This window comes from Phormidesmis sp. 146-12 (assembly GCF_052939495.1).
On sequence record NZ_JBJPHS010000045.1, the window covers coordinates 1 to 54,019 of the forward strand.

39 protein-coding genes are annotated in these 54,019 nt (G+C 48.7%); 30 read left to right on the forward strand and 9 right to left on the reverse strand.

The genetic code is table 11. The annotated features are described in order from the left end of the window. Nucleotides 1–44: 44 nt before the first annotated feature. A complete protein-coding gene (locus tag ACKFKF_RS18780; protein WP_446869098.1) occupies nt 45–992 on the reverse strand; it encodes a hypothetical protein in 948 nt (315 codons plus the stop codon). Nucleotides 993–2,295: 1,303 nt separating this feature from the next. Between ACKFKF_RS18780 and ACKFKF_RS18785 the strand changes: the two genes are divergently transcribed. The 8 genes from ACKFKF_RS18785 to ACKFKF_RS18820 all read left to right on the forward strand — a co-directional run bounded on the left by ACKFKF_RS18785 (nt 2,296) and on the right by ACKFKF_RS18820 (nt 11,008). Then, on the forward strand, nt 2,296–2,613 hold the full coding sequence (locus ACKFKF_RS18785) for a hypothetical protein (protein WP_446869099.1): 318 nt from the start codon (nt 2,296–2,298) through the stop codon (nt 2,611–2,613). A gap of 201 nt (nt 2,614–2,814) precedes the next feature. Next, nucleotides 2,815–3,780, forward strand: a complete 966-nt coding sequence (locus ACKFKF_RS18790; RefSeq protein ID WP_446869100.1) for a hypothetical protein — start codon at nt 2,815–2,817, stop codon at nt 3,778–3,780. Nucleotides 3,781–3,974: 194 nt separating this feature from the next. Beyond that, nucleotides 3,975–4,994 (forward strand): effector-associated domain EAD1-containing protein, encoded by a 1,020-nt coding sequence (locus ACKFKF_RS18795; RefSeq protein ID WP_446869101.1) that lies wholly within the window; start codon nt 3,975–3,977, stop codon nt 4,992–4,994. 37 nt (nt 4,995–5,031) lie between these two features. Then, nucleotides 5,032–5,439 carry a hypothetical protein gene (locus ACKFKF_RS18800; protein WP_446869102.1) on the forward strand — a complete coding sequence of 136 codons (408 nt, stop codon included), beginning with the start codon at nt 5,032–5,034 and terminating at the stop codon, nt 5,437–5,439. A 29-nt stretch (nt 5,440–5,468) separates the two neighbouring features. Continuing rightward, nucleotides 5,469–7,037, forward strand: coding sequence for a VMAP-C domain-containing protein (locus tag ACKFKF_RS18805; RefSeq protein ID WP_446869103.1), 1,569 nt, complete (start codon nt 5,469–5,471; stop codon nt 7,035–7,037). Next, on the forward strand, nt 7,034–8,092 hold the full coding sequence (locus ACKFKF_RS18810) for an AAA family ATPase (protein ID WP_446869104.1): 1,059 nt from the start codon (nt 7,034–7,036) through the stop codon (nt 8,090–8,092). Before ACKFKF_RS18805 ends, ACKFKF_RS18810 begins: the two co-directional genes overlap by 4 nt. Next, the gene (locus ACKFKF_RS18815; protein ID WP_446869105.1) at nt 8,089–10,707 is read left to right on the forward strand and encodes an SAV_2336 N-terminal domain-related protein; all 2,619 of its coding nucleotides are present in this window, start codon (nt 8,089–8,091) and stop codon (nt 10,705–10,707) included. The genes ACKFKF_RS18810 and ACKFKF_RS18815 overlap by 4 nt, the downstream gene beginning before the upstream one ends. Before the next feature lie 124 nt (nt 10,708–10,831). After that, entirely contained in the window at nt 10,832–11,008 is a 177-nt protein-coding gene (locus ACKFKF_RS18820) for a hypothetical protein (RefSeq protein WP_446869106.1), read from the forward strand. 113 nt (nt 11,009–11,121) lie between these two features. Here the strand turns inward: ACKFKF_RS18820 and tnpA are convergent, their stop codons facing one another. Then, nucleotides 11,122–11,571, reverse strand: coding sequence for an IS200/IS605 family transposase (gene tnpA, locus ACKFKF_RS18825; RefSeq protein WP_446869107.1), 450 nt, complete (start codon nt 11,569–11,571; stop codon nt 11,122–11,124). 179 nt (nt 11,572–11,750) lie between these two features. Between tnpA and ACKFKF_RS18830 the strand changes: the two genes are divergently transcribed. Continuing rightward, nucleotides 11,751–12,575 (forward strand): formylglycine-generating enzyme family protein, encoded by an 825-nt coding sequence (locus ACKFKF_RS18830; RefSeq protein ID WP_446869108.1) that lies wholly within the window; start codon nt 11,751–11,753, stop codon nt 12,573–12,575. A gap of 146 nt (nt 12,576–12,721) precedes the next feature. Here ACKFKF_RS18830 and ACKFKF_RS18835 read toward each other — a convergent pair whose 3' ends face one another. From ACKFKF_RS18835 to ACKFKF_RS18845, 3 genes are all read right to left on the reverse strand, one after another. Then, a complete protein-coding gene (locus ACKFKF_RS18835) occupies nt 12,722–13,345 on the reverse strand; it encodes a Uma2 family endonuclease (RefSeq protein WP_446869109.1) in 624 nt (207 codons plus the stop codon). Between the two features lie 28 nt (nt 13,346–13,373). Further along, complete coding sequence (locus ACKFKF_RS18840; RefSeq protein WP_446869110.1) at nt 13,374–13,733, reverse strand: hypothetical protein; 360 nt, start codon at nt 13,731–13,733, stop codon at nt 13,374–13,376. A 185-nt stretch (nt 13,734–13,918) separates the two neighbouring features. After that, nucleotides 13,919–17,086: a plasmid replication protein, CyRepA1 family gene (locus ACKFKF_RS18845; protein ID WP_446869111.1), complete on the reverse strand. Its 3,168-nt coding sequence runs from the start codon at nt 17,084–17,086 to the stop codon at nt 13,919–13,921. Between the two features lie 890 nt (nt 17,087–17,976). Here ACKFKF_RS18845 and ACKFKF_RS18850 point away from each other — a divergent pair. Beyond that, a complete protein-coding gene (locus tag ACKFKF_RS18850; RefSeq protein WP_446869112.1) occupies nt 17,977–20,148 on the forward strand; it encodes an ATP-binding protein in 2,172 nt (723 codons plus the stop codon). 162 nt (nt 20,149–20,310) lie between these two features. On the opposite strand, the gene ACKFKF_RS18855 is transcribed toward ACKFKF_RS18850, so the two are convergent. Next, nucleotides 20,311–20,832, reverse strand: coding sequence for a DUF192 domain-containing protein (locus ACKFKF_RS18855; protein WP_446869113.1), 522 nt, complete (start codon nt 20,830–20,832; stop codon nt 20,311–20,313). Nucleotides 20,833–21,065: 233 nt separating this feature from the next. On the opposite strand from ACKFKF_RS18855, the gene ACKFKF_RS18860 reads away from it, so the two are divergent. From ACKFKF_RS18860 to topA, 14 genes are all read left to right on the forward strand, one after another. Continuing rightward, a complete protein-coding gene (locus tag ACKFKF_RS18860) occupies nt 21,066–21,662 on the forward strand; it encodes a hypothetical protein (RefSeq protein ID WP_446869114.1) in 597 nt (198 codons plus the stop codon). Nucleotides 21,663–21,691: 29 nt separating this feature from the next. Next, nucleotides 21,692–22,018: a hypothetical protein gene (locus tag ACKFKF_RS18865; RefSeq protein WP_446869115.1), complete on the forward strand. Its 327-nt coding sequence runs from the start codon at nt 21,692–21,694 to the stop codon at nt 22,016–22,018. Between the two features lie 82 nt (nt 22,019–22,100). Then, a complete protein-coding gene (locus tag ACKFKF_RS18870) occupies nt 22,101–23,882 on the forward strand; it encodes a hypothetical protein (protein WP_446869116.1) in 1,782 nt (593 codons plus the stop codon). Continuing rightward, nucleotides 23,846–24,946, forward strand: a complete 1,101-nt coding sequence (locus ACKFKF_RS18875) for a hypothetical protein (protein WP_446869117.1) — start codon at nt 23,846–23,848, stop codon at nt 24,944–24,946. Before ACKFKF_RS18870 ends, ACKFKF_RS18875 begins: the two co-directional genes overlap by 37 nt. A 44-nt stretch (nt 24,947–24,990) precedes the next feature. Next, on the forward strand, nt 24,991–25,980 hold the full coding sequence (locus ACKFKF_RS18880; protein WP_446869118.1) for a hypothetical protein: 990 nt from the start codon (nt 24,991–24,993) through the stop codon (nt 25,978–25,980). Nucleotides 25,981–26,052: 72 nt separating this feature from the next. Beyond that, nucleotides 26,053–27,147 (forward strand): hypothetical protein, encoded by a 1,095-nt coding sequence (locus tag ACKFKF_RS18885; RefSeq protein WP_446869119.1) that lies wholly within the window; start codon nt 26,053–26,055, stop codon nt 27,145–27,147. Between the two features lie 32 nt (nt 27,148–27,179). Beyond that, the gene (locus ACKFKF_RS18890; protein ID WP_446869120.1) at nt 27,180–28,004 is read left to right on the forward strand and encodes a hypothetical protein; all 825 of its coding nucleotides are present in this window, start codon (nt 27,180–27,182) and stop codon (nt 28,002–28,004) included. Beyond that, nucleotides 28,004–29,617, forward strand: a complete 1,614-nt coding sequence (locus tag ACKFKF_RS18895; RefSeq protein WP_446869122.1) for a hypothetical protein — start codon at nt 28,004–28,006, stop codon at nt 29,615–29,617. The genes ACKFKF_RS18890 and ACKFKF_RS18895 overlap by 1 nt, the downstream gene beginning before the upstream one ends. Nucleotides 29,618–29,702: 85 nt before the next feature. After that, on the forward strand, nt 29,703–30,434 hold the full coding sequence (locus ACKFKF_RS18900) for a hypothetical protein (protein WP_446869123.1): 732 nt from the start codon (nt 29,703–29,705) through the stop codon (nt 30,432–30,434). A gap of 179 nt (nt 30,435–30,613) precedes the next feature. Continuing rightward, the gene (locus tag ACKFKF_RS18905; RefSeq protein WP_446869124.1) at nt 30,614–32,101 is read left to right on the forward strand and encodes a hypothetical protein; all 1,488 of its coding nucleotides are present in this window, start codon (nt 30,614–30,616) and stop codon (nt 32,099–32,101) included. A gap of 111 nt (nt 32,102–32,212) precedes the next feature. Beyond that, entirely contained in the window at nt 32,213–34,126 is a 1,914-nt protein-coding gene (locus ACKFKF_RS18910) for a type IV secretory system conjugative DNA transfer family protein (RefSeq protein WP_446869125.1), read from the forward strand. An 11-nt stretch (nt 34,127–34,137) separates the two neighbouring features. Continuing rightward, the gene (locus ACKFKF_RS18915) at nt 34,138–35,514 is read left to right on the forward strand and encodes a hypothetical protein (RefSeq protein WP_446869126.1); all 1,377 of its coding nucleotides are present in this window, start codon (nt 34,138–34,140) and stop codon (nt 35,512–35,514) included. 43 nt (nt 35,515–35,557) lie between these two features. Continuing rightward, nucleotides 35,558–41,638, forward strand: a complete 6,081-nt coding sequence (locus ACKFKF_RS18920; protein ID WP_446869127.1) for a strawberry notch C-terminal domain-containing protein — start codon at nt 35,558–35,560, stop codon at nt 41,636–41,638. A 45-nt stretch (nt 41,639–41,683) separates the two neighbouring features. After that, nucleotides 41,684–43,669 (forward strand): type I DNA topoisomerase, encoded by a 1,986-nt coding sequence (gene topA, locus ACKFKF_RS18925; RefSeq protein ID WP_446869128.1) that lies wholly within the window; start codon nt 41,684–41,686, stop codon nt 43,667–43,669. Between the two features lie 183 nt (nt 43,670–43,852). Here topA and ACKFKF_RS18930 read toward each other — a convergent pair whose 3' ends face one another. The 3 genes from ACKFKF_RS18930 to ACKFKF_RS18940 form a co-directional block, all read right to left on the reverse strand. Further along, nucleotides 43,853–44,815 (reverse strand): ParB/RepB/Spo0J family partition protein, encoded by a 963-nt coding sequence (locus ACKFKF_RS18930; RefSeq protein WP_446869129.1) that lies wholly within the window; start codon nt 44,813–44,815, stop codon nt 43,853–43,855. Next, complete coding sequence (locus tag ACKFKF_RS18935) at nt 44,805–45,452, reverse strand: AAA family ATPase (RefSeq protein WP_446860144.1); 648 nt, start codon at nt 45,450–45,452, stop codon at nt 44,805–44,807. Before ACKFKF_RS18935 ends, ACKFKF_RS18930 begins: the two co-directional genes overlap by 11 nt. Before the next feature lie 214 nt (nt 45,453–45,666). Continuing rightward, nucleotides 45,667–46,263: a GUN4 domain-containing protein gene (locus tag ACKFKF_RS18940; RefSeq protein WP_446869130.1), complete on the reverse strand. Its 597-nt coding sequence runs from the start codon at nt 46,261–46,263 to the stop codon at nt 45,667–45,669. Nucleotides 46,264–46,611: 348 nt separating this feature from the next. Here ACKFKF_RS18940 and ACKFKF_RS18945 point away from each other — a divergent pair, with 348 nt between their 5' ends. From ACKFKF_RS18945 to ACKFKF_RS18970, 6 genes are all read left to right on the forward strand, one after another. Then, nucleotides 46,612–50,130 (forward strand): helicase-related protein, encoded by a 3,519-nt coding sequence (locus tag ACKFKF_RS18945; protein WP_446869131.1) that lies wholly within the window; start codon nt 46,612–46,614, stop codon nt 50,128–50,130. A gap of 60 nt (nt 50,131–50,190) precedes the next feature. Next, nucleotides 50,191–50,796, forward strand: a complete 606-nt coding sequence (locus ACKFKF_RS18950) for a Uma2 family endonuclease (RefSeq protein WP_446869132.1) — start codon at nt 50,191–50,193, stop codon at nt 50,794–50,796. A gap of 4 nt (nt 50,797–50,800) precedes the next feature. Further along, nucleotides 50,801–51,082: a type II toxin-antitoxin system Phd/YefM family antitoxin gene (locus ACKFKF_RS18955; RefSeq protein WP_446869133.1), complete on the forward strand. Its 282-nt coding sequence runs from the start codon at nt 50,801–50,803 to the stop codon at nt 51,080–51,082. A gap of 29 nt (nt 51,083–51,111) precedes the next feature. Next, nucleotides 51,112–51,333, forward strand: coding sequence for a DUF433 domain-containing protein (locus tag ACKFKF_RS18960; protein WP_446869134.1), 222 nt, complete (start codon nt 51,112–51,114; stop codon nt 51,331–51,333). Nucleotides 51,334–51,335: 2 nt separating this feature from the next. After that, the gene (locus ACKFKF_RS18965; RefSeq protein ID WP_446869135.1) at nt 51,336–51,725 is read left to right on the forward strand and encodes a DUF5615 family PIN-like protein; all 390 of its coding nucleotides are present in this window, start codon (nt 51,336–51,338) and stop codon (nt 51,723–51,725) included. A gap of 11 nt (nt 51,726–51,736) precedes the next feature. After that, a partial coding sequence (locus ACKFKF_RS18970) for a DUF1156 domain-containing protein (protein ID WP_446869136.1) occupies nt 51,737–54,019 on the forward strand: 2,283 nt, incomplete at its 3' end.

Below are 54,019 nucleotides of genomic sequence, written 5' to 3' on the forward strand. Positions count from 1 at the left end.
AATTTACTGTCCTCTCTTGCATTCCGGCTTCCTAGTTTTGTCAGTCAAGCAGCTTCATGGTCTAACGCACGTAGTATTTCCCAAAAGACTTCGACTTTATTGCCATTAGAATCGTCACGAACAGCTAAGGGAAGAAATTTTGCATTTAGAACAGCAGAATAGGAGTTCTTATTAACAGCTTCTATACTTTGAACAATAGAATGAAAGTCTTCCATCACACCTAGATTAAGATGTAGCAGCTCTCGATCAAACAGGTCATTTCCTATTTGATTTGAGAGGTTATTTGCTACATCGCGTCGATGAATTAATAATTGCACATTCCCTAGAATAGGAAGTCCAACTATTTGAGCTCCATGCATACAAACAGATTGAAATGATTCAAGAAATACCTGACCAAATAAAGACTCACTGCTAAAACCAAGTTCTGTTAAGTAGCTATTTAATGGATCAATGTCATTCAAATAACCCGGAATCCAAGGATCATCCAGCATTATAATATCGTAGAGACCTTGCTTTCGGAAGTTTTTTCTAGCCTCTTCATTTCCTAATTCAATAATATCAAAATTTAGGCGAGGGAATGATTTTGGCAGAAAAGCATTGATAATATACTCAAAATCCTTGAGAAGATCAGCTATTGTCTTTGATGCTTCAGATGACAATCCGATTTTCAACTCCAGATCAGATTCAAATACTTGATAAGTGTTATTAGAGGTATCAATAATCTCACGCCAATCTAGTTCTAACACTTCACAAAAAGCTTGAAAAGAAAGAGGATTGATGGCTTCTCTTTTGTCGCCTACAAATCGCTTCCAAGTCCCTTCTGAGCATCCATCAGCGTAGAGTTCGTTGGAATCCCAATCGCCTTCGGGGTCTAAAATTTTACTAGCTTCTACAAGCCACCGTCGATCACATTTGATCCAGCCTCGCTCTATTCTAGCTTTCCGTAGGGCTTGCTTAATCTTCGCGAGTCCCTGCTTTGATGGCTTTGGCATTCAATGACCACTGAACGTCTGAATTGTCAAGTCTAATTCTAGATCAGTTTGAGATCAGAATGCCCTTTTCAGAAGTGCTTCAAAATTGCGCTTAAGTTGCCTCTAGATAAAAATTGCGGTTCTCAGCATTATGAAATTGTGGACGGTTCATCAATTTGCTTTTAATTCAAGGAGAACTTTGCGAACTACAAAAACTTGGCAGTAACTTTTGGCTCTCTCATTCTGGTTACTGAAATGCTTGTTTTTGTTCCTTTTGTTCAAGTACTTGACTTGCAGTGATTTGGTCTTCGCATCCAGCGTTTCTTCTTTGCTCGGTACATTCATCCCACATCTATCACAAAGTTTGTCATGAAAACACAACAAATCGTGCTATTCGCTGCTGTTTCATTAACTTCACTTAAAGTCTTATTAGGCTCGACACACCCAGCATTGGCAAATGATTGTCAGGCTATGATGCAGGACTTCATTCAGTATTCAAAAGCAGGAGCAGCATATGGTTCCAGACCTATTGCTGCAACTGTTTCAAGCCATTCAATCAACCCATCATATAAAGATGCTGGGTTTAGCTCGGACGACATTACCATGACCACTGCCGGCTTGGTAGAATACGCTAATGGAGCACTAGACTATTCTTCAGATGACTCTATTCAGGGTATAGTCCCTCTACGCTGGAATACGTCAACGTGGTCTCCTATCCCTCCAGGTACACGTACGCCTTTATCTTCATCACCAGCGAATTCCTCGGGGAGCATATTTCCCCCACAGATTATAATTAATGTTCCGCCACCCAAACAGCCTTTTGCACCTACACCGCAATTGACATATAGAGTCCAGATCACTAGAACAGGTGTAGTTACCATCGCTACCCTGATCAATAATAAGAACTTTTTAGGTCGAGCACCAGTTACTTTTCAAGGCATTTGCTCGAAAGGAGTGATTACAGGAAGCGCTAATGGTGATAAGTTTCACACGATAACCCTTCGTAGGGCAACGCGGCCAGTGATTCGATAAGGTTAGTTCTTCTAACTTCTTGCTCTTTAAGACGTTCTAAAGGACAAGAAGTTAGGGAATTAATGTGAAAACTGAACACAAAAATTCTGTTGTAGCAGCCCTAAGCCATTTGTGGAATTAAGAAGCTCTGTGAGAAAGGCTTCCGTCGGAAGCCTTTCTCACAATCCAAGAGGATCGCTGTAGTCTTTGCTGACCGAGACAGCGCTTCTCCAAAAACCTTGGCTGAACTTAACAACCAGTGATTCTACCTTAGAATATTGAATTCATCTCCGAAACTATTCTTTTACCAATCATGCTCAAAAAACATCTAGTTATAGGATTGGCATCAACCTCAATTCTAGCAATGACTGGCTTAAGTACTATGAACGCAAATGCAGACGAGCCGTTTTGCTACATGCGTATAAAAGATGGAAAGACAATAGACCTTAGCAAATGGTGTGGAAGAAAACTTGATGCTGAATCCAATAAAGATACATCTTTTGCTGAAGTTGATAATTCAGCCAATGTTGACAAATTACTCCAGGAAACTTTGGAGCAAATTAATTCACAGAACAATGGAGTTGCTTCTCCTTCAACACCGATAGAGCCTGTCGAACTTCAGAATGAATAGGGCTGATTTTCCCACGAGATCCGATGAGATATCCCTCATTTGTTACTCTAGCGAGAGTAAAAGCTAAAAGCCTGGCTGCACTTGGGTTTTGCTCTTTTGTCACTTTCGAGCCACCAAGATAGGAAACTCAGACTACTGCTAGGTTTCAGAATTCAGTTCAGTGAGAGTGATTAAAGAGGGAGCGAGTATGCATTGGTTCCGGTGACTCCAAGCTGGGAGAGCGATCGTGCCCAACCCACTCGTCGAGAAATTGAAAAAGGTAGAACAACTGGAAAATCCTCTGCTCGGCAACAACTTCAGCATCTAATTGATCGCACATTGAATCAGGATCGATCGATCGAGACGATTACCGATTTGAGCGATCGTCTGAAGCAGATGGGAGTTTCTACTCGCCTGAACTGCTCGGTGGACGGTCAACCCAGGGGTATTTCGTTTGAATTCGACGGTATCGCGATCGCGGGTGCAAAACTGGGAAGAGCATATAGCCTCCCTCGACTCCAGCAGCGATTAGCCGGAGGAGTGCCATCTGTGATTGACCGACCGCCGCCCTCAGCAACGCAGCAGATCCGCCGACTACTTAATCAAACGATTCAGCACGTTTTTTCTATTCCGCAACTCGTTGAGTACTTACAGGCATCTGGAGTACCTGTGCAGCTTCATCAATCTCATAGAGGGGAACGGCTGTTAATCGAAGTCGAGGGCAAAACTATCAATAGTTCAAGGCTGGGCAAGCTCTACCACCTACAAACTTTAAAGAGTCGATTGGAGCATCAAGCGGTGTCTCGGCCTGTTTCAATGCGACAGACAATCGAAACATCGTCAGCGCTTGGTGCTTTAGCTGAATATGGGCACTTGAACGCAGCTCGCGAGAAACAGGTTTACCAGCACCTTTATGAAACACTGGCACAAAAAATACGCAAGCATAGCAAGTACCAGCAATCGATTCATGAAGTGGATTTAGAAATCGCTCAATATATTCTTCAGAGCGAGTCTGACACTGATGTAAAAGCTCTGGTTCACAGTCCTCAAGTTCAGCAGATTAGACAAAACGTTGGGCGTGAGCAGGCAGAAGCCTATGTGCAAGAACTCTTGAAGCTGGCGGCTCACAACATAAATGGAAAGAATCGTCAGCGCGCGAATTCGCTTAACCGTGACCTAGAGCGGTAACGGTAGAGGGTGATTGTAGAAATTTTCCGTGCTGTTAAAGTTTTAACCATGCGGAAAACTTGATCCTTTCACATAGATTGAAAAGCTAAAATTGTCTCGTTAAAATTATTTCTGCTACGATCGCTCCTGCTCACTCTAACCCGCTTGCACTCCCTAACTTTGGCATTCTCTTTCACCAAACTGGAACCCTGGGCATGGAACTAAAAGGCAAACAGATTGAGGAATTGAGAGTGGCTTTACAGCGGGCATTTCTCGACAGAACCAAACTTAAGCGCCTGCTGCGTGAAGAACTTGATGTGCGAATGGATGAGGAGATTGGAGGAAACACCCTCACAGAGACGGTCGCTGAATTAATAGACTGGGCAGAGGAGCAGGGGAGGCTTCCTGAATTAGTGAGTGCGGCTATTCGTCGTAATCCAGGAAATCATAGATTGCGATCGTTTGTGGAGTCGTTCGGAATTCTGCCTTCTGAAGCAGGAATCATAGAGGGTGCTTACGGTCCTGAGTTTGACTGGCGAGGTTCCACGGAGCCGCTTGAACTTCAGGGTTTTTGGCGGCGAAAACCTGAGTTGTGGGATGTTGCCTTTCTAAGCCGAGGGGTCGATCAAGCCTCATCCGTTTGTCGAATCGAAGTCGAAGGTCAAGGAGCGGTTGGGACAGGGGTTCTGCTGAGTCAAGATTTGCTGCTGACGAACTACCACGTTCTCGAAGATGCGATTCAATCTGATTTACAGAATCTTTCGCGAGTGCGATTGTGCTTTAGACGATTGACTACGGAAGCTGGCACTGAAGCGATCGGGCAGACGTTCCAGCTTGCAGAGAACCCGATCATGCGTTCTAGCCCAACCCAAGTGTTAGATTATGCGTTGCTGCGTATAGAGTCGTCCATTCTGAACGCTGAAGCGATTCGCCCAGTGGAATTTGCTCAAATCTCTTTGGAAAAAGGAAATAGCATTCACATTCTTCAACATCCGAATGGCGAATCAATGAAGATTGTATTCGGAACGAATGGAGTGACGGGTGTATATGAACAAGAAGGTCTAATTCAGTACATAAGCCAAACTTCTACGGGGTCTAGTGGCTCTCCGTGTTTCAATGATGACTGGCGGCTGGTCGCTCTCCATCATGCTCAACGGGCAACAAGTTCTGGAGTGGTGTGTGAAGGAATTCTACTCAGTGCCATCTATCCACAAATTTCAGATGTGTTGACTTAGTTCAGATGTACGTCAAGATCGAGGGGAAACAGACGGAATGGGACGAAGAATTGTTACGCGACAACTGCAATCCGCAACGTCCAAGGAAGCGGTAGATGGCTATCAGGATCGATTGCTCAAGTATATTCCTGCGGATGTGAATGGAGCTTGGCTAGCGTTGACAGGGATCGTCAAGAGCGCGACGGCGATTCCACAAAGCAACGTGTTGTGGGGTCTGTTTCTGACTCTGCTGATTCTGACTCCGATCTGGACTTGGCAGCAAACTTCCAGACCCAATCAACCCCCTGCTATTACGCAGATTCTGATCTCGACAGGTGCATTTTTCGTGTGGGTGTTTGCCTTGGGGGAACCCTTTACCAGTCTCAGCTTCTATCAGCCCGTGTATGGTTCAATCCTGCTGATTCTTTACACTCTAATCGTTGCCAAGATTGCCCCTAAAGAGTAACAACATTCAATAAATGCGACAGGTTTGAGATGGGAAAGTGGGAACTATTTGGAAAACAGGTTGAAGAGCTTGAGGCGGCTCTGGGGGATGCGTTTGCTCAAGAAGATGATCTCAAACAAATGCTTCGGAAGCGGCTAAATTTGCGCTGGGATTCGATTAAGAAAGGAGACACCTATGAATCCAGGCTATTTGAACTGATCGAATGGTTTGAGTCGAAAGGGAATATTGATAAATTTATTATCGAAGTTGCTAACTGCAAGTCCGAAAATCGGAAAATTCAACGTTTTATTGAAACCTATATTGACAAGTTATTTGAGTTTGATAACATTGATCGACTATCTGCTGAATTATTAACTAAACTACTCACGATTCTTAAGAGTATCCCTGACTTCATGAGCGTTTGGGGCATTTGCAGAAAGATTTTGCCTTCAACTATTGAGGTCGATCGTGCCCAAAAGATTCAAGCCTTTGGTCAGTCTGAGCTATCAAACTGGTTCAAATGTTTAACGCTTTTAATGTTTTTACTGGAAGATTATCCAACCTCGAAGCAACGCCCAAGTATTCTCGTCTTTGTTCAGTCCCTATCAGAGTCTTCTGCTCTAGAGGATGTCATAAAGAATCAGCTAAGTGAGTGGCTTCAAGAGGTCGATCCTCAACAAAATGATGCACAGACGGGTCTTTCAAACTCTTTTGAGCAGGGGAATGGGGGATTGCAAGCCTACTTGATGATCACGTTGAGTCCTGAAAAATCTAAAATGCGATCGCTTGCAACTTTGTACTGTGTCGCTCCTACAGGTGATACAAAAGAAATTCCTGTGAATTTAGATCCACAGTCTACAGAACGGGGTGTTTTGTCTACTTGGAAGAAAGTTCCGCAGACCATTGCCCAATTTGTTGAACAGGCAATTTCTAACGAGCTAGAGAAGCCTGAGAATCGATTGGGATGTGCTTACTATGCGTTGACGGTTGAACTATTTTTGCCTCACCAGTACCTGAATGAGCGGGTGGATCAGTGGAAAATCAAAGATGGTTTTGGTAATTTTGTGCCATTGATAGTACAGCATCGGTTAGTCGTGCGATCGCAGGATCGAGTGGTGAAGCCCAATTTGAGAAATGCGTTCTCTCAGTCTTGGCATCGCGCTAAAAAAATACTCCAGGAAAATCCTCAACCCGCTTCACTACGCGAAAACATCGAGCATCTCAGCCAGTTAGATTGTCTTAGATTTGGAGCGCTTCAGGAAAACCTCAAGGAAAAAATTGGGATTAAAATCACTTGCTCATTGCCGCAATCCCAAAAAGAAATGCTTAAATTTTTACAGGCAATACTGGGATCGGGGATTCCGCTGGCAGTTTGGGCGCATGATTGTGAACTCTCTAGCAGCGAGTTGGAGCAGAGATTTGACCAGTTCTTAACCGTTGATCTCCTGTGCAGCCCCTGTAACTTGATAGAAAAGGTGAAGAAACAGCGGGTGTCCTCTTTTGATGATAGCGAAAATCCCCAGACGCGCTGGGGACGGCATCTTACGCTTTTATGGGATGATTTTGAACGGATGCCTGTCTCAGAACCATTTCAATCTAGAGGGGAACGATCGGCATGAGCGACGATTGGAAAATTTTTCGGGGAACGACCACTCCTCACAATGGCATTGATCGCCTTCTCAAAATTGAGGCTCCTAGCTGGCGGCGGTTTGCAAACTCAACGGGTGAGATTGATGCAAAACGAGATCGGGCATATTGGCAGAACTTAGAGAAGATTGCCCAAACCCGATCGCGTGACTTAAAGCGGGGCGAAAGTTTCCGCATTCAACAGACTCAGATGAACGTGATTGAAGCTGTCAATGCGGCTCTTTACCTCCGCCGACCTTTGTTGATTACTGGGAAACCTGGATCTGGAAAAACTTCGTTAGCCTATGCAATCGCACGAGAGTTAAAATTAGGCCCCGTACTCGTTTGGTCGGTGACGGCGCGATCGAATCTTCAGCAAGGGCTATATCAGTATGATGCGATCGCTCGGCTACAGGATGCTCAACTCAGTCAAACTGACTCATCCGAGCCTTTAGCAGAACGAGACTTTCGGAATATTGGACAATACATTCGCCTGGGCGCGGTGGGCACTGCATTCTTGCCCTCTTTGCGTCCACGGGTACTTTTGATTGATGAAGTCGATAAGAGCGACATCAATTTACCTAACGACCTGCTGAATTTGTTGGAGGAGGGATACTACGAAATCTCCGAACTCCGACGGCTTGCCAAACGAGGAACGCTGACCCAAACTGTAGAATCTGAGGACGGGTTGAATGTGGATATTCAGAAGGGATTAGTGCCGTGTCAAGCGTTCCCGGTGGTCGTAATGACGAGTAACGGCGAACGAGACTTCCCATCGGCATTCCTACGGCGCTGTGTGCGGGTACAGATGCCGAATCCTCAAAAGGAAGCCTTGGTGAGCATCGTGAGAGCGCATTTGGGAGAGGCATTGATTCAGCAATTTGATTCAGTCATTGAAGATTTTGTAGATCGCAATGAGGAGGAAGATGGCAATTTAGCAACGGATCAACTGCTCAATACGTTGTATCTGTTAACTCAGAATGCCGATGAAGCCGCCATCAAAGAGTTGTTATTTAGTTCTCTCAGCAGTCTTGGAACAGGACAATGATCGATCGCTGGATTGCCGAATTAGGAGAGAAGCTGGATCTGACGGCTGAAGAGTTGGCAGATATTGTTTGGCTGACTCTGGTTCGACAACAAGGCAGCGTAGCGAATACGATCCAGGCGAAATCTGAGGATCGGATCGAAACAACGGAAGCGCGATCGCTAGTTGCCCCGATCTCACCGATGCCCATCTCTACATCGGTTTCAATCACGAATTCTCGGTCAACGTCTGAAATAGTTGCTGGCATTGCGCCTCGTCGATCGCAGGCAGATTTGATGACAAATACCGTGTTGGATCGGGTTCCGTTCAAAGTGCCTAATCCGCCGTCCATCCGGGAACCGTTAGCCTTGGTGCGATCGCTGCGACCCCTGATGCGACAGGTGCCATCGGGACAAATAGACGGGTTGGATGAGCAAGCCACCGCTCAACAAATTGCTGAAACGCAAGTCTGGCAACCGATCGTCCAACCTGCGTTGGAACCGTGGCTAGAGTTGGTTTTGGTTGCGGACGAAAGCGCCTCCATGCTGATCTGGCAACAGACGGTGTTGGAGTTTCGGAAGCTGTTGCGAAATTATGGAACGTTTCGAGATGTGCAGCTTTGGGGATTGCGTTGGAGCGGAACTCAGCTAGAGCTTCGTCCGGGCATTGGTTCCGAAGCCCTTCAACAAGCTCCCCGTCAAGCCAAAGAGTTACTTGATCCGAGTGGACGAAGGCTGATTTTACTGATCACGGATTGCGTAGCAGAGCAATGGCACCAACCGGACTTGACCCAGACGCTAAAACTGTGGGCACAGTCTAGCCCGGTTGCGATCGCGCAGGTTCTTCCAGAGTGGCTATGGGTGCGGACGGCAATTCGGGGCTTTGAGCCTGTGTCACTGACTGCGCTAGAACCTGGATTGCCTAATAGCCGATTAACCGTTGATTGGAGTGCTGTCTGGCAGATCGAATCGGCTCCTAAATCGAGCGTGTGCGTCCCGATCGTGCCGTTAGAGCCAGCCTCGGTATTGACTTGGAGCCAGATGGTGGTGGGGCGAGGCGAGGCACCGGGCTACTGGGTGCGATCGTTTGCCCCAGAAGCAGATGAGGTGTCACCTCATGTGTTCTCGCCTCAAGAGCGATTAGAGCGGTTTCAGGTGCAGTCGTCTCCGATCGCGCAACGGCTCATCGGTCTGGTAGCTGCTTCTCCGGTGATTACGCTTCCGGTGATTCGATTGATTCAGGAGACTTTATTGCCAACTTCTGAGCAGATGAATGTAGCGGAGGTGATTTTGGGTGGCTTGCTAGAGCCGATCGAACCTCTGAAATTTGAAACAAACCCTGATCAGGTCGAGTACCGATTTGTGGATGAAGCGATTCGGAAACTGGTGCTAGAAAAGGCTCCTGTGACGGACACTGTGAAGGTTTTGTCAAAGTATATTGAAAAGCAATTTGACATGTCTCTCGATGAATTTGTGGCGGAACTGCAAGTCTGGAGCCAGAGCGAAAATGCCGAGTTGGTAGAAAGAGCCAGACCCTTCGCAACGGTGACTGCTGCGGTTTTGAAGCGCAAGGGGAGAAGATATCGTGAGTTTGTTCAGCATATCGAACATCAATACTCATCCTCCCCAGAGCCAGAGTCATGCCAAACTGACGACTTCCCGACGTTTCAGGAGTTTGAGTTTGAAACGGGTATCATCGACGAGACGCTTCAGCCGTTTGAGTTTACCGTCGCAACGATCGAGCTTCAATCTCGAAATCGCCGTGGACCTGAGCTTGTGATCCATCGGGAGCAACGGCAGGCTTGGCAGTTTGTCGAAGAGTTGAGCGAACAGAAAGTGCTGCTAGAGATGGTCTCGATTCCAGCAGGTAGCTTTTTGATGGGATCGCCAGATGATGACTTACAACGCTCTAATTGGGAAAGCCCGCAGCATTCCGTGACCGTTGACTCGTTCTTTATGGGGAAGTACCCGATTAGTCAGGTGCAGTGGCGAATTGTGGCAGAAGCGCTGCCGCAGGTCAAGAGATCGCTTGATCCTGACCCTTCACATTTCAAAGGCGACGATCGACCCGTTGAGCAAGTGTCTTGGTGTGATGCGATCGAGTTTTGCGATCGCTTATCTCGATTTACGGGAAAATCATACCGCCTGCCAACCGAGGCAGAATGGGAATATGCCTGCCGTGCATCGCCTATCCTTCTTGCTGATGTTTCGAGAGCAGGAGATGCTTTAGGCGACGATACGATCACGCCCTTTCACTTTGGTGAAACGATCACTCCAGAACTTGCGAACTACAATGGCAGCTCTGTTTATGGTCAAGGAGTGAAAGGGCTTGATCGAAAAGCAACAACTCCTGTTGGCAGTTTTGGAGTCGCGAATAATTTTGGGTTGTACGATATGCACGGGAACGTGTGGGAATGGTGCCAAGATCACTGGCATGACAGCTACGAAGGAGCGCCCACGGATGGAAGTGCGTGGATCGATACCAATGCGGCTGAAGATGCATCTCGTGTGCTGCGGGGCGGTTCTTGGTTCGGCGATCCGCGCGGCTGTCGTTCTGCGTCTCGCCTCTACTTTGCTGCGGGGAGGCGCCTCAACTACCTCGGTTTTCGCGTTGTCTGTTCTGCGCCGAGGACTCTGTAGCCCTTTGCCCTCTTGCTCTTTTGCCCTCTGCTCTTTTCTCTTTGCCCTTCTTTTCCGCGAAGCGGATCGAGTTTTGGAGTGTGAAATTGACGTAGGATAAAAGATGCTCTAAGTTTTTCTTCCCATGCAAGAGCTACCGATTATCCAAAAAACCTACGATCTGATTAAGTGGCATGTCCCGATTCTCAATCGATTGCCGAGAGATCATAAATTTATCCTTGGAGATCCGATTGCCGCGGGACTTTATGATTTATCAGATGGACTGATTAGCGTCAAGCACAGTCCCGATAGACTGCGTTGATGATCCACCAGGAAATTAATTTCCTGGCTCATGGCTGAAGTCCGTTGAAACGGACTGAAAAGGCAGAGTCGATCGGTGGAGTTCTGAGATTTTAGCTGACAGGAATCGTAGCGTTAATCATCCTCAGCTTGGGAACATTCTAGTATCGCGATCGCTGTGTTCAAAGTGTGGTGTTCTTTTTGGTTCAGAACATAAGCTTTTGCGTCATTCAACTGCTTGCTTCCAAGGGTTAGCACTCCATATCCTTCTTGCCAAGAAAACTTGTGTTCGTGACCCAGTGTTTGGTTAAGATAATGCGAACTGCTGCCTTTGACTAACTTCACAAACTCTGCAACCGAGCATTTAGGCGGAATAGATGCTAATAGATGGATGTGATCAGCAACGCCACCGATCGCATGTAAGATCCCACCATTCGCATCAACTTTCCCTTGGATATAGGCATACAATCTACCCTCAAATTCTGGAAGAATCAGCGGTTGACGATTCTTCGTTGCCCAAATTAAATGATAATACGTTCGCCAAAACGCCATCTTTACCCACCCGATCGCTACTCCGCATCCCACAATTTAGTCCATTTCAATGGACTTCAGCTATGAGCCAGGAAATTAATTTCCTGGTGGACTCAAACGAAGCCAGAAGTCGTAAAGTGGAAAATGATCCAGCATCGAAAAATCAATCGGGGTTGAGTAGCTTGGTAGCTGCGGCGAAGAGTTGCTCAACCCTACCCTCACCGTTGCTTCCTATGACCCTCAGCATCAGACGCGAAATACGCAAAGCACAACATTATCTTGAGAGTCTGGGCGACACCCTAGACCTGGATATGGTGCTAGTTCCGGAGGGCAGCTTTTTGATGGGATCTCCAGAGAATGAGCCAGAGCGCGATGGCGACGAAAGCCCACAGCATTCTGTGACGGTTGCCGAATTCTGTATGGGGAAATACCCGATTACGCAAGCACAATGGCGATTTGTGGCAAATCTGCCGCAAGCGAGTCGAGAACTTGACTCCGACCCTTCAGATTACAAGGGAGACGATCGCCCTGCTGAGAACGTCTCTTGGCACGATGCCACCGAGTTTTGTTGTCGTCTGGCTCACTACACCGGAAGATCCTATCGTTTACCGAGCGAAGCAGAATGGGAGTATGCCTGTCGAGCCGAAACCACAACGCCGTTCTATTTTGGCAACACAATTACGCCTGATTTGGCAAACTATGACTGGAATACCTCCTACGGCAAAATCAAAATCACCGTTAAGAAAAAGGATTTTGAGGGCACTACCTCAGTTGGGCAGTTTGGATTTGCAAACGGTTTTGGGTTATGTGACATGCACGGGAATGTGTGGGAATGGTGTGAGGATCATCGGCACAGCGACTATGAGGGTGCTCCAGTTGATGGCAGTGCATGGATAGATCCTGAAGCTGGGGAAGATGCATCTCGTGTGCTGCGGGGCGGTTCTTGGCTCTTCGATCCGGGGAACTGTCGTTCTGCGACTCGCTACGACGATGCTGCGGGGGGGCGCAGCTACTTAGTCGGTTTTCGCGTTGTCTGTTCTGCGCCGAGGACTCTTTAGCCCTTTGCTCTCTTGCCCTTTGCTCTTGATTCTTTACCCTTCTTTCTTGCGCTTCGCGCAACTTTTATTTTTTAGATGCTGCGATTGCACCATTCTCCAAGCTCAATCAAGACAAACGCGATCGCTTTCTGCTTAGAATCTCCCGATCAACGACTCATCGCAAAGATCTGTTCAGCCGTCAGGGAAATATTCGGAAACAGCCGAGAGTCAATCCGGTCTTGCCCTCGAAAGATTTTGCCTGGTAGGTACTCTCCATCTTCAAGTTGATAGATCGTGATCGTCGGCTGTTTCGGAGATCCAATAAACCGAATCCCACCAAATGCCGCGTAGTCCACAATGGTGTACTCCAGAACACCCAACTCTTCATATTCAGCAAGTTTTGTCAGATAGTCATCCTTCCAGTTATTGCTGACCACCTCGATCGCTCCAGGCGGTGGAACATATGCCGCCGCAGAGCTAGAGCTACTCTTCATTCGCTGCCACTCGTCTTTGTCAAAGATGACGATATCTGCTTTTCGGCTTTTTTCCTTTTCTCCTGGCTCTGTTTTGAGCCGAATCTGCTTAGACTGCCGAGACACATAAGGCAGGTCATTATCTTGGCAGTGGCTTTCCAGGTAGGCACACAGCCGCTCAATCAAGTCCTCATGATTCGCATTCGGTTCTGATAATGGCACGGGAACCCCATCAATTAGCTCAAACTCTCTGCCCGACCCATCGTCCCAGGCTAAAAACTCTTCAAACGTCAGAAGCTTTGTAACGGGTGCGTACATCGCCTTTGCTCCCTTGCTGACAGGTACTTTACCCCATGCTATCAAGACGCACCGCTTTATCAATGCATTCTTGCTTATTTTCTTGTCGTTGAATCAATTCCTCAAGCATCGTCGCTTGCTGACTGATCTCGTTGAGCGCTTCTCGCCGAGCGATCGCGGACTGCCACTCTCGATGACGAACACTGCCCGGTCTCCCCAATGATGGGCTGCTAATTTTGCCGTTCGCTTTTTCCGTCACTAGCCGAATGTAGGTGTAGGTTTTGAAGTTTTTAGTCTCGTGAGATTCTGCGAGCCAGCACTTTGCTGGAGCAACTCGACCCGTCGATCGAATTGCGTCTTCTAGCTGCTGAAGCCGGAGCCGCTCTGCTTGTAGAGGGTCACTAATCATGCTTTCCGTGTGGACTGTGCTTCTACCATACAGAAAATCTTCCGTGTGGTCAACTCTTAAACCATACGGAAGATTTTCTGAATTCTTTCCGGGAAATAGTGTGCCAGTCTCTCTTCGCATCAAAACTCGAAGAACTCCCACCTTCTGAGTGCAGTAAGGCAAAGCTATCCTATCAGCAGAGCGGGCTATGCAGCTTCCGCCACCGTAGTCGAGTCAGATAAACTTAGATCTATACCGTCAGTGACTACCGATAGTAGATCCCGTTCTAGCCAAGCCTCAAAAACAGCGCCTCTGCCGTCATTCAGTCCAATCACTCGATAAATTCGTTCCTGTTTATTTCGCGATCCATCCTTGCGAATTAGCTCAAGCCGTAACCCTAACTTGCTCGTTAAAATTTGCCTCAGCACGGTGATCGGAGAGGATTTGGCGTTGACTGTGATGCCCAAAACCGCTTTGGTTTTCCAGGGGACATCTTTGAGCGCTTGGGCAAACGCAACAAGCTTAGGGTTAGAGTTACGAAGTTCTATCCCAGATAGAAACTCTACTAACCCTAATTTTTCTAAAACGACGACTTGATGACACAGCAGGGATGAATTCAAATCGGGTGTCCAAATCGCTCCTTCTCCCGCTTCGAGGGCTTTTTTAACGATCTGGGTATCCCGCTGAATGAGGTGATCCCGCCCGATCGACAGATAATAGTGCAGCCGAACTTGCGGATGCCATCCCTGATCATCTTTCCCCACCAAATCCGGCGTTACGTCAATTCGATATCGTTGCTGAAGCTTATATTTCCGCTCTTTGCGGCGTTCTGCTGGAACTTTTGATCGTTGGGCTTCGAGCTTGCCTGCTTCTAAATGGGTGACTTCTTCCGCCGCCGCGATCGCGTCGCATTCTGCCTGCTGGTTCGATTCAGAGATGTTGGTGAGTTGAACTTTGAGTTTCTTCCGCGTCCTGGCGCTGATGCCATGAGTAGCGGGGATGATGGTGTGTCCTTCGGCTTTGAGTCCCGCTAAAACGGTCGTTCGATAGTGCAGCATCCCGGCATTGATCCGGGCACCCATCTTTGCCCAGGTTCGTTGAGCGATCGGATCAACGGTGATGTCAATATCTTCCTGGTCGAATGCCAGCAGCGTTTTCAGCGTTGCCCGAACGACTTTAGTTTGGCTCTTCAAAAGCGACTGGTGATGCGTGGCACCACTGCCAATTTTGCCAATGCCGTAAGAAGCAATCCAGACATACCGATTCACCGGATCACGCAATCGCGACAGAGATTGCCGTACTGCGTCCGCAGAAGACACGCCCTGAAAACAGCCCCAGACGCTGGTGAAATGCCCTTTAATATCGATACTGACTCCCGTTTCGATCGACGGGGAAGCGATCACCACGTCATACTGCGTCAGAACTTCATTGAGCTTAGAAATGCAGCCGTATGCCTCGTGAGATGGATCGCTGATAGATTCTGAGTCAATCCGCAGGATGCGTTTTTCGGGGAAGCGACGATGGATTTCTTGCTCTAGCCAGGTTTCGAGATTTTGCGTCCCCCACTTAGAGGTGCGTTTTTGCCCACTCACTTGAATGAAGGGACGGTTGCCAAGCGCAATATCTTTTTTCAGTCCCATCAGCCAGGTTGTAGGCTCAGATTGGTTGTAGTGAAAGACATTCCAGCCTTTTTTTGGCATCCAATCGTTCCGAATAATCCAGGGTTCAAGCTGATCGCTGACTCCGGCTAATCCCAAAATGAAGTCGATCGACAAATCAGAAAGATCGGCATCTGCCAGCACAATCCGCCCATGCCCATACGGTGCTAGCGCATTCTGTATGAGTTGCTTTAACTGCTTGAGGACGACGACTCGATGCTGACGAACTTCAGTATCCGCCGATAAAGTATGCCAAATCACCTGTTCAGCTTCATCCACAATAACCAGCGGATTTTTCCAGTGATTCGCGTTAAACCGCGCACCAGACTTGGGGTGCAGGGAATCAACGCACAGTCCGTATCCAAGCAGATGTCCGGTTTCTGAATCTCGTAACTCTGTCACATAATCCAACCCAAAGCGGGCGCACAAAGCCTGCCCTAGCTGAATTCGGTGGGTTAAGACTAGGGTGGGTTGCCCCTGCTGAATCGCTTCTGCGACCCATTTTGTAATGATCTTCGTTTTCCCCGTGCCTTTGGGCGCTTTGAGCGCAACGACACGAGCTGACTGCGGCGCTTTCAACTCTAACTCGCCCAAGTCTTGGACGTTGACCACACAGGCAGATTTATAGGTCAGTTGGCTATAATTCAGGATTTCCCACTCTTCCAAAGTGGGAGCCGCTGTGTAAATTTCGTCAAAGGCTTGCCGCCCAAACTCTGTGACGGGAAGAAAACTTGTCCAGAATGCGATCGCGGTGGCGAGTGCGCTCCAAACTGCTTGAAATGGTTGAATGAGAAGCGGCAAATTGAAAGACTTGTGCGGCTCTGGCGCGATCGGCAACGCTTCTGAAAGCATCTGGATTAAGGCTGTATCCGTCTCAGGGAAAGCCTCAAGCGCTTGTCGCCCACGAGCAACGACGAAATCATCGACCCCTTTTTCTGGCCCTGGTAGATCGATGACCCGTACAGTGCAGCCAGCTTGCTCTAGCATTCTACCGAGTCGAGTTGTGGCAAGCTGAACGTGACGACGGGTTTTGATTTTTTGGTCGTAGTCAAAGCAGATATAGACAGGACGACCAAGAGCGCAAAGAACCTGGAGATCCTCGATGAGTCTGAGATCGAAGGTTTCTAAATCCTGCTTATTCTTTCGATATCCGTTGAAAATTCCAGGTAGTGCCACAACCAGGTATCCCAGCGTCATGAGACAGCCAGCTTTTTTAGCGCCCTCCACGATGATGATGGGGACAGAGGAATCGAGCAGCGCGTCGAGCCACTGCCGGGGTCGGCGAGGATCATGCAGCGCAATTACCCGCGTATCGGTTTTGGGAGGAGCTTCGTACTTGATCGGCTTCCCATCTTCGTCAAGGTAGGGGATATCTGGCTTAAACTGTCCCCACAGCGATCGGGGGGCATCCGCGTCATATGTCTGAAACTGATTACCTCGAACCAGCTCGGTCAGCCCAATCAAATCTTCGCCAGCACACCACCAACCGCCCATCTCAACATGACGGTAGCGGCGCAGCACCCAGTCCACCACGCGACCGTCGTTACGTCGCGCCAGTTGATTTGAATAAAGCAAATAGTTGTAAGGGGAATCGTCCTTTAACGACACGACGTTTGCTTCGATAATTTCTCGGCAAACACCACTCTCCATCCACTCCTGGTAATACTTTGGAGCGACTGGAAACAGAATTTTTGACTCTTCAAGAAACTGCGACATTGGGATCTCACGTATAGAACGTGCAACCGGAATGCAGCGCAGGACGGCGACCATGCCATAAATTCATCAATCCCGATCGGCTAGGGATTGAATTTTGACGCAATTTCGCTTAGAATGTGCATAGCAAAGCACGTCCTCGCAACATCTGTTGCTGGACTGTTGGGGGAGGCAGTCAACATTCGGTCGTCGCCAAACAACTTGGTTGATTGTTCTCCGCACTATTTCGACAGGTTAATACAGGGCAAAAGCTCCTCACCGATGAGGGGCTTTTCAGTTTTTACAAATCTTTACCTCCTAATCTATCCCCAAGACTCGCTGCGAAGGGGGAGTACTTTTATCTTTCGCGATCCTACCACTAGTGGTGAAAAATCGGTACTGCTGATCCGTGTCTATCACTCGATCGTAAACGAGTTGAGGAGGAATGATCAAGAAATGCGGCGTTGCTGATTCAAAGTATGAACCAATGACTGAAAGTTCTGAAAGCTCGCTGAGAATTCTGCGAAGTCATACCGTTATTCAGCAACGCCAGAAATGCAGGTGCCAGAGAACCGCGTCAGAAACTAAATGGATATGGAGATGCTAGTCCTATGATCGTAGTGTAAAGGTTAATTTGATGGTGAATTTAATGCAAGAGCAAAGTACTCTCAATCTCTAGTTATTTTTCCCAAAATGTGTTTGAAATGCTTGCTAAATATATCTCAAGCTATTACGGTCTATAAGAGGCTTAAGCTTCAAAGGTTTGGCGAATGCCAATACACTGTACGAAGTGAAAAACAAATGGCGATCCTATCGAGTCAAGATCATCATCCCTCGGCATGAGCTAACTTAGTCTTCGACGTGAGCATATTTATAGAGTAGCGCTTTCAGCGATTTTCGCAAATTTATAGTCTATGCTGTCAATTGCGCGAACGGTCAGGGTAATGGTGAAGTATTCATTGCCGAGGTATCAAACTCGTTCAAAACCGTTCGTCCAAGATACTCTCGATCGAATTGACTCCCGATATCAAAATCCACAAGATGCTTCATCAGGAGGAGCATTCATCGTTGCGCTTACAGGGCGTTATTTAGCGGTGAGTACTTCTCTAGCGCGACTACATGGTTACTCCTCTTCCGAAGAAATGACTGCAACTGTAGAAGGTATTCATTGCCAGTACGTTAATCCACATAGATGGCAAGAAATTTGTGCACAACTCGCTATGAGTGGTGAAGTTTACGCGCTTGAGTCTGAAGTTAAAACTCGTGATGGCTCAACCCGGTGGGTTCGTGAATCGTTCCTCAGTGTAATAGGGAAACGCAGTCAAGTTCATTACTGCGAGGGCATTCGTCGCGACATCACAGAACGCAAACGGTCGGAGTCGCTTTTGGCGCAGCGCGATCGCTATCTCTCTGCCTTGGTTGAGGTTCAACACCGATTACTCAGTGACGGAAATTGTTACTGCTCCACGGAGGTAGCTACGATCTTGGGTCAAACTGCTCAAGCAAGTCGTTGCTGCGTCTTTATGAACGATCGCGATCAAGACGATAGAGCCTATGCATACCAAGTAGTAGAGTGGTGTGCTCCAGAGATCGCAACAACGTTCTCAGCAGGCCCTATTCGACAACGCTTCTACCATGATTCGGTAGTCCCGACTCTGTGGGAAAACTTGTCTCAGGGAGAGTACCGCATGGACTTGGTGAAAAACTTAGCAGAGTCAGATCAGCAACTGCTGTGTGCTTTCCAGGTGCAAGCCTACCTCCTACTTCCGCTTATGTCGAACGGGGAATGCTGGGGATTCATTGGGTTCATCAATTGCGTCGAGTCCGTGCTGTGGAATCAGCCTGAAATTCATCTGTTGACCTCGGCAGCGCTTGCTATTTCAATTGCAAAGGAGCGATCTGAGCAGAAGCAGGCTCATTTGGAAGCGGCGATCGCGCTTCAAGCATCAGAAGCTCGACTTTGCTCTACGCTGGCCACGAAGGAAGCTCTTCTTCGAGCGATTCCTGACATGATCTTTCGCATGAGTCGCACTGGTGTCTATTTAGATTTCTTTCCTGCGACAGGAGTTTCCCCAATCATTCCGCCTGATGAGTTTTTGGGACGCGGTATATTTGAGGTTCTGCCGGAACAGGTTGCGACGAGTCTATCTCAAGCAATTCAGCAGTGCATTGACACTCAGGTATTGCAGACCTGTCACTATTTGCTATTTGTAGAAGATGCCCTGCGGTCTTATGAAACTCGACTGGTTCCTTATGGAGAAGCAGAAGTGCTGGTCATCGTTCGTGAACTTCATGCTTCAGAAACCCAGAGCAGCCTGCAATTTCCGTCATTGGTGTCTGTCGCGACTCAACGCCTGAGTGAGAGTTTTGCGCGGCTGAAGAGGCGCTTTACTCAAGCCCAAACTGACTCATACAGTCTGCTTGAACTGTTAGAGCTTTATCAACAGTATTCTGCCGATAGTGAGGAAATTGAAGAGGCGTTGCGAACTGTCCATTTGGGGGATATCTCAGAGTCCTTGGTAGGTTTGGCTGCTGTGGAGCAGTTCTCCTTCAAAGATATCCAATCGACGCTACGGTTTTTGAATACTTGCGCTCAAGCGGAACGGGAAGGATTGAGCCAGGTTGATTTGAATGATTGTGTTGACGCAATCCTGGTGATCTTGCATGACAGGCTGAGTCGTCAGTACGGAACCTTTAAGATTCACGTTTCTAAAACCTACCCAAGGCTTCCTGAAATTCAGTGCTATCCAAAACAACTTAGCCAAGCCTTGGTTCAGATTTTCATCAATGCGATCGAGGCAGTCACCGATCCAGGGCGCACCACTCCTCCTACGATTGTTTTATCTGGTGAAGTGAAGCCCGATCGTGTTCGGTTTTGCATCGCCGATAATGGTGCGGGCATTGACCTTCAAAAGCAGTCACAGCTATTTCAACCGTTTGTCACAACGAAATCAGATCATATGGGGCTGGGACTGACTTTAAGCCATCAAGTCATTGTTAACCGACATCAGGGATTGCTGTACTTTGCACCTCTTGCACAAGGCAGCCAAATCGTGATTGACCTTCCCCGCCTATGGCAAAGCTAGTCTTTCCAGTGAGGGGAAACTCGACCTGCTTCGCGGAGGGTAGGACTTTCGCCCGTCGCGCAATCTGAAATAACCGAAGTTAGCGATAAGTTTTCCGTGTGGTCTATAAACTAACCATACAGAAACTTCTTTTCACAAGTCGGGGCTGAGGTAGATAGCCTTCTACTTAAGCTTCTGAACTCTCAAGCGATCGCCCACCTTAATTCCCAACTTCTGAACTGTGCCTGCCGGAAGTTCAATCACCTCGTTGACAGCTAGTTTTGAGTCATACACTGGACATGAATTCGTGCGGCAAGGCACAGCAGATGCGATTTGCTTAACTTTCCCATCTAGAAGAAACACAATATCCAGTGGAATCAGCGTGTTTTTCATCCAGAATTTTAAGGGTCGTGCCGTATCGAATAGAAACAACATCCCTCGATCGCTAGCGAGTTCAGTACGATGCATCAGCCCTCGCTCTAGTTGCTCTGGAGTTTCAGCAACTTCAAGCTCAATCCGCTGCCCCTTGATTTGAACCTGAGCCGTCACTGGAAGAATTTGAGGCTGCGTTTGCTGCTGCTCAGATGAAATGACAACCCGCATTAATAGTGCCAAAGTAGCTCCAGCTAGTCCGATCCGACCTGCACGAGACATCCATCGGCTTCGACGATTGAGCTTGATTAAGGGTGAAATTGAAGTGATCATCTTGTCTTGCAAAATTTTAGGGTTAATCTAAGAAACTATAACCCTAAAATATTAAAAAGATTGTAGAATCATGTGAAGGCACCCTAAAAAATGGAAGAAGTTGCTATACCTATGTATACGTTTCTCCATACATCGCTCTCTAAGGCGTAGAAGAACTCTGTAGAAAGTTCCTCTACTTTGTACAGCACTAAGATTTTTTGAGCGCAATTGCACACTGCATCCAGACAACAATCATGAACTACTACCACGAAGACACGGACTATCGGGAATCTCACTCCGCTAGGATTTCTGTTCACAGACAGCCCTGGACGGCTTACCTTCAAACTCCCTTCCTATCTGCTATCTATCTGATCAGCGCGATCGTTTCTTTAGGATGTGGACAAGGATTTCTATCTGCTATGTTCGCATTAGCTTGGGCCTATTCAAATCCATTGATGATTCTGCAACTTCAGAGTCAATGGCGGCGATCGCTGTTGCGATTGCGATTAAACCCTGTGATGGCGACTGGTGTGGTCATTGGGCTTCTGGGCGGCGTGCTGCTTGGCTTCTCATGGGTTGATGCGGCTCATGCTCAGTTCTTTAAGAACGCTGAGAGCTTCCTAACGACCAACTTCACAGGACTAGATGCCAGCATTATCAAGCTCGTGATGAACACGATCCGGGCACTGTTTATCATGTATCTCATCTTTGCCTTGGTGCAAGTAGTTAACGCTGCTAGACAAGGTGAAGAATGGAAAGATCTTGCAAAAACTCCTTTCATCATTCTCATCATCGGAGTGTTAGGTGATGCCCTCACGGGTGCGATCGCAGGCACAGGCGGTGCTGCCTGATTCAGACCGACTAAGCAAGTGCAACAATCATGTCAGAACCGAAATTTCGCCCTATCAACCCCTTGCTGGGTGCTAGACCTAGCTTTGGCCCCATCCCAGCAGATCTCTTGCTTCCTTGGGGAGCGATTGGACTTATCATTTTCATCCTGACTCGCAACATTCTTCCTGAAATCGGGATTGCCTTTGGATGGGAATGGACAGTTGGATTAATTGTGTGGGGATGTGCTACTTGGTGGGTACTCACAGGCTCACGCCCCTACCGCTTCCTCTCTAAGTTTCTGCCTGCGCCGAGCCGTTGGAGTCGAGGACATATTCGATACAAATCCATGCCCTCAAATCGGGATGCGGACTATTAGCATTTTGATCTCAGTTGAATAAGACCTAGTGCGATGACATTGAACTCTGAGCATTACTTTGACATAAGAAGGATTTTGCACGATGAAGCGGCGACCCAAGGAAAAGGTTAAACGAGTCAATAACGGCAAAGAGAAGCTCAAACTTCTCCCGTTTGAAAATGAGATTCCCTGTGAAGCGATCGTGCGGTTTGAACTACGCGGGCGAAAAACGGCTGCGTATCTGCTCCGTCGAGGCGGTGAAAACAGCGAAAGCTTCCAATTCATTTTCGGGTTTGAGACCAAAGGAGTTCATACAACTCTGAAGCCTGATCAAGTCGATGCCATTTTTGACCAAATTGAGAACGGGCTAAAAGATCTCCCTCCAGGCGAGAAATTTACGATTCACTTTGGCTCGTTCTCGTCAGATCACAGCCGCCAACGGCACCTCTCAGAGCTTGCCCTCGAAACTGACTCAAAACCCGTTCAGTTCTTGCTTTTAGCAGAGAAGAAACGAATTGATGAATTGACTCGTGCAGGCTTACGAAAACCGAAATTCCTTCGATTTTATGTCAGCTATACGGTTGATACTGCTACGGTTAAAGCAAACGACTGGATTGAAAAAGTCCTAGCAAAATCGGAAACTTACTGGAACAAATTTGCGGGAACAGCAACGGCAATCCGCGAGGCGAAGTACGAAGAAATCTTAGAAAAAGCCTTCGTGGATGGATTTATTCGATGGGAGCAGCTCATCGCCACCAAAATGGGACTGCTGGTCGAACCGATGACTGAGCAGCAGCTCTGGGAGGATGGGTTGTGGAATCGCTTCAGTGCAGACGACTGCCCAGATCTCCCCCAGCTAACCATTTTCAATGACGATGGCATTTGTGAAACTTCAAAGTCTGATGTGCATTTCACAAGTCATCTGTTTCCCGATACTAAAAGTGTTCCATTCGCCGATCGCGGTTTTATTCACGTCAGAGGTAATTATGTTGCGCCTCTGGTCTTTATGGATAAGCCTGGAGGTTGGGCAAGCAAGGAATCTGAGTTGCGTTACCTCTGGGAAATCTTTGCACGAGATGCCGTAACGGATACTGAATGCTTCTGTCAACTGACCCGCGCCAATGAAGCCATCATCAAAGAAAACATGAGTCGAGTCACGCGCCAGACGATCGCGGCTCAAAATATGTCGGCTCAAAACGCCAACATCGACGTAGGAGCTTCGATGCGGCAGCGAAAAGCGATCGCGGCTCAAGAATCGCTGTACGAAGGTGCATTGCCGCTGAATGTAGCCGTGGTGTTTCTCGTCCACCGTAAAACACCCGATCAGTTAGATTCTGCCTGTCGCTATCTGCAAAACTGCTTCCGTCGCCCAGCGTGGGTCGATCGAGAGGTGGAATATGCCTGGAAAATCTGGTTGCAAACACTGCCAACTACCTGGGATCGTTTGTTGGCTACGCCCTTCGATCGCCGCCTAATTTATCTCTCCGGCGAAGCTCCTGGATTTATGTCTCTGGTTCAGCCTTGCCCTGTTGACAAGCAGGGACTGGAACTCGTTTCAGATGAAGGCGGTGTCCCTGTACATATCGACTTGTATGGGCAGCACCGAAACATCGCCCTGTTTGCAACGACCCGTGCTGGTAAATCAGTCATGGTATCGGGAATGCTGCTTCACGCTCTAGCACGCGGCATTCCCGTGATCGTAATGGACTTTCCTCCATCAGATGCTGCCAGTACGTTCAAAGATTTTACAAGCTATGTCGGTGGCTCTTACTTTGACATTGGAAAGGAATCTAACAACCTCATGGAGTTGCCTGATCTCTCTGGAGTTGACCCTAGCATCAAGACCGGATGGTGGACTACAAGGAGTTTCTCGCCACTGCTCTGATGATTATGGTGTTTGGAGCAGGGGAGGCTCAAACGACGACGGATCGAATGCTCAAACAGGCAATCCGTTCAGTTTTAGTTCCTGCGATCGACGGTTTTTTTGACGACCTGGACATCACAGCCCGATACCAAACGGCTCAACAATCCGGAATAGGAACGCCAGAGTGGAATCATACGCCAACGCTAGTAGACTTTCTCACGTTCTTTGAGGAAAAAGGGCTTACAGACCTGCCCCAGCAAGTGCTTGATGACCAGAATACAGTTCAAGCCGTCAACCAAATTAAGCGACAGTTGCGGTTCTGGATTAGCTCACGGGTGGGACGTGCGATCGCCCGTCCTTCGACCTTCAACACAGACGCGCAGCTACTCGTATTTGCTCTGCGCGGACTCTCCGATGGTGACGATGCCTCAATTCTGGCGCTCTCCGCCTACTCCGCCGCTCTCCGTCGTACCCTCTCTCACCCGGAAAGCGTCTTCTTTATCGATGAATTCTCTGTCCTACTGGAGTGGAATGAAATTGGCCAACTGGTTGCTCGACTGACCGCAAATGGCGCAAAGGCAGGAATTCGCGTTCTGCTTGCCGCCCAAGACCCCAACACGCTGGCAAATTCAAAAGCGGGTCCGAAAATTATTCAAAACATTTCCACTCGACTCATTGGGCGTATTCAGCCTGTCGCGCAAGAAAGCTTTGTCAACATCCTTAAACTGGAGCCGTCCATCATTGCCCGCAATGCTGGCAAGAACTTCTACCCAGCCAAAGAAGGAATGTATTCACAGTGGCTTCTCGACGAGCAAAGCACCCAGACCTTCGTGCGCTACTACAGTCCACCAATTCTGCTGGCAGTCGTTGCCAACAATCCTCACGAAGCCGCTGCTAGAAAAGCCTTTATGGACTACTACGTTGACCCCTACAAAGGCTTGGTGGCATTTGCTGAGGAACTTACGGCATCCCTGCGTGAAAGTAGGTCTATTCGGTTGCCCGGTGGAGTCGAGTCGCAGTCGATTCCAGAAGATGTTTGTCCTAACATCGGTGCTCTGAAAGACCGTCTTACCTCGGCTGTTTAAGCTTCGGTTGCAATACCGGGGATGTTCACTCTAAGGAGAAGTGCATGGCACACAAAACAAAACGGCGATTATCGGCACTGGCACTGTCGATTAGTCTTCTATCCATATCAGGACAAGGAGCATTTGCTCAAACGAACTCCCAAGGCGGCGGGAACCCTCTTGCCTCACTGCTAAAGCAAGTTCAAGACCTGATCTCTCAAATCCAAGCCAAGCCCCAGGAGCTGATGGAGCAAATCAAATCCCAAGTGGGTCAGACCTGGGAGGGGCTAGAAGGCGAGATTACTAAAGCGGCTGGAGACTTGGGGATTATCGACCCTAACAAGGCTCGTAAGACCATTCAGGAGCAAGCTAAAACAGCTAAAGGCAACCCTAATATTCCAGCGATCGTTCAAGGTCAGGGTTTAGAAGCCACGATCGTCGGTCAATCTGTCGCTCAAACCACCCTGAGCCAGGAGGGACAGCGCCAGGGCAAGAAGAACCTAGAAGGCATCATTCAAACGGCTGCCGATTCTCAACAACTTGCGGATGGCTCTGCGGCGATTACATCGACGGATATGCAGGCTGCTCAAAGCTCTCAACAGTTCGCCCAGCAATCTGGTGAAATGGGTCAAGACTCTACTGAATCTGCCCAGAATGTTGGTCAGATTGGACAACAGGCGCAGTCCAGAACGTCTTCTCAAGATATTCTGAAACTGCTTGCTCAACAGAATGCCGGGAGTGGGAATATCCTCGCCAAGATTTCCGGTCAATTGAGCGGCAGTGCTGGACAACTTGGAAATCTCTCCAGCCAACTGGCAAACAACTCCAGCCAAAATGCCAATTCTGCAAAGTTGCAAGCTGCACAGGTACAACTGTTAGCCAACCAAGCAACTTCGATGGAAGGTCTGAAACAGCAGGGTGCAGGCACAAATCTAACGCTCAGTGAAATGAATGAGCAAATGCGGGGTGAACAGCAATCTCGCATTGTTCAGCAACAGGCGGAGGCGAACCAACTCGCTCGAATTAACCGCTCAGGGTATCGCCTGCTGAAGTAGTTTCTCTTCTGATTTCCTCTGGGATGAAGGCGTACCCCTTTGTCCCAGGATTTCTTCATTCAAACGACGGCTATGGTGATCCAATCAACCCCTCTACTCGCTCAAGCCTGTGCTGGACTCGGTTGTAATACCGTGAACAATGCAGCAACAATTTCGGACATGGTTTCGACTTCCCTTGATAATATTTGGGAGCAAGCCTTGACGGGTCCGCTCTACGGGATTATCAATAATGTCGGCGTATTGCTCGCGATCGCCTGTGTCGGTTTCTGGTGCTTTAAGTTTTATCGGGAGATGGAAGAAGGTGGCTTGCGACCTGCGGCGGTAGAGTTAGTTTTTCCAATCGTTGTGATCTTTCTGCTGTCAAACGGCGGTTCAAACCTGAGTAAGCTTACGATGGGAATGCGTTCCTATATCAACGCAACGAACCAGCAAATTATTCAAAGCGTTGGTGCAAACCTTGATTTTCAGAAATCACTGAGTAATTTAGCCAACTACTCGACGGCGCAAAGTCAAATCTCGCAGTTGCGATCGCGCTGCGATGGCATCACCAGTAATGAAAAGCTTCAGCAATGCTTGCAGGAGTCGAAAGCGCAGGCTGAACAGTACATCGAAACGTACAAAAACAATAGTCCTCCAAGTAGCTGGCTTCAAGATCTTCAGCAGCAGTTTCAGCAAGCCTTTTCTGATCCATTAACTGCTGCGTCAACGGTGGTGAGAACCGCGATGTCGCCGATCATGTTTGCGATCGAAGCCTTCATGGTGGCGCTGCAAGGAGCGTTTCAATATGCAATCGAGATTTCGATGCTGATTACAGGTCTATTTGGTCCTATCGCCGTTGGTCTTTCACTGCTGCCGTTTGGCGCAAAGCCAATCTACGCCTGGATGACTGGGTTTTGGTCGCTAGGATTGTGCAAAATGTCGCTCAATTTGGTGACAGGCTTAGTTGCGACGACGGCTCAGAATGCCGGGCCGACCGGAGATACGCTAGGACATTCCATCGCGATCGGCTTGCTGTCGCCAATCCTCGCGATTGGGCTTTCAACGGGCGGCGGCATTGCCATCTTCAACGGCATCTGTGCAGCTTCTTCGGCAGTCGTCTCAACGGGAATCAATGTCGGAACGAATATCTATGGACGCTCTGCACCACGATCGTCGCAATCTGAATAATTTTGTCAGTTCAAAGAACGGGTAGGAATCAAATGACAGTTGATACAAATGCAAAACCCAGCAAAATTGCTCGGCTGCGAACGGACAAATCAAATCGGGATTTCGCCGCGATGGTTGCACTGGGCGGACTGCTAGTAGGCGGCATCTCGCTGCTGTTTCAAGTTTTTATGTTCTTTGCCTACATTGGTCTAGCCCGCAAGCCTGCTCCATCGCTAGTTCAGATGACGGATGGGCAGGCAATGAAGGTTGGCGCGATGCCAACAACAGATCGAACCCCTGAAGTCGTCAGGCGGTTTGTGACAGACTCATTGATTCTATTGATGTCTTGGAGCAATACTCTACCGCCTCAAACCGATGTATCAGGCAATCCTAAACTGATGAGCGATCCAGGAGTCAAGGTCAGTTTTAAAGGAGGAGAAAAAAGAATCACAACCGCTGCGTTTCAAGCCAGCTTTACGTTTGCCGAGAACTTTCGCAGTGACTTGGTAAAGCTTGTTGCTGACATGACTCCAGATGACGTGTTCAACGGGCAAGTTCAGACCGCCTTGATCTTTCAAGCGGTGACGGTGCCTGAAAAGCTTGAGGACGGAAAATGGAAGGTCGCGGTCGTTGGAACCCTGGTGAAATCGAAGATTGGCACTGGAGACACGGATCGAGTGACTTTTAACAAAGAGGTGATTCTCCAAGCGGTTGACACCCCTTCCCTGCCTCAAGAGGGCAAATTCTCAAATCCTTTTGAAGTGGCTGTCTACTCCATTCGCCAAGCAGGATTAGAAATCGTCTCAATGAGAGATCTAGATGGCAGTGCAGCGCCTCAATCAACTATCCCAGACAATGCGAAGTCAGAGGAAAAATAATGACTCAAACAACCGATCCAGTTAAGCAGGAGCCATCACTCGATCAACTGGCAGAGACAGTGGGGTTATCCCTTGCAAAGCATGATCCTGCCTACATTGCTAGCAAGCCTGTTGCTTCAAAAGATGAAGAAGAAATTGAGGCTGAACGCGATGAGGACGATGACGACGACGATGAGGCTCTAGATCCTGAGCAGAACCGGGCAAAATCTGGCTTTCACAATAACGGTTTGGCGAAAGCTGCGGTTGTTGGCGGTGGAAGCTTGATGATTGTTTTGGGTGTGATGACCTTTTACAAGGGTGCGATACCACAGCAGAAAGCTGCAAAGCCAGTTGACCCAGATCAGACGCAACCGAAGAAAGATCCGGCTGCTGAGGAAATCGAGAAGGTCAGGCTATCTGAATCTCAAAGCAAAGCTGAATTGGCGCTTCAGAAGCAACGAGACGTATTTTCAAGTGTCGATAAGAAAAACGGTAAAACAACGCTCAATGAAAAGGATGTCAAGCCCAAAACTCAGCCTATAGCGCCCTCTGCACCTCGCTCTGAAGTCGCCACGCCAGTTTCTCAACCTGCACCGATCGCTTCAGCACCTGCCATGATTACCCCTCCTCTCTCTGCGCCTGTCGTGCGCCCAATTCTGACTCCAGCTAACGCGATCGCGTCTCAGCCAGATAGACCAGAGATTGACCCTAACCTTGAGTGGCAGCGGCTTTCAGTGTTGGGGCGGTTTGGTACGGTATCGCCTGGATTCGGAACTGCTGCGATCGCGGCGAACCTCAGCATCAATACTGCTAAATCGGGAGTCCCGCCTAACAGCAGTCTTACTGATCCCGGAAAGGCATCCGCCAGCAAGCCAGCAGTTGTCAGTACCCCCGTCAGTTCGGCTCCTCCACTCTCTCAATATTTCCGGGGCACAAATGTTCGATCGCTTTACAAGCAGGCTGGACTCAACACGCTGACAGCTCCCTCATCCCCCATTCGAGCTTTGCTGGTTGGAACCTCGGCAAAGGCAGCCACCCTTACGCCGATTCTGTGGGCACCGAATTCGTCTACGGCAGCGCGATTTTTGATCAAACTGGATGAGCCAATGCTGGACGGGAATAACTCGGTTGCATTTCCAATTGGTACACAGTTTATTGTCACCACTAACAAGACTGACCCCAACACTGGCATTGTGGATTTAGAAGTTATTTCTGTGATCATCAACGGGGCTGAGTTTAGTCCTCCGGCAGGCGCGATCGTCATTCGGGATGATAAGGGCGGCTTATTAGTGGGTGAGGATTACTACAAGCGTCAACGTCGTGTTGCTGGAAAAGACATGATGCTGATTTTCGCCAGTGCGCTAGGTAATATCGGCAGCATTCTGAATCGCTCTCAAAGCTCTTCGTCAACGTCGATTTCTACAGGTGGTGTAAGTTCTACAACTACAGCCAACACGAATCCTCCTCCTAACTATTTAGGGGCGGCGCTGGAAGGTGGATTTAGCAAACTATCTGAAGTTCTGAGCAGTCGCAACGAGAAAGCGATTCAAACCATCATGAGTGCTCCAAAAGTCTTCCAGATTCCGCAAGGACGATCGATGCAAGTATTTGTCAACCAATCTATTAGCTTTTAGGGGGCGTGCTGTGAAAACGTTGAACTGGTTTCTTGGTTGCCTTCTTGGAGGCACAATCCTGCTCAAGCTCGCCCCGGCTGACGCAATGGCATTTCGTCAAGTCTCTGCCAGTCAGAGTCAGGGCGCGGGCGCTGTCCCTACGCTAGACCTTTCTCCAACCTGGGGACTCACGGTGAGTTTTATCAAGACTGGCGAACTCGTCCAACAGGTTCGAGTCGGCGACCCATCGCGGGTTGTTGTGGATTTTGATTCACCGCTTTCTCCTGCTGGAATCAGCGGCGCTGCCAATTCAGGGACTCAAAGCAATGCCGCAACAGGCGCAACCGTTGTCTATTTGCGTCAGCTATCAACTCCCTTGAACTTGGATCTACGCCTTCCCAATGCCGCGAGGGACACTAGCCAGGTTCCGCTCACGATCATCACCCTCGATCACGCTCACACCCGTCGTCTTTATCAATTTCGTCTAATTGTAGGCAAGCAGACCGATTACAGTGCGGTTGAAGTTGTACCAGACACGATGATGCCCCAACCGAAATCGCTGGCTATCCGCAGTCAGCCCGGAGTGTCGCCCCTTCCTTCAGCAAAATCGTCTGGGCAACGGGTGAATCTAAATCCAGGTTCACCCGCAGGCAACATCAGTCAGCAATTTGAACAAGCGATCGCTCAAGCCCAAACGCAGCAGCTTGTCGTACCAGAAAGTCCGCTGGCTCAACGCCTCCAGCAAATGCTTGGTCTTTTGCGTCGCGGCGTATCTCTTGAAGCTGCTGCTCAACAGGCTGGAGTCCCAACTGAAGTGATCAGTCAGTTAATGCGTTAGTCTTCCTGTTTCTAAATCTGTCAACTTTTTTGCATTTAGCATTCCTAAATCTAATGGTCAGACCAAATTTTCAAAAACTGTTCAGGTATTTCTATGTTTTATCAGCAACGACTCTTCTTGTTTTATCTAACTTCGCATTTTCGCTGCTAGCAGGTGCGGAGATCGCTCCTTTCCCAGGGATGTCTGGGTCAGCGATCGAGGACTTAGGAAAAATCCCTCAGATTCCAATCAAGGATTTTCCGACCATCCCCTTTACGGTGGACTTGCAGCAACAGTTTGCGGCAGCGGGTGCGCCGCTACCCACTGACTTTAAGGTAGGTGATCAAATCAGCCCCGACGATTTGTTCAAGGTTGGCAATTTTGAAATGTTGGGCTTGCCAGATGCAAGTCTTCATCAGTTATCGACGCTTACTCAGGTTAATCTGTCTTCGCTTGGCGTAGAGAAGATGAGCGGCTTTTTCAGCAGTATTACGCCGGAGAACCTCCTCCAATCTGCTGGACTCAATGCCGGAGCGATGAAACTTTCGGAAGCGCCACTTCTTAAGGAGTTAGCCCTTCAAACTATTTTCGACAAGCTAAAACAAGGCAAGCTATCTGATTTAGCGGCGCTAGACAACCTGCTCGATCGCGATCGCGTCAGCGGGTCGCTGCAATCTATTGTCCAAGGCTTACTTAACGGCATTCTGAAAGGCGAAAACGGTGCTGCACCGGAGTTGAGCAGCATCTTTCAAGGCGGATTACCTAACTTAAGTACCTTGCCAGAGGGATTGAAATTACCCGATGCCTTGCCTCAAGAACTACCAGAATTAGGACAATTTTTTGGTGATCTCAAAGTTGAAGAAATCACCAAAGCGCTGCCAGATTTTGGTCAATCTGCGGTCAATGCAATCTCGCCAGAACGACTGTCTCAAATTAAGGTAGTGGAGTCAATTCCGGGGCTAGACCAGATTGAAATTGGGCAGATTCAGAACATTGAGAACTTATCCCTGAGCAGCTTTGGGGATTTGAAGGTGAGTCAGTTGTCCCTGGGTCAAATGCCTAAGCCTCTGTCGTTGCTTCCAGGGATTCAGACTGGAATCGCTGATATCTCTTTGGGAACGCCGAGTGCTGGCGATCGAGAACAAGAGCGTATTCGCATTGTAAGCGGCGGCATCACCAGCAAGGATATGGTTCAAAATGGCGCACGGTGCGAAGGAAATTCCTGCCCTCACTTTGAAATTGCAACTCCTGGCAATGCTGAATTTCATGGAGCCGCCTGGATGGATGCCAAAGGGCAGCGAGCGCCTGATGGGTTTGGCATCCTCTGTAAACCCTGGAGTTGCAAAGGACCTCCTGGAAACCATCCGTTTGGTTCAGCAGCGCGAGTTCTGCTCTCAAACATCAATCAAAGCACGGGCACGGCGGATGTCTCTTTGAGCTTCGCGTTCTGTAGGCGTATTCCCTTTGCAGGACGCTCCTGTACGCCGTGGGTTTTTCCAACTTCATCGGGCATCCCGATCGGTAAGGTTCATGAGAAATCTTTACTTCCCTTTGTACCACCTGGAAGGTATGTGACAGGGGAGGTGTCCGGTGGCTTTGTGCCGCCGCTAGAGGTGCTAGAACCCGCTGAAGCCCTACAACGCCCATCGCCGACGAAACCAGTTGTCGATGGATCAGTTTTTTACTAGCACTAGTTGCAGCATTTTGTCTTGCGGTTTATGCGCCCCATTTGGGCTATGCAAATCAAGTCCCGCAGGTATTCTTCCATTCACTGCAAAGTTTTCACAATTCATTCCTGTATGGCTAAGTTCGTTCACATACTCCTCAATATTGCCACGATCGCAGCTGCTCTCAGCATCGCTCATCTTGCCAGTGCCGCCACGCAGCAAGACTTGTTCCAGCTTCCTGATGTTCAAGTTCCTCCAGTGCTTGAGCCTTTTAAGAAAGAGCTTTGGAACCCTCAAGGCTTATTAATGTTAGTCGCAGGTGGAGGATCTGCCTGGTGGTTTACGAGAGAAGAAACTAACAAGAAAGGAAAGCTGGCTACGGCGCGATGGGCAGGTGCAACCGAGAAATCGGCAGCTCGTCGCGTTGCCGTTCAACAAATTAACGAGCGCAAGCGCAATGGTTTGACGACCTGGATTAGTAGCCCCAAGATTACACCGCTGACGAAACCGATCGAGAAGAAGGGCAAAGTCGTCAAACGCTTCAGCATAAAGCCTCAAACCGCCACGATTCTAATTCCTGACGGACAGAGGGGAACCGCCGTATGTGGTGCGCCTGGTTCGGGTAAAACTTACTCAGTGATTGACCCGATGATTCGATCGGTCGTGGATCAGGGCTTCCCCATCATCCTGTATGACTTCAAGTTTCCTGGCGGACAGGCAGAGACTCACGCTGCCTACGCCAAGAAAATGGGCTACGACGTGCGAATTTTTGCACCCGGATTTGAAGGAACTGAATCGTGTAACCTGCTCGATTTTTTGAAGAGTGCAGATGATGCTGAAACGGCTGGGCAGATTGCCAAGGTTTTAAACAAGAACTTCAGTTTGAGTGGCGGTAAGGGCGGAGACGATCCGTTCTTCCAAATGTCTGGCGATCAACTGATCAAGGCGGTGCTGCAACTTGCGAAGCTAACTCAACATGCAGACTTTCTGATGTGTCAAAAGATTTTGTCGCTTGACCCGTCAGAACTCATCGATCGCGTCAAAGCTGCCAATCTGAGTCCGTGGGTGCGCGTCAGTTGGGAGCAATTTATGAGTATGCGGCAATCGGAGAAAACATCTGCCAGCGTTGCAGCAACAGCTTCATTGATGTTCACCAACTTTGTTTCGCCAGACATTTTGCCTTGTCTATGCGGAGAATCGACGATTCCACTGGACTTAGAAGGCAAGCAAATGCTCATTTTTGGCATGGATCAAAACCGCCGGGACATCATTGGCCCGATTTTAGCAACGGTTCTACACATGATCGTGACTCGAAACGTCGCTAAACAGCGCATAGACCCATTGGCGGTTTTCCTAGATGAGCTGCCGACGATCGCGCTGCCGTCCCTCGTAAACTGGCTCAATGAAAGCCGCTCTGCTGGCTTCTGCGGTGTGTTGGGCTACCAGAATATGACTCAGCTAGAAAAGGCATACGGCAAAGAAGTATCGCGTGCGGTGCTTTCTGGCTGTAATACCAAATTTGTGTTTAACCCTGGTGAGTACGAATCGGCAGAATACTTCTCAAAGTACTTGGGGGACGAAGAAATCCACTTCAAACAGAAGAGCCGCTCATCGGGCAAAAGCGGCAACAGTCGCAGCATGTCTGACCAGGATCGCACGAAGAAAATCATTGCACCCGATGAGATTCTCAAACTGCCATCTGGAAGCTGCATTTTTATCAATCCTGCCTATGCCAACAAGCAAGAGTCTAATGTTCCGCTTCGCCTGCGAATTCGGATTATGAAGTCAGAGCTTCAGAAGGAAGAAGTTGGGAAAGTAGGCTTCGCCAAATTGATCAAGAGATTGAAGAAACAAACCAAGAAACGAGGTGTAACGGTGGACGATATTCGGGTGCGAGAACAAGAATTGAGCCGTGTCATTCCTCCACTTCCCAAGGAAGGAGAGCAAAAAAATAACAACGCTAAACCTGTTGCAACAACGCTGGCAGAGCTGATGAAAAATGCAGCCGAAGAGTTTGATGCAGTCGATGAGTTTGAAACGGTATAGGAGTCGTTCCTGTGAGTGATTTATTTGTCAACGGTGGCGAAGCGAGTAGCGCACAAAGTAGCGCGGTATCTCTGCAAACGTCAACACTAGAATTGCTGGGTTATCTGATCGCAGAACTACAGCGTCGAGAGATGGAATCTCGACTCAAAAAACAGGAGGAAGAACAGCAACAAGAGGAATCATCGCAAGCAGAAGAGACTGACCAGTCTGAGCAGGATTTAGAATTTTCTGCGGATGGTTTTCTAGATGGGTTAGAGCAGAAAACGATGGCAGTGACAGCACTTGCCGTCCTGGAGGAATTTGGGCAGAGCGATCGCTATCAGGCTGAGAGCTACACAATCAAGATTAGGCAAGACGAGGCGCAGCCCGTTTACTCGGTTTTAGACCAAGATTTTAATGAGGTTCTACGCTTTGAGAAACTGGGCGAAGAAATTCTGATTGTTGAAGACGGCACTACAACGGCGCAAAGAGCCGAGTTCGTGAAAGCGGGAGAAAATCTCGCGGAGAAAGGCGCGGAGGCAATCAATCGTGACCCAACTTCTAAGACACAGCTAGAAAAGCTTGGCGATCTTGCTCCTGCTGGCTCCAAAGCGGTTTTTGTTGCTCACTATGTTTTAGAGCAAACCGGACAGAACACCTACCGTAGCCAAAACAGCGAGGGACAGGCAGATCGCTACACCTTCAGCCGTGATGACCTAGGCGCAATTACCATTCATGACAACCACGAAGGATATGACATTTTGCAAGTGCGCGATGGTAAAATTCTTCAAGCCCTGTCTCAGGAAAACGCCCAGCACTTTCAGGCGCTTTACGAGAAGGTCAAGGATGCTGATATCTCCCAGTCGCGTCAACCAGAGTTAGCCGTTCCGAGTCAGGATTCTCCCACTCAGCCTGAAGTTTCGCCAACTTCGCCGCGTCAGAAAACTCGCGATCGTACAGTCGAAGAACGGACTCAAACCCTCGATCGTGAACTTGAAATCGAAGCTCCATCAAAGCCACCTGCTCCAACACCAGCAGAACTCAGTGAATGGCTGCTGGCATCTAAGGTTCTGGGTCGAGGAGATGCTCAGGTAAAACACGTCAAAAAATTGGGGCGTGAAGGGGCAGAAGGTACAGGCAAAGACTTTAAGGAACTGTACCGCGAGGGGCTGACTGACCCCTTACCGATGGAGCTTTCGTCTACTGACTACGAGCAAATGCAAAAGGATCTTCGTCAATTTCGTGACCTTTTGAAAGAGCGAGGATCAACAGGGGTTGCCCAAATCTATCAGGCGCAAACTACCTCAGAAAGCCCAGTCAACATCACGGACAACAGCCAGATTAAATTCAAATCTGAAGCTGTCAGCGACGTGAAATCAACGGTCAAAAAAACCGACCTAGAACGTTAGGTCAGTAGCTATAACCCCCAATTTAGAGGCGATGCATTTATCAATGGATGAACAGCTCCAGCAACTAACCGATGCCTTTGCTGCTACCTTCGCTCAGGGGGGCAGATTTACGTCGATCGTGGACGCTCGTAAGTACGCTTCGGAGGTTCTAAAACTTCCCGTTCGCTCAGGCTCTCTAGAAGCGAAGCTGGTTGAAGAATCGATCGAGTCTGGGCTGGTCAGAGCCGCGCAGGTTATTCTGGCAGAGGCAGACACAGCGCTAGACGGATTTGATCAATTAGTTAACCTGTACCAACGCCAGCCAAATTTGGCAACGCGATCGTCTACCAGCATTCGTCAGCAGGCTTATAGCACTCCAATCCCGATCGCTTATCTTGCCGGGACGTTAGCTGGACTGACTCCTGACAAAACGGTGTATGAGCCATCGGCGGGGCATGGGGCACTGATTCTAGATGCCAATCCCGCCCATGCGATCGTCAACGAACTCAACTCAGACCGGGCTGCTGATCTCAAACGCCAGGGCTACACGGTGACTCAGCATGACGCGACTGAGTATCTACCCCAACAGCCTGTGGATGTCGTCATCATGAATCCGCCGTTCGGCGTGGTAAAAGACCCACAAACCGGACGAAACGAGGAATGGCGAGTTCGAGGTGGTTCTGCTACCCAGCCGTATCGCACTACCCAGATTGACCACGCGATCGCGCTTCATGCCCTGCAAGCGATGAAAGAGGATGGTCAAGCTGTGCTGATTCTGGGTGCGCCCATGTCAAACAAGGTGGGTAATGACCAGAAGGCTTCTGGCACCTATAACAATGCTCAGAACAGAGCGTTTTATAAAAGTCTCTACGATAACTACAACGTTACTCAGCACTTTTGCATTGCTGGCAATTTGTATGCAAGGCAAGGCACCAGTTTCCCCGTTGACGTGATTGTGATCGAAGGACGCGGTAAATCTCAGCGCCGCTTGCCTGCGGCTGATTTGCCAAAAACCTACACCACTTTTAGTGACCTTAAGGAGTTGATTCCTGATGTACCTCGAAGCCGAATACGCATGGCTACCCCTGACCCAAGATTCGACCGTTCGCCAGCTAACCGCAGTTTTGAGCCGCAGCGAGAAACCGCTTCAGCGAATGGACGATTACGTGAACCAGTTGATGCAGCGGTTGGAGTGGATGATGCAGGACGATTCTCAGACAGCCCAGACTCAGATGCGTCAAGCCGTAGTGCAGGCGCAGCTTTATCAGATCGAATTGCCGCCGATGGACGCACCGAACCTGGAATGGGCACAGGCGCTGACGATTCACAATTTCGAGCTTCAGGAACGTCTGGTATTCCTGCACCCGAACGATTTGACCGAGGAACAGAACCTTCTGGAGTTCCCGCTGGAGACCATCTCAGCAACTCCGAAGATCAAAAAATTAATCCGAGAGACAACGCTGGACGAGTGGCTAGAGCGAATGGTAGCAGTATGCAGCTAGGAGAGCAGGACATGACACAACAGCAGTTGGATGTTCAAGAGCAAGAGATCAAGCAGGTTCCCTACACGCCTCGTAGTCAGGGAAACTCTGTTGAGACGCTAGTTCCGGTCAATATGCAAACCGCCGTCTCCAACGCCCTAAAGCGCCTTGAAGGTCGAGTGGGTCAGATTGATGATTACGTGACCGGAAAGCTTGGTATTGAAGATACCGAGACGCTGCACAATCGCTTTAGCGCAGAGCAGGTCGATGCTTTAGGACTTGCGATCGCGAACTTAGAAAAGAATGAGTCTTTCATCATTGGCGATCAGACCGGAATCGGCAAAGGGCGGTTTGTAGCAGGCGTGATTGAGTATGCCCGACAGCAAGGACTCACGCCGATTTTCGTGACGCAAGACCCCAAACTCTATGGGGATATCATGCGGGACTTGAGCGATATTGGCATCACCGATGTTAAGCCTCTGCCCACGAACAACGGACTCAACATTCCCCTACCTGACGGAACCAAGCTCAAAACAGCGGCGGCTGATAGTCACGCAAAGCTGATCAAAAAGCTGACTGTAGCGGGTGATTTGAGTGAGTACGATGCCGTCTTCACCACATACTCTCAGATGCAGACGGTTAAGGGCAAAGATACTGACCGTCGTGATTTTCTACGCACCTTTGCATCTCGTTCAATTCTAATCTTGGACGAAAGCCACAACGCCGGGGGAACTGCAAAGCAGTGGAAAGGAAATTTTGAGGCACTCGATCGCGCTGACTTTGTACGGGAACTGGTGAACCGCTCCGCAGGTGTGGTGTATTCCTCTGCTACCTACGCCAAAAACCCTTATGTCATGACGCTGTATTCAACCAAAACCGGAATGCGTCATGCGGTTGAGAATGAAGAGAACTTGGTGCCGATGATTCAGTCAGGAGGCATCCCGCTTCAGCAAATGTTAGCCGCCAAGCTCAGTGAAGCAGGGCAATACATTCGCCGGGAACGCTCGTACGAGGGGATCGAGTTTTCTGCCAAAGTCGCTGCGGTCGATACCGAAATGGCAGAAAACCTGGCAGGCGTGATGAGCCGCATCATGGAATTTGACCTCGCGAAAAAGCAGTCCGTCAAGGGATTGGACGATGCTCTTAAAGCCGATGCCAAACGACAGCTAAGAGATAACACGACGGGTGGAGCAGGAGCGACGAGTACCAACTTCACGGCGATCATGCACAACGTCATCAGTCAAACGTTACTGGCGATGAAGGCAGAGGCAACCGTTCAGGAAACGCTCGACTCGCTGCAACGCGGTGAAAAACCTGTGATCACCGTGGCAAACACGATGGGGTCAATTATTGGGCGGACGGCAGATGAGCAGGGATTGCGCCCTGGCGATCCCATCCGGCTGGATGTGGGAGATTTGCTGCGTCGATATTTGGAGCGATCGCGAGAAGTTACGCTACAAGACTATGCAGGCAACAGCACGCGACACCGCCTCAGCGATGAGGCACTTGAAGACGAAGCCCTTGATTTGTATGAGGAATGCTCTGAGCTAATTGATCAAACTAACTGGAGTAGTGTTCCAGTTTCCCCGATCGACTATGTTCGGCATCGCCTTACGCAAGAGGGGTATCGCACCAATGAAGTGACCGGGCGAGAAGATCGACTAGAGTATGCTCCAAACGGAGAGCAATTTTACCAGGTTCGCACCAGTGGCGAGAAGGGCACGGCTGCCGCGATTAGAAACGTCAATTCCTTTAACGCTGGCGATCTGGATGTCCTGATCCTGAATCGCTCTGGCTCGACAGGGATTAGCCTTCATGCTTCAGAAAAGTTTGTAGATCAGCGTCCTCGGCGCATGATTATTGCTCAACCTGAACTCAACATCGACCAGTTCATGCAAATGCTAGGGCGAATTCACCGCATTGGGCAGGTTGAAAATCCGAGTTTTACGATTTTGATGGGTGATATCCCGGCTGAGAAACGTCCGGCGGCGGTGCTGTTGAAAAAAATGGCGAGTCTCAATGCCAATACAACGGCTGCCAGGGAAAGTGGCTTTAGTCTGGGGAATGTGACTGACTTCATGAACGAGTACGGCGATCAGGTTGTGCTGGAACTGATGGCAAATCGCCCTGACCTTCATGCCAAGTTGGGCTATCCGATTCACGGGCTGGGTGAGGAATCAGAAACCGACAGCTTCGAGACTGATGGATTGGTCAACAAAGTGACAGGGCGAATTCCCCTTCTGCCCGTCGCTCAACAGGAGGCAGTTTATAACCTGATCGAGCAGGAGTATCGCGAACTGGTTGAGCGTGAGAAAGCGATGGGTCAGAGCATCTTAGAGGCGGAAACGCTTGATTTTGATGCTAAAACGCTGGCGCGGATGGAGCTTTCTCCGGCTAAAGCAGCCATTGATAGTCCGTTCACGGCTGCGGTGTATCTAGAGGTGATGGATGCCAAGGCTCAACGCAAGCCGATGACTACGCTGGAGGTGATCAATGCCGTGCGTTCTGAACTAGAGTTGAGTCCGATCGAGCAACTCGATCAACATGATCAAATGGAGTTTGAGGGATTCGCTAGAACAAAAACAACGGAAACGATTCGTGCATTGCAGTCTCAAACGCTGGAGTATCGCACTCAGCATCAAGCTAGGCTCAATAAGCAATACGCCGCACTGGATGCCGAAGAACAAGTTAATAAGTTATCTGGGGCAATGCAGAAATTAGATGAAAAGCTGAATGCCCAATTCGCCCAGGTTTCCCGATCGATGCGGGATCTGCCAATTGGCAAGCCTGTGCTGATTTCTAGTGAAAAAGACGGTGTTTTCTACGGTGTGGTTGAGAAGTACATGGATCGCTCCGGCGCAGGTGCTAATCCCACCTTGCCCTCAAACTGGAAAATGCAAATTCAGGTTGCAGACTCGACTCGTCAGATTGTTGTCCCTTTATCGAGAATCAATACAGATCGTGCCAACGGCATTTTGGTGGAAGGACGAGCGCAAACGATGTCAGGCACTCAGGTCTACGACGTATTTGATCAGCGGCAGACTCTGGGACGAGAAAAACGCCAGATTTTCACAGGGAACGTGATTCGAGCTTTTGAGCAGTTTCCTAACGGTAAGCTGGTTAACTTCACCGATGCTAAGGGGAGCGTCCGCCAAGGCTTACTGATGAAGCAGGGCTTTGATATCGATAAAGCTTTGGATGAGCGCCCAGTGAAAATGCCCGCGATCGCAAACTGTCAGGAGTTCTTTGACACTACCCAGGCAAAATTGAAGACACAGGATGAGGTGCTTCAGGTTTGGAAAACTAGCAACGATAGCTTAGTTCTGGTCACGCCCAAGATAAAAGCGACAGGTGGGCGGTACTACCTGGATGAAGAATTGCTCGAAGCCGCGCAGACCGAATTCGTTTCGATTGGCGATCGCATGGAGATGCGCGTGGATTCAGAGCAAGCAATGCAAGTTCTTCAATGCCTCTACGACAATAACAAACCCTTATTTGCCTTTGAGAAGCGTGAAAGGGCGCGGGAAATGCTGGGAATTGAGTTGCCCAATCTAGAAACGATCGAGGGGGCAACTGAGGCGCTATTAGAGGAGCTACCCCCGTATGTCGAAGAGCTTGAACTAGCGGATCAGGTTGCTGTCGTAGCTCAACTAGAATCTTTACTTCAGAGGAGTGATGCACCAATTCAAAGCGGCGTAACCCCTGCTTCGGAATTTGATGATGTGGCGGCTTTGCCGATTGACACTGAACTGGCAATTCGTAATCTTGAAGCAGACTACTCAACGCTCGAATTTGCGGGTGTTGCGGAAGAAATGTTCGCAATTATGGAGGAGGAAGGCGTTGGCTGGCAAGAAGCGGTCGCACAAATCCGCCAAGAACTTGAAACCAATGAGGAAGTGCAAACGCAACTTCATGCAGAGTCTCAAGAGCAACGGGAACAACTACACCAGGAGAACCTAGAAGAAGTAAGTGAAGCCACTCAAAGTGTGGTCGAGGAGATTGTTGAGCTAGAAGCTCAGTCGCAGTCTGCGGAAGTTGAAAAACCATCAGATTATGAAACGGTAAGATCTTCGGTTCAAAAGCCTGAGCCTGTTCCTGAATTGTCTACGTCGAATGTGGTTCCGATCGCTCAATCGGAGACGAACGAGCACAGCCCAACGTTACAGGAGATGCGAAATTGGTCGTTAGATGCTCGAATTCTAGATCGCCAAACAAGGTATGCAGAGCGCATCAAGGAGTTGTCTCAAGACATGCTGGACGGCACTCCACAAGCCAAATTATCTGTCAAGGAACGCGACCCCAGCTATAGCAATCCTGAATTTCAGTTGTCAGAAGCTGCTCATCAAGCGATGACTCGCGATGCCTCAGCGTCAGAAGGAGTTCGCACTCCAACGCGATCGCAGTTAATCACCTGGTTTCAAGCGGCACGGGAAATGGGGCGAGAGGATCAACTGAATCACATCAAGCAACTGGGGCAGTCACAGCTAAAAGGAACGGATCAGGAAGCTAAACCCACCAGTGAGCGAGATCCCAATTTTTCTAACCCAAGCTTCCAGTTAAGTCGAAAAGATTTTATCGCCATGCAAAACGCGATCAATGAGTACCAGAAGCAAGCAAATCGCCCTCAACAGCCGTCTCGTTCTGAAATCGCGCAGGGACGATAATTCCTGAACTGTGTACGCATCCAAATCATGCAATAAGCAACTCCCATGACCAAACTCCTGATTGTTGAATCGCCAAATAAGATTAAAACGCTGAAGTCTATTTTGGGGTCAGATTGGAATATTCAAGCTTCGTTAGGGCATATCACAGAGCTTGCTCAAGATGGAGAAGATTCATTGGGCTTTACGCTCTACCCTGATCAAGTTGAGTGCCGCTACCAACCGCGTGCCGATCGCGGCAAGAAAATCATTGCTCAACTTCGTGCAGCCGCTAAAAATGCTGAAACGGTTTATTTGGCAACTGACCCTGACCGAGAAGGTGAGGGCATCAGTTTTCATTTGATGCAGCAGCTACGGCTCAAAAAAGGGCAGTACAAGCGTGTGACCTACACTCAAATTACCGAAGCTGCGGTCAACGCTGCGATCGCAAATGCGAGAGAGTTGGATTTTGCGTTGGTCGGGGCGCAGCAGGCGCGGCAGTGTCTCGATAAGCTGGTGGGCTATAAAGTCTCTCCAATCCTCTGGCAGTCGAGCGGTGGGAAGAGTGCGGGACGGGTGCAGTCACCAGCCTTGCACCTCGTTTGCGATCAGGAACGGACGATTCAGAATTTCAAGCCGACCGATTATTGGAGCGTATGGGTTGAGTATGGGGAGGGATTTCGAGCCTACTACTTGGGTGGACTTGATGACTCTCAAATTGTGGATAGCGACAGTGACGATCTGCAAACCGATGACGCTGCGGATACTTCCCAAACCAAGCAGGTTGAATCGAAGCGAGTGCTATTCCAGACCCAGGCGAATCGGTTGGTTCAAATCGCCCAATCTCATCCTCATCAAGTGATCGAATTTGCAGGACGAGAGGTGAAGAAAAATCCGCCACCGCCACTAATGACGAGTTCCCTTCAGCAAGCAGCCGGGGTTCGTTACAGTTTCGGTGCGGAAAAGACGATGCAAATCGCTCAGACGTTGTTTGAAGGATTGGACTTGCCACAGGGACGAAAGGCGTTGCTCACCTATCACCGGACGGATAGCGTAACCCTTGCGCCTGAATTTTGTGGCGCGGCGCGGCAGTGGCTTGGCAAGCACGATCCTGAGAATATACCCGCTAAAACGGTTAAACACCGGGATAAATCTGGGGCACAGGGGGCACACGAGGCAGTCCGTCCCACCTATCTTGAAATTACACCAGAGTCGATTCAAAGCCACTTATCACTCGATCAATTCAAGCTTTATGACTTAATCTGGCGACGGGCGATGGCATCTCAATGTGCTTCGGCTCAGTTACAGAAAACTCGCGCCATCGTCCGTTCTGGTGACGTAGTGTGGGAGGCGCGAGGCAGTACTATTATTTTCTCAGGATATGCAAAATACTGGAATGACCTGGAACAAGATACCCAACTGCCAACACTTCGGAATGGACAGCCCCTCACGTTGAAGCAAGCGGCGCATACAAAAAAACAAACTCAACCCCCAGCGCGTTACAGCGAAGCAAAGTTGGTTCAAACCCTCGAACGTTTAGGGGTGGGTCGTCCCAGTACCTACGCTACCACGATGAAAATTCTCAAGGAGCGGGGCTATGTGCAGGTGAAGGGCAAAGTGATGGTTCCAACGGAAGTCGGGCTGAAAACCGACGAAGTTTTATCCCAAGTTTTACCAAATTTAATTGATGCTGGATTAACCGCAGAGATGGAAGCATCATTGGATGCGATCGCGGATGGGAAACGGGACTGGCAACGCTACTTAATTGACTGGAATCAGGATGCCTTTCAGCCTGCGTTGGATCGTGCCCGTCAGCGCTTGGGTGTTGCTGAACGCCCGATGTCCAAATCTGAAGAAGCAGGCAAGCTCACTGAATATCCTTGTCCAGTTTGCGAAAACTTTTTAGAGGAGTATCAATATCAAAGAAACAATGAAATTAGGGTACTGCTTCGCTGCTCTAACTCTAAAAATCGGCGCAAATCTTGTAAAGAGGTTATCTTCTTCAAGACGAGATATGGGACGTGGTGGAACAAAGAGCTTGGAGCGATCGGATAGACATCAACGCCATTTCAGCAAAAGGATGACCTCTCAGGTACACCTTACCCCAATAGGGAACTGCAAGGTAGCCGTACAGCGCGGTGGGAACGACCAAAACTGAAACCTCTAAGTCTTGGTCTCTTAAACTAACCAAAACGTTTTGGTTAGCTCAAATTAGCCGCCGCTGAATTCTCGTCTCGGCTATTTTTCGATCAGTGCTTCTAGCTGTGCTAAAAGCTTTTCAATTTGACGTTGTTTTTTAGGATCGCTCCAAATCTTTGCTTTCTTTGCTCGGTGAAAGGTGTTAACGGCTCTTTGTTCTAGAGAAATTTGGTCATCAGACTCGTCCGCAGGCGCAGTTTGAACAGATTTGACTTTCTCCTTGATTTCACTCAGCGACAGATGATGCTCTTCGGCGTGATCTAGCAAAGCTCGCCTTTGATTTTCATCCTTGAGCTTGGAGATCTCCATTGCCTTGGTGTATTCAATCTTGCCGCTTCTGAGAGCCTCTAGAATCTCTGGGGGCTTTTTCAGTAGAGGTAAGCGGCTAGAGACAAATGATTTCCAGGATAAGCGCCCCAGAAACTTAAAGACTTTTTCAACTTGCTCCGCTTCTGGGCTAACCAAAACGTTTTGGTTAACCGTTCCTTTGGTGGCATTATTCATTTGGTAAAGCAGGCTGATCGCTTCTTCTACCGAAGCATTTAGCTCCATTGCCAGAGCGTCTAAAGTTCCCTCCGTTTCTTCTAAAGGAGAGAGATCCTGTCGTTGCAGGTTTTCAACCAGAGAGGCAAGCAGTGCTTGTTTGTCGTCTAGATGAAAAATCTTAACTGGAACGGTGGGTAAGCCTAGAAATTGAGCCGCTCGGTAGCGCCGTTCTCCTGCAATTAACTCATACTCTCCAGATTCACCATTTAATAGGGGTCTGACCCATAGAGCAGAGCGAATTCCATTCGCCTTAATTTCTGTGTTTGCCCATTCCTCTATTTTCTGCTGATCAAAGTAGCGCCGTTTTTGCAATGAAGTCCGATGGATGGAAGACAAAGGAGCAACCTGTTCTGTCGTTTCTGATGAAACTTGCTCGGTCAGCTTTTCGCCAAACACAAATTCAGAAAGTTGTGAATCTGAGTTAATCGCATCCTTCAGACTGCGCCTATTTGCCATTGAAGAACCTCACTGCTTCATTGAACAAAGCTTCATAGTTTGTAGCGGCATCTTTCGCGGGTTTTCCTCGCATTCCGAAAACAGTGGAACCCTGACCGGGTGCGTCCTTGATACATTGGCGATCGTAAATCACAGTTTCCATCAAAGGAACAAGGCTATCTCCCAGAGCCTCTTGCGCTTCTCTCAGTAGAACCGAGCCTTTGCTCACTGCATTTAAGAAAATCGCAGCTTTGGGCATTCCTGCGCGAAGCTCTTTGGCATGACGAATAAACTGAAGAATTTTTCCAGTGCTGCGAAGATCAATGATGGAATCGCGAGAGGGGACGAGGACAAGATCGCACCTTGCCAGAATTGCCTTTGTAACTTCAGAGAGCGATCCGGGACCATCTACAATCACAACATCGAACTCTTCTGATAGTTTTGGCAAAGCCTCAAACAGGGTCTCTGGATCGCTAATAACTTGGTAAGGCAGACCAATTTCTTTAAGCCAAACAGAGCTACTTTGTTGTCCATCAGCGTCTATGAGCGTTGTGGAATGCCCTTGCTTTGACAGCCATTCTGCTGCGTGGGCAGCTCCTGTAGATTTGCCTGCCCCACCTTTCTGATTCGCGAAAGCGAGAATCTTGGGAAGCTTCATAAATTTCAACTGACCTTCTGGGGTTAACCAATGACAAGAATTCTAGCGTGAGTTGATTGTTTAGAATCTAAATTTTCCCCAGTTCTTTTCATTATCTTCTAGGTCAAAACTCATTGTGGGTCGTTCCTATTGATCATCGTCCTCATCAAGAACTGGAAATCCTTAACCGTCCCGCTCCAATCCCAGCACTTCTTCTAACACATTGTGAAGAATGTCAATTGATGCCACACTGTTTTAACCTTAATGGCATTTCTCGAATCCACCAGCCTCCGAAAGCGTTTTTGATGCCTGTTTGACCTGCGGGTCGGAAGGGATAAAATCCTACTGGAACAGTAGCGGGTGGAAGATCAGAATTCCAGCCAACCTGCTGCTCAAATCGCAAGGAATCTTCATAACTGTTTCCTTTGAGGTTCCGCCAAATGGTTGCTTGGGTGCTAAACCCAAAGCGTCCACCGCTGGCAGCCTTCCAGAGTCGATCGACAGTCTGTAAATCTGAGCAGGCTAAATTTCGTGTATCCGTCGCCCTTAAATAACCCTGTTGCTCCTGACGAGCGGCTTTGAGGACTAGAACCGAAGTCAACTGATTGGCTTCCTGCCATTTTCTGGCTTGTAGCAACTGTTGAAGCGGGGCATAATCAATTCCTGGCTGCGATCGTAAGGGATTTGGCTCTAGTGACGATTGTTTCGATGGCGTTGGCAATGTTGTGGAAATGGGCGAGGCAAGCAGACGCGAAGCGAGTAACCCACTCAAGCTCATTACGCTGAGTCCAGTAATCATCAAGCTTTGACTAAAAAATCTGTGTTTTAACATTTTGTTCACTAAGTCAATAAATCTTCTGGTGGAGACTACAGCCTGGATCTCGTAATTTTCGATAGGAAGATAAGCCGAATTTTTTGAAACAGGAATTCTATCTCTTGTCCGAAGGGGAACTGCTTCGCGGGCAGCTTTGCTGTGCCAAAGGCAACGCACTGCTCCAATTTTTATGCATCATAATATTGGATGATTCGGCATACTGGTATACAAGTGTCTACGATCGGTCTATCTAAAAGCTCTGAAGCCTTTCTATACGAAGGGTGCAAACCATTCACTGAATAAATGAGGTGCCATAAAAGATATTGACCGAAGTACGCAAATTAATGTGGATCAGGATGGTTGTGAATGGCAGCGCTAGAAAATATCAAAGCAGGGACGTTAATTAAGGGTCTGATACCTGACGGCATCGCTAAAATCGTCAACGTTGAATGGTATGGCGATCAAGCGATAAAAGTTGTCTTTGAAAACGCGGACGGCGCAGTCAGGGGTCAGCTTCTCTACCGGGCTGATGAGCCTAAGCTAGAAGTGGTGACGCAGGGGCGACCTTGGGCTTTTGATGCCGATGGCTCTTTGTTTCGTCTGGTGTCAGAAGCCTACCGAATTCGTTTGGCATATCTGTTTGACCCCTACCTAGCCATTCATACTTCTCTAGTCGAGCCGTTACCGCATCAAATTACTGCGGTTTATGGTGAAATGTTGCCGCGTCAGCCTCTGCGGTTTCTGTTAGCAGATGATCCAGGTGCGGGTAAAACCATTATGGCTGGATTGCTGATCAAGGAATTGCTGCTGCGAGGCGATTTAGAGCGATGCTTGATTGTGGCTCCAGGGAGTCTTGTAGAACAGTGGCAGGACGAACTTTACAGCAAATTTGGACTGTCTTTTGACATTCTTTCCCGCGACCAAGTGGAAGCTTCTCGGTCGGGCAATCCTTTCAACGAAAAGAATCTGCTGATTGCCCGACTCGACATGATGAGCCGGAATCATGACCTCCAAGCCTGTTTCACTGCGTCCCCAGATTGGGATTTGGTGATTTGCGACGAGGCACATAAAATGTCTGCCAGCTACTTTGGCGGAGAGGTGAAGTATACCAAACGCTATAATTTGGGGCGCTTACTGGGTTCGCACTGTCGTCATTTTTTGCTCATGTCGGCAACGCCTCACAACGGCAAGGAAGCAGACTTTCAGCTATTCATGGGGCTGCTAGATAGCGATCGCTTTGAAGGCAAGTTTCGGGATGGGGTGCATCAGATGGATGTCACTGATTTGATGCGTCGCCTCACCAAAGAAGAGCTAGTGAAATTTGATGGCAAGCCTCTCTTCCCAGAACGATGTGCCTATACGATGACCTACAAGTTGTCTAACCCAGAAGCAACTTTGTATCATGCTGTGACTGCTTATGTGCGCGAAGAAATGAACCGGGCAGAGCGATTTGCCGCAGAAGACCAGAAACGTAAGCTGAATGTGAGTTTTGCGCTACAGATTTTGCAGCGACGGTTAGCCTCTTCTCCTGCGGCGATCTATCAATCTCTGATTAATCGTCGGGAGCGGCTAGAGAATCGTCTCAACAATGAGGAACAAATTTTGCAGCGAGGTCAGACTGCTGCGTTGTCCCAGCCAGAGTTTAGCATCGACATTAATTCGGAGTTGTGGGACGACGATGATAACCTGCAGGAGGAGCTAGAGCGATTTGAGAAAGAGGTGGTAGACCAAGCGACTGCCTCTCGCACGATCGAGGAATTGGCAATTGAAATTGCGACACTCCGACGATTGGAAGCTCAAGCCAAGGGGGTCAAGACTTCTGGTACAGATACGAAGTGGATAGAGTTGAACGGGATTTTAGATCATCCGCTGATGCGGGATGCCCAAAGCAACCGCCGTAAGTTGATCATTTTTACGGAGTTTCGAGACACGCTGACTTATTTGGCAGAGAGAATTCGGAACCGCTTGGGTAAGCCGGAGTCAGTCGTCGTGGTACATGGGGGCGTGAGTCGAGAAGAGCGACGCAAGCTCATTGAAGCCTTCCGGCAGGATAAGAACGTTTTTGTGATGTTGGCAAACGATGCAGTGGGGGAAGGAGTAAACCTGCAACGGGCGCATCTGATGGTCAACTACGATTTGCCCTGGAATCCGAATCGGCTGGAGCAGCGGTTTGGTCGGATTCATCGGATCGGGCAAATGGAGGTTTGTCACCTGTGGAATTTGGTTGCAGATGAGACTCGCGAAGGGGAGGTTTATGCCAAGCTGCTCAAAAAGCTGGAGGCGGAGCGAAAAGCGCTGCCAGGTCTAGTCTATGACATTTTGGGCAAGGTATTTGCTGAAAAAAGCCTCCGAGAACTGCTGATTGAAGCGATTCGGTATGGCGACGATCCAGAGCGTAAACAGTATTTGGATCAGGTGATTGAGACTGCGATCGACCGCGACCACATTCTTCAGCTTTTAGAAGAAAAAGCCTTGGTACGGGACACGCTGAACGCTTCCAAAGTGGAAGAAGTTCGTGAACAAATGGAACGGGCGCAGGCGCGACGACTTCAGCCTCACTTTATCCAATCTCTTTTTATTGAAGCGTTTCAGAAACTAGGGGGACAGATTGCTCCTCGTGAAGCAGGGCGATTTGAGATTACACGAGTGCCGGGAGCGATTCGCGATCGCGATCGTCAAATTGGAATTGGAGAAGCGATTCAACCTCGGTATGAGCGAATCTGCTTTGAAAAGAGCAAAATTAATCAGTCTCCGGTCGCGGCTTTCGTTTGTCCGGGTCACGCTTTGCTCGATTGCACGATCGATTTGACGCTAGAAAGCTATCGGGATTTGCTCAAGCGGGGGGCAATTTTGGTGGATGATGCCGATGAAGGGCAAGAAATTCGAGCGTTGTTTTATCTAGAACACGCGGTTCAAGATGGGCGGATGCAGAAGAATGGGCAGCAGCAGATTATTTTTCAGCAGCTTCAGTTTGTCGAAATGGGCGCGGATGGAATTCCTCAGAACGCGGGTCCCGCCCCTTACTTGGATTATCGCCCTTTGACTGACGTAGAGCAGACGGCTGTGATGCCGATCGTAGAGTCAACGGCGTGGCTCAACCAGGATTTTGAAGCGCAGGTGATCAGCTTTGCGATTCAGCATGTGATCCCGAAACACGTTCAGGAGGTGCAGACGCGGCGATTGCCGATGGTGGACAAGGTTGAGCGGGAAGTTACGTCTCGACTGAGAAAAGAGATTAACTACTGGGATCACCGAGCCGAAGATCTGAAGCTTCAGGAAAAGGCAGGCAAACGCAATGCTAAGCTCAATTCTGCTAACGCTATGACCAAGGCAGAGGATTTAAGCGATCGCCTTCAGCGTCGTCTCAAGGAGCTAACTCAGGAACGAGAAATTTCTGCGTTGCCGCCTGTGGTGAAGGGAGGTGCGTTAGTCATTCCGAAAGGGCTGCTCACGAGGCTGATTGGGGAGATTTCTGAGTGTGAAGAAAAAGAAGTGCCCTTGGGTCGAGACGAGATTGAGCGGTTGGCGATGGTTGCTGTGATGGAGACCGAGCGGCAGCTTGGCAGGATTCCTCGTGATGTCTCTGCGGCGCGAGGCATTGGGTATGACATCGAATCTAAAGATCCTGTGACGGGATCGCTGCTGTTTATTGAAGTTAAGGGAAAGTGGCATCAGAAAGCGGATGTGACGTTAACGAAGAACGAAATTCTCTGTTCTCGAAATGAGCCAGCTAAGTTTCGGTTGGCATTGGTGCTGGTGGATGAACAAGGAGCCAAACTTCCTCGGTATCTGAAAGGCTACTCGTTTGGTGAACCTGATTTTGCTGAAACGACGCGATCGTTTAGCCTACAAAAACTTCTCAAAGAGGCAGGCGATCCGAGTTGAGATGGGAAATGATAGGGTGACGAGGAGTGATCAAGGGAGTCGATAACAGGAAGGTCAGCGATGGCGACAACTCAACTAAAACAAAAACTGACGCTGGAGCAATTTCTGGAGCAATGCCCACCAGAAGGACGCTATGAACTGGTAGACGGAGAGATTGTGAGAATATTGGCGACCCGAAAGCACGATACGATCGCTGAGTTTATTTCTGATTCGTTTAAAGAAGAAGCGAAGCGGCTGAAGCTCAATTACTGGGTGTCGGGAAGAATCACGATCGCCACGCTGAATAAAAGTGGCAGGCAACAGGGGCGTAATCCTGATGTCAGTGTGGTCGATCGCGCGGTTTGGGATCTGTATCCGACCGCCTATTCTGCTTTGCTTGAGCCGACTCAGATCGCGATCGAGGTTGTTTCAACTAATTGGGAAGATGACTACATTGATAAACTGGATGAGTATCAACGGTTGAAGATTGCGGAGTATTGGATTGTCGATTATTTGGCGATCGGCAGTCGCGACTTTCTAGGGAATCCGAAAGAGCCTTCGGTGTTTGTGTATCGGTTGGATGAGTCAGGTCAGTATCAATCCACTCGGTTTCAGGGGACAGACCGAATCATATCACCGACATTTCCAGAACTGAATTTGACCGTTGAGCAAATTTTGGAGGCATAGTGCCATGACTCAATACTCGATTACTCAGATGCAAGAGAATCCTGAGGGTGTTATGCAGGCTGTTGAGAGAGAAAAGGCGATCGAGATTACACGGCAGGGGAAACAGGTCGCTGTGTTGCTGTCTGTGGATGAGTATCGTCGCTTGGTCGGTGAACGGCAGTCAGATCTTGATGTTGCGTTAGCAAAGTTTCGTCAGGGATTGGCTGAAGAGGAGCTTGATATTGATCCTGATGAGATGTTTAAGGATGTACGAGATCGATCGCCAGCACGTACAGTGATAATCTAATGAGTTGGTTGATGTTAGGAGGAAATAACGTGTTTGAGCGAATTACATTTGACCCCCAAGTTATGGCTGGGCGTGCCTGTATTCGAGGAATGCGGATTACGGTTGCTCAGGTTCTTAGATTGATGGGGAGCGGAATGACGGGACAGGAAATTCTTGCTGCTTATCCATACTTAGAGTTGGAAGATCTGAATGCCAGTCTTCAGTATGCTGCTTTTCTTGCGAGTGAAGAAGTTTATCCTCTTGCGGGTTAGCTGTGAAGTTTTTAGCTGATATGGGTGTTTCGCCCTTGACGGTTCAAGCTCTGAGTCGGCAGGGATATGATGCGGTGCATTTGACGGACGAACGCTTAGAACGTTTGCCAGACTCAAAAATTTTGGCAAAAGCCAGACGTGAGGAGCGCATTGTCTTGACGTTTGATCTGGATTTTGGCGATTTGCTCGCGGCTAATGCGGATGTTTTGCCGAGTGTGATTATCTTTCGTCTGAAGATGCCAAAGCCAGCTATTACGACTCAACGTTTATTGACGGCACTCTCTGAATACAAAGCTGTTTTGATGAGTGGTGCAATTTTGACGATAGAAGACGGGCGTTATCGGTTGCGCCGTCTGCCGATTCAACCGATCGAAACTAGCCTTGAAGATTAAATAACGCCCCCATGACTGACTATAGAAAGAAGCTAATTGAAGTTGCGTTGCCGTTAGAGGATATTAATGCGGAGTCGGCGCGGGAGAAGTCGATTCGGCATGGGCATCCGAGTACGTTGCATCTGTGGTGGGCGCGTCGCCCGTTGGCAGCGTGTCGATCGGTGTTGTTTGCTCAGTTGGTGGATGACCCGGAGCAGGATGGGTTAAATCCAGATTATTTAGATTTGATTGACCAGTTCAGCACCGATTCTTTTACGTTTTTGAAGGGGCGAGAACTGGAGTATCGAAAATATCTCTATCCTTATGGGTCAAGGGAGGGGCAAACGATCGGGGAATGGCGACGCGATCGGCTGTTTGCGGTGATTCAGCAGCTTGTGTTGTGGGAAAATATTCAAAATGAGGGGCTGTTTGAGCTTGCTCATAAGCTGATTAGTGTGTCTTGTGGGGGCAATCCGCCTGCGGTTTATGATCCGTTTTCGGGGGGTGGGTCGATTCCGCTAGAGGCGCAGCGATTGGGGTTGGAGGCGTATGGGTCTGATCTCAATCCGGTGGCGGTGATGATTGGCAAGGCGTTGATTGAGATTCCGCCGAAGTTTGCGGGGTTGCCGCCTGTGAATCCTGAGTATCGATCGCGACACACGGTTGAGAAGGTGCTGAGTCAGGAAGATTGGAAGGGCGCACAAGGGTTAGCGGAAGATGTGCGCTATTACGGGCAATGGATGCGCGATCGAGCGTTTGAAAAGATTGGACATCTGTATCCCAAGGTGAAAGTTGAAGTTAGGGAAGATGGCACTTATCGGGTTCTCGAATCTCAGTCTGAAATCGATGTTCATCAGTCTAATGTTCAAGAACTGACGGTGATTGCTTGGATTTGGGCGCGAACGGTTGCAAGTCCGAACCCAGCGATCAAAGATGTCCATGTCCCATTAGCATCATCGTTTTTGTTATTGAGCAAAAAGGGGACAGAAGTTTGGATTGAGCCTGTCATTTCTGAAGATAGCAAATCCTATACGTTCCAAGTCCACAGATCTTCTATTCCGGCTGAACAACTGAACAGCATTAAATCAGGGACAAAAACAGCGCGAGGGGCAAACTTTAGTTGTTTATTGTCAGGAACGCCTATTGTCGGAGACTACATTAAGTCTGAAGGTGTAGCAGGTCGGATGGGTGCGAAGTTGATGGCAGTGGTAGCAGAAGGAAAGAAAGGACGGATTTATCTTTCGCCTACATCAGAAATGGAAGAAATTGCCAAATCTGCAAAACCTGAATGGTATCCAGACGGCGGAATTCCTGGTGATCGAAGAGCAATGTTTACCCCGTTATATGGGTTAACAGATTTCTATCATCTATTTACAAATCGTCAATTGGTTGCACTGAGCACGTTTTCAGATTTAGTTCTTAAAGCTAAGGAACAGGCTTATCGAGATGCTGTTGAAGCCGAGCTTAAAGATGATAATCAACGATTACGAAATGGAGGCAATGGTGCAGAGGCTTATGCAGATGCAGTAGCAACATACTTGAGTCTGGGTGTTAGCCGTCTTAGTGATATCTGCAACTCTCTCTGTATGTGGGAAAACACTAAGATGCAAGTCCGACATCTTTTTACTCGCCAAGCAATCCCAATGGTTTGGGATTTTGCAGAGCCAAATGTTTTCAGTAATGGTGCCGCTGGTAACTACACAACCACTATTAACACAATGCTTCGCGTGATTAATACTTTACCAGCAAAGGGGTTTGGTCAAGCTCGACAGGCAGATGCTACTGAATCTTTGCCTCTAGCTGAACGTGCTGTCATTTTCTCAACTGATCCACCTTATTACGACAATATTGGTTACTCTGATTTATCGGATTTTTTCTACATCTGGCTAAGGCAATCGTTAAAAAGCATATATCCAGATGAATTTTCTACGTTAGCTGCTCCAAAAGATTCAGAGCTTGTTGCAAATCCTTACCGTCATGGCGGAAAAGGAAAAGCAGAGCAGTTCTTTATGGAGGGAATGACGAAAGCGATAGCAAATATTCATGCACAGCATCCATCAGATTATCCCATTACCATTTACTATGCATTCAAGCAATCGGAAGTAAAAGATGAGGGAGTTTCATCAACAGGTTGGGAAACATTTTTAGAAGCAGTCATTCAGGCAGGACTTTCTATTAATGGCACATTACCCCTGAGAACAGAGCTAGGTAATAGAATGCGCGGGCAAAACAGCAACGCTTTAGCAACTTCCGTTGTCCTCGTCTGCCGAAAACAGCTATCTACCGCGCAACTCACCACACGCGGCGACTTCATC

What these genes read in the sequence shown, in the direction of transcription:
- ACKFKF_RS18935 (WP_446860144.1), bottom strand. Translation starts at nt 45,452, where the DNA reads ATGAAGCTTCCCAAGATTCTCGCTTTCGCGAATCAGAAAGGTGGGGCA.
- ACKFKF_RS18920 (WP_446869127.1), top strand. Translation starts at nt 35,558, where the DNA reads ATGGATGAACAGCTCCAGCAACTAACCGATGCCTTTGCTGCTACCTTC.
- ACKFKF_RS18950 (WP_446869132.1), top strand. Translation starts at nt 50,191, where the DNA reads ATGGCGACAACTCAACTAAAACAAAAACTGACGCTGGAGCAATTTCTG.
- ACKFKF_RS18905 (WP_446869124.1), top strand. Translation starts at nt 30,614, where the DNA reads ATGTCTGGGTCAGCGATCGAGGACTTAGGAAAAATCCCTCAGATTCCA.
- ACKFKF_RS18850 (WP_446869112.1), top strand. Translation starts at nt 17,977, where the DNA reads ATGCTGTCAATTGCGCGAACGGTCAGGGTAATGGTGAAGTATTCATTG.
- ACKFKF_RS18840 (WP_446869110.1), bottom strand. Translation starts at nt 13,733, where the DNA reads ATGATTAGTGACCCTCTACAAGCAGAGCGGCTCCGGCTTCAGCAGCTA.
- ACKFKF_RS18870 (WP_446869116.1), top strand. Translation starts at nt 22,101, where the DNA reads ATGAAGCGGCGACCCAAGGAAAAGGTTAAACGAGTCAATAACGGCAAA.
- ACKFKF_RS18805 (WP_446869103.1), top strand. Translation starts at nt 5,469, where the DNA reads ATGGGAAAGTGGGAACTATTTGGAAAACAGGTTGAAGAGCTTGAGGCG.
- ACKFKF_RS18855 (WP_446869113.1), bottom strand. Translation starts at nt 20,832, where the DNA reads ATGATCACTTCAATTTCACCCTTAATCAAGCTCAATCGTCGAAGCCGA.
- ACKFKF_RS18955 (WP_446869133.1), top strand. Translation starts at nt 50,801, where the DNA reads ATGACTCAATACTCGATTACTCAGATGCAAGAGAATCCTGAGGGTGTT.
- ACKFKF_RS18910 (WP_446869125.1), top strand. Translation starts at nt 32,213, where the DNA reads ATGGCTAAGTTCGTTCACATACTCCTCAATATTGCCACGATCGCAGCT.
- topA (WP_446869128.1), top strand. Translation starts at nt 41,684, where the DNA reads ATGACCAAACTCCTGATTGTTGAATCGCCAAATAAGATTAAAACGCTG.
- ACKFKF_RS18930 (WP_446869129.1), bottom strand. Translation starts at nt 44,815, where the DNA reads ATGGCAAATAGGCGCAGTCTGAAGGATGCGATTAACTCAGATTCACAA.
- ACKFKF_RS18835 (WP_446869109.1), bottom strand. Translation starts at nt 13,345, where the DNA reads ATGTACGCACCCGTTACAAAGCTTCTGACGTTTGAAGAGTTTTTAGCC.
- ACKFKF_RS18810 (WP_446869104.1), top strand. Translation starts at nt 7,034, where the DNA reads ATGAGCGACGATTGGAAAATTTTTCGGGGAACGACCACTCCTCACAAT.
- ACKFKF_RS18795 (WP_446869101.1), top strand. Translation starts at nt 3,975, where the DNA reads ATGGAACTAAAAGGCAAACAGATTGAGGAATTGAGAGTGGCTTTACAG.
- ACKFKF_RS18890 (WP_446869120.1), top strand. Translation starts at nt 27,180, where the DNA reads ATGACAGTTGATACAAATGCAAAACCCAGCAAAATTGCTCGGCTGCGA.
- ACKFKF_RS18830 (WP_446869108.1), top strand. Translation starts at nt 11,751, where the DNA reads ATGACCCTCAGCATCAGACGCGAAATACGCAAAGCACAACATTATCTT.
- ACKFKF_RS18815 (WP_446869105.1), top strand. Translation starts at nt 8,089, where the DNA reads ATGATCGATCGCTGGATTGCCGAATTAGGAGAGAAGCTGGATCTGACG.
- ACKFKF_RS18820 (WP_446869106.1), top strand. Translation starts at nt 10,832, where the DNA reads ATGCAAGAGCTACCGATTATCCAAAAAACCTACGATCTGATTAAGTGG.
- ACKFKF_RS18945 (WP_446869131.1), top strand. Translation starts at nt 46,612, where the DNA reads ATGGCAGCGCTAGAAAATATCAAAGCAGGGACGTTAATTAAGGGTCTG.
- ACKFKF_RS18885 (WP_446869119.1), top strand. Translation starts at nt 26,053, where the DNA reads ATGGTGATCCAATCAACCCCTCTACTCGCTCAAGCCTGTGCTGGACTC.
- ACKFKF_RS18900 (WP_446869123.1), top strand. Translation starts at nt 29,703, where the DNA reads ATGGCATTTCGTCAAGTCTCTGCCAGTCAGAGTCAGGGCGCGGGCGCT.
- ACKFKF_RS18940 (WP_446869130.1), bottom strand. Translation starts at nt 46,263, where the DNA reads ATGTTAAAACACAGATTTTTTAGTCAAAGCTTGATGATTACTGGACTC.
- ACKFKF_RS18860 (WP_446869114.1), top strand. Translation starts at nt 21,066, where the DNA reads ATGAACTACTACCACGAAGACACGGACTATCGGGAATCTCACTCCGCT.
- ACKFKF_RS18875 (WP_446869117.1), top strand. Translation starts at nt 23,846, where the DNA reads ATGGTGGACTACAAGGAGTTTCTCGCCACTGCTCTGATGATTATGGTG.
- ACKFKF_RS18785 (WP_446869099.1), top strand. Translation starts at nt 2,296, where the DNA reads ATGCTCAAAAAACATCTAGTTATAGGATTGGCATCAACCTCAATTCTA.
- ACKFKF_RS18880 (WP_446869118.1), top strand. Translation starts at nt 24,991, where the DNA reads ATGGCACACAAAACAAAACGGCGATTATCGGCACTGGCACTGTCGATT.
- ACKFKF_RS18780 (WP_446869098.1), bottom strand. Translation starts at nt 992, where the DNA reads ATGCCAAAGCCATCAAAGCAGGGACTCGCGAAGATTAAGCAAGCCCTA.
- ACKFKF_RS18845 (WP_446869111.1), bottom strand. Translation starts at nt 17,086, where the DNA reads ATGTCGCAGTTTCTTGAAGAGTCAAAAATTCTGTTTCCAGTCGCTCCA.
- ACKFKF_RS18895 (WP_446869122.1), top strand. Translation starts at nt 28,004, where the DNA reads ATGACTCAAACAACCGATCCAGTTAAGCAGGAGCCATCACTCGATCAA.
- ACKFKF_RS18865 (WP_446869115.1), top strand. Translation starts at nt 21,692, where the DNA reads ATGTCAGAACCGAAATTTCGCCCTATCAACCCCTTGCTGGGTGCTAGA.
- ACKFKF_RS18800 (WP_446869102.1), top strand. Translation starts at nt 5,032, where the DNA reads ATGGGACGAAGAATTGTTACGCGACAACTGCAATCCGCAACGTCCAAG.